Origin of the sequence: Micromonospora sp. NPDC005220 (assembly GCF_040607895.1) — a bacterium.
In the GTDB taxonomy this organism is placed as follows: Bacteria; Actinomycetota; Actinomycetes; order Mycobacteriales; family Micromonosporaceae; genus Micromonospora.
The window spans coordinates 1-57,127 of record NZ_JBEXHP010000032.1; the positions used below are offsets into that span (position 1 = coordinate 1).

Below are 57,127 nucleotides of genomic sequence, written 5' to 3' on the forward strand. Positions count from 1 at the left end.
GGACCGGTCGGCCTGACCCCGGCGCCGCGGGTCAGGCCGACGCCGCGTCGCGCAGCACTCGGGCCCGGATCGCCCGGAGCATCGACGTGCGGGTCATCCCGCTGCCGAGCCGGATGAGCAGCCAGTACGGCAGGAACCGGCGCCGGGTGCGCTCGTCGGTGGCGAAGATCCGGGTCTCGGTGGCGAGCACACCCGCCGCGTGCCGGACGTTCATCCCGACCTTGAGGATCCCCGGCTGATGACAGCCGGTCACGATATCCACGATGCTGCCGTCGGGCCGTGGGGTGTCGCCCATGCCCTGCACCGCGGCCAGCAGAAACTCCTCGTCCCCGGTGGGCAGCACCTCACCCATCCCGCTCAGGAAGTCGTCGACGATGCTCCCCCCGGGCGAGACGTCCGCTCCGGTGATCGCGACCAGAGCCCGCGCGATCGGGGCCTCGGACCAGGTCGTCGCGTGGGCGGCCTTCATGACTTCGGCGGTGGCGCCCGGAACCGATACACGATGTATTTCTCGGAAATGCCATTCCGGCACCAGCCGGTCGAGTTCGGATTCCGCTGTACCAGACACAACGCACCCCTCAGTAGATGATCGTAAACAATGTTGCCCGGCCGATACGCCCCCGACTTCACCGAGCCCGCGCAAATCGACGAGCGGGCCGGACTCACGGATCAAGAGAGAAATATGACGGGTGGGTAGAATGCCGGGAATGGGGACGAACACTGTGGGCCACGCGCTGAGCCGCCTGCTGGAGCGCGCGGTCGGCCCGGCCTGCGCGGTCCTGGCGTTCTTCGTGGTTCCGGCGGCCCTGCTGGCGGGGCCCGCGGCGGGCTGGCGGGCGGTCCTGCCCATGATGGTCGCGGTGCTGGGCGCGCTCGCCGTGGCCGCGCTGCACACCCGGGACAGGGTCGTCCCGGTGGTCGCCGTCGTGGTGGTCGTGAGCTCCGGTCTCGGCACCGTCCTGAGCGAACCGCCGACGCTGGAGCAGGCGACCGGCGTGGCCACCCTGCTCGAGATCACCGGGCTGCTGCTGCTGATCTGCCTGATCGCCCGGTACGCCGAGATCCGGCAGGCGTTCGTGTTCTGCACCGTCCTCGGTGTCCTGGCCTCGACGGCCCTGCTGCGGCTGCAGGTCCCCGCGACCGCGATGGAGGTCGTCGCGCAGAGCGTGTTCTTCGCGCTCGGCGCCGTCGCCGCGGCCGCTGGCGGCGGGGGTCTGCGCACCCTGGAGACCCGCCGGATCCGGGCCGTGCACGAGGCCCGGCGTAGCCAGCGCCTGCAGCTGGCGGGTGACCTGCACGACTTCGTGGCCCACGACGTGTCGGGCATCGTCGTGCTGGCGCAGGCGGCCCAGGTGATCAGCGCGGCCCAGCCGGAGAAGGTGCTCGGCCTGCTCCAGCAGATCGAGGCCTCCGGCCGCCAGGCGCTCGACTCCATGGACTGCGCCGTCCACATGCTCAGGTCCTCCGACGGCACGAGCCCGCGCGACTGGGGCTCGACCGACGAGACACAGCTCGTGACCTATGGCCTGGAGGACATCGAGGGCGTCGTCGACCGGTTCCGGGCGTCCGGCCGGGCCGACGTGCGGCTGCACCTCGACCGCTCGCCCGAGCGGCTCCCCCGGGTTCCCCGCGAGGTGGCGAGTACCGCGCACCGGGTGGTGGTCGAGGCACTGACCAACGTACGGCGGCACGCCGGCACCACGCCGTGGGTGACCGTGTCCGTGACACCGGACTTCGCGAAGCCGGAACCGATGCTGATCGTCTCCGTGACCAACGGCACTCCCTCCGTCCGGGAGGCCGGGGGCGGGCACTTCGGCGACCGCTGGGGGACCGCGGCCACCGGCCTGGAGGGGCTCGCCGAACGTGCGCGGGCGCTCGGCGGCTCCCTGGAGTACGGCGGGCACGGCGAGCACGGCTGGCGGGTCACGGCGCTCCTTCCACTGGGCTGAGTGGACTCCCCCTGCGCTGATTGCGCAATGCCAGTTTCAGGGATCTGATCGAGTCTCCTCATAGGGCAGCCGCGCCGATACGTTACGTCTGCAGGCGACGTCCCACGCAGTCCTTTCGGTCTTCCCTGAATGCGTCCGGCGGCCGTGGTGGGCTTCCGATACCGAGGGCAGGGCATCCGATGGACACGGTGATGATCGAAGTCTCCGACGTGACGAAGTCGTTCGGAGCCACCCGGGCACTCGACGGCGTGAGCCTCGCGGTCTCTGAGGGGACGGTGCTGGGCCTGCTCGGGCACAACGGCGCGGGCAAAACCACCATCGTCGGCATCCTGAGCACCCTCTCGCTGCCGACGTCGGGCCAGGCCCGGGTAGCCGGGCTCGACGTCACCCGCAACGCCGAGGAGGTCCGCCGGCGCATCGGTCTGACCGGCCAGTACGCGGCGGTGGACGAGACTCTCTCCGGGCACGCCAACCTGGTGCTGATCGCCCGGCTCCTGGGCGCCACCCGGGCTCAGGCCGCCGCGCGGGCCGAGGAGCTGCTCGAGCTCTTCTCCCTCACCGAGGCCGCGCGCCGCAAGGTGAAGGATTACTCGGGCGGCATGCGCCGGCGCCTGGACCTGGCGGCCAGCCTGGTCGGGCAGCCGGAAGTGATCTTCCTCGACGAGCCGACCACCGGGCTGGACCCCTCCGCCCGCCGCGGCCTGTGGGACGTGGTCAAGCGGCTGGTCCAGGAGGGCACGACGGTGCTGCTGACCACGCAGTATCTGGACGAGGCGGACTTCCTGGCCGACTCGATCACCGTGCTGTCCGCGGGCCGCGTCATCGCCTCGGGCACCGCCGACGAACTGAAGAGCCGGGTCGGGCACCGCACCGTCTCGGTCACCCTGCACACGGCCGACGATCGGCCCCGAGCCGTCCGGGCACTGGAGGCAGCGGGCCTCGCCCCCGCCCACGAACCGGACAGCCTCGTGCTCACCATGCCCGTTCAGAAGTCCACCGACCTGGCCGGCGTCGTCCGGGTGGCGGACGAGGCCAACGTGGAGATCGCGGAACTTGCGTTCAGCGAACCCTCGCTGGACGACGTCTACATGGCCCTCAACCACTCCGCCGGAAGCTAGGGATGTCCCGATGACCGCCGCCACCAGACCGCCGGCTCTTACCGCCACCATCCATCCCACGTCCCCGCGGTTCGGCGGAAGCGGCGTGCTCCAGCAGATCTCGGTGCTCTCCGGTCGATCGCTGCGGGTGCTGCGCGAACCTGCCATGGTCCTGCCCGGCGTGCTCGAACCCATCCTGATGCTCACCGTGTTCAGCCAGGTGTTCAAGAGCGTCTCGCAGACGGCCGCCTTCCCGGCCGGTGTCAGCTACATCGACTACCTGCTGCCGGCGTTCCTCGTCACCAGCTCGATCAGCGCGGGCCTCAAGTCGGGGGTGGCGCTGACCACGGAGATGAACAACGGCATTATCTCCCGGTTCAAAGCCATGCCGATCCACACCGGCTCGGTCCTGGTCGGCCGGAGCATCGCGGACACCGCGCTCAACGTCGTCAACCTCCTCGTGATGCTGGTGGCTGCCGCCCTGATCTTCGGGTACGGCCCGGCCGGCGGCGTGCTCGGCTCGCTCAGCGCGGCGCTGGTCTCGGTGGTGCTCGGCTGGTCCCTGGGCTGGCTGTTCATGGCGCTGTCGGCCTGGTTGCGCCGCCCCGAGTCGCTGCAGCCCATCGGGGGCATGCTCAACATGGTGCTGCTCTTCGCCTCCAACGCCTTCGTCCCGGCCGACGGCCTGCCCGGCTGGCTGCGCGTCGTGGCCGAGGTCAACCCCATGTCGTACGCCATCACGGCAGCCCGCGACCTGGCCCTCGGCCACCCCGACCTCGGCACGATCCTGGCCACGCTGGCCTCCTGCCTGGTGCTCGTCCTGATCACCGCGCCCCTGGCGATCCGCAGCTTCCGCCGGGCGACCTGACCACTCCATGCCAACGGGGGCAGGCCCGGAACCAGATGACCTGATTCCGGGCCCGTTTGTTCTCCTCAGCCGCGGGCGCAGCGCTTGCACACGCCGCGCCGCCGGAAGTAGTAGGCGAGCGTGGCGGCTCCCAGGGCGAGGCCCCACACCGGCCACACCATCTCCGGAACCGTGGCACCCCAATCGTCCTTCTGGTTGTCGAAGGCCCCCTGAAAGTGGAGCCGGATGTACATGACACCGGCGATCGTCACCATGATGGAGACCAGCGTGGCCGGGATGATGGCCAGCAGCATGGGCACCCGCCGGCCCCGCAGGCCCACCATCCACCGGGGGAAGACCTCGCCCCAGCGCTGCACCAGACCCAGGGTCAGCAGCGAGCCGAGCGCACCCATGGTGGCCAGCGCGGCGCCGGCGATCCAGAGGTGGTCCTTCTTGCCCTCCTCCCACAGCTCGTTCGAGATGCCGAGCGGGAAGCCCAGGGCCCAGGCCCACCGGGTGCTGGCGTACAGCAGCGGGACGACGACGGCCGTGTAGGCGGCCCGCTTGCCCCAGCGGGCGGCGGACTCCCGCGACGTCCAGCCGGACTCGGTGTCGGAGCGCCCGCAGCGGGTGCACGCCCCCGACGTGCGGCGCTGGTAGACGACCGCCGACACGACCATGAGCCCGACCGAAACCACCGCGAACAGCTGGTTGATCACGGTCCAATTGATCGCGCTGAACTTCAGCATGAAGACGTAGGCGAGATTGCCGAGGATCCGGAAGTCGGCCAGCGTGAAGAACACCACCGCCGCCGACAGCAGCGAGGCGCCCACCAGCACCCCGGTGGGGATCCGGCGCCGGCCCGGCAACGCCAGCAGCAGCGCGACCACCGCGCTGCCCAGGAACCAGCCCGCGATCCACGGGGCCAGCTGGTCGCGGCCGACGTTCTGGAAAGCCGAGTACTCCGGGTTGGCGTCGTCGGCGCCGAACGGGAACCCATCCCCGCCGGACGCCCAGTAGGCGTGGGCGAGGCCGTACAGCAGGAGGGCGAGGAAGGCCGCGTATCCGATCAGGGCGGTCCGGTTGAACCGCCCCCGTTCCGGCCTCGGTGCACCGTCCTTCACCCGGGCTGACAAGTGCTCGGCCGCCTGGCTCATGATGCTTCCTCCTTGGATATCTCACCGATCAGCATTCCGGGCCGGGGTGCCCGGCACATCTGCCGATCGGCAGATCCGGCCCGGGCCACAGCGCTACGGCCCGGTGCCACCCGCCAACGGCGGGCGGCACCGGGCCGTCGTACGGGGTGCTCCGGTCAGTCCGGAAGACCGTCGAGCCGCTGCTGCAGGGCCCGGCCGACCTCGGCCACCGGGCCGGCCTGCAGGAGTTCCCGATGCTCGCAGTCGATCTCCTCAACCTCGACCGTCCCGGTCACGAAGCGCTGCAGCTTCGCGACCGAGCGGGCGGTCTTGCCCGCCGGGTCGTCCTCGTCACGGGTGGCCACGAAGAGCAGGACGTCACCGTCGAACACCTCCGGTTCGTACCCGATGGTGAGCGACCAGTTGTTGTTGTTGATCTCACCGATCCGCAGGATCTGCTCGTCGTCGAAGGTGGCCAGCGCGCTGCCCTCCTCGCGCAGCACCTCGATGACCCGGTCGCGCTCGAGCGGACCGTCCCCGAACATCGCGGGGTCGCGCCCCACGAAGTCGAGCAGGGCCGCGTAGACCTTCTGGTCGTCGGCGGCGACGTACTCGCCGTCCAGCTCCTCCGCACTGATCGGCACCTGGTCGAGGTTGGCCAGCAGGGCGACGCGCTCCCCCTGCTGCTGCAGCCGAACCGCCACCGCGTGGGCCAGCAGCGAACCCATGGACCAACCGAGGAGGTGGTACGGACCCGACGGCTGGACCGCGCGGATCTGCTGGGTGTAGTCCTCGGCCATCTCCGCGAGGCTCCGCGGGAGCTGCTCCCGGCGGGCCAGCCCGCGCGCCTGGATGCCGTACAGCGGACGGTTCCCGTCGATGTGCCGCATCAGGCCCGAGTACATCCAGCTGACCCCGCCCACCGGGTGCAGGCAGAAGAGCGGGGCCGCAGTCCCGCCGGCCCGCAGCTCCAGCACCACCTCGAACGAGTCGTCCCGCTGGACCCCCGCGCTCATGACGTCCATCAGCGCCGCCACGGTGGGCGCCTGGAAGACCGCCCGGTTGGACAGCTCGACCCCAAAGACGGCCCGGACCCGGCTGGTGAGCTGGAGGGAGACGATGCTGTCTCCGCCGAGCTCGAAGAAGTTGTCGTCGATGCCGACCCGGTCCAGCTTGAGCACCTCGGCCCAGAGCCGGCACAGCAGCTCCTCCCGCGGGTTGCGCGGTCCGCGGCCCCCGGCCCGAGGGCCGAAGTCCGGTGCGGGCAGCGCCTTGCGATCCACCTTGCCGTTCGCGTTGACCGGCAGGTCGGGCAGGAACACGAAGGCGGACGGAACCATGTAGTCGGGCAGTCGCCGGGCGATCTGGTCGCGCAGGCCCGCGGTGTCCGCCCCGGGCACGGGCACCAGGTAGGCCACCAGCTTCTTGTCGCCCGGCTCGTCCTCCCGCACGGTGACCAGCGTCCGGGAGATCTGCGGCTGGTCCTGCAGGACCGCCTCGATCTCGCCGAGCTCGATCCGCAGCCCCCGGATCTTCACCTGGTGGTCCGCCCGCCCGACGAACTCGATCAACCCCTGGGCGTCCTGGCGCACCACGTCACCCGTCCGGTACATCCGCTCCCCGGCCGGACCGAACGGATTGGCCACGAAGCGCTCGGCGGTCATGCCCGCGAGCCCGAGGTAGCCGCGAGCCGTGCCGGCTCCCGCCAGGTAGAGCTCTCCGGCCACGCCGAACGCGACGGGCCGGAGCCGGTCGTCGAGGACGTACGCCCGGATGTTGTCCATCGGGCGGCCGATCGGCACGGTGCGCAGGGCGGGCACCGGCGCGCGGAGCGGGACGCACAGGGCGTACACCGTGGTCTCCGTCGGCCCGTAGACGTGCACCACTGTGGTGTCGGCGCAGACCTCGAGCACCCGCTGGAAGGCGGCCGGGGAGACCTGCTCGCCGCCGCTCCACACCTCGCGCAGCCCGGCGAACGCCCCGGGGTCCTCCTCGGCGATCAGGTTGAACAACGCCGTGGTCAGGAAGATCGCGGTGAGCCCCTGCTCCCCGGTGAGCCGCCGCAGACCATCCGCGTCGAGCTGACCGGGCGGCGCGACCACGAGGTGGGCGCCGCCCAGCAGGGTCACCCAGATCTCGTACGTCGACGCGTCAAAGGCGTGCGGCGAGTGGAACAGCACCCGCTCGTGCCCCGAGTGCCACCGCTCGTCAGCGGCGAAGGCGACGACGTTGCCGTGGGTGACGCCGATGCCCTTGGGCTTGCCGGTCGAGCCGGAGGTGTACATGACGTACGCCAGCTCCTCGACGTTTCCGGCGACGGCGGGGCTTCCCGCGTCGTAGCCGGCGAGCTCGGCCGCCGCCCGCTCGCCGTCGACCACGATCACCTCGGCGAAGCCGTCGACCTCGACCCCGGACCGGGACCGGTCGGTCAGCAGCACCCGGCTGCCGGTCTCCCGGACGATCAGTTCGAGGCGGGGCCGGGGATAGCGGGCGTCGAGCGGGACGTACGCCGCGCCGGCCTTCAGCACGGCCAGCGTGGACACGACGAGGTCAGCCGAGCGCTCCTGCAGGACCGCCACCCGGTCACCGGGCCGGACGCCCGCAGCGATCAGGCGGTGGGCCAGCCGGTTGGCCCGCACGTCCAGCTCGGCGTAGCTAATCGTCACGCCCCGGTCGGAGACGGCCGGCGCATCCGGCGCGGCGGCCACCCGCTCCTCGAACCGCGCGACGATCGTCGCCTGCGGCCAGGCCCGTACGGTGTCGTTGAGCTCCCGGAGCACGGCGTGCTCGTGCGGCGAGAGCAGGTCGATGTCCGCGACCGGGCGGCCCGGCTCCGCGACCACCGCGCCGAGGAGCCGCACCAGCCGGTCGGCCAGGGCCGCGGCCGTCGCGTGGTCGAACAGCGCCGCGTTGTAGTCGAGCTGGCCGCCCAGCCCGGCCGGTCCGCCATCGGGGCGCACCTCGCCGAAGCTGAACGACAGGTCGAACTTGGCGGTGTCCGCCGTGGTCGGCTGCGGGGCCAGGGTGAGGCCGGGCAGCTCCAGGTCGGCCTCCTCGTTGTTCTCCAGGCTGATCGCCACCTGAAAGAGCGGGTTGCGGCCGAGGGAACGAGCCGGGTTGAGCTCCTCGACCAGCCGCTCGAACGGCACGTCCTGGTGGCTGAAGGCCGTCAGGTCGACGTCGCGGACCCGGGCCAGCAGCTCCCGGAAGTCCGGGGCGCCGGAGAGGTCCGTGCGCAGCACCAGGGTATTAACGAAGAACCCGACGAGCTCGTCGAGCGCCTCGTCCCCTCGGCCCGCGACCACGGTGCCGACCGGGATGTCCGTACCGCCGCCGACCCGGTGCAGCAACGCGGCCACGGCGGCGTGCAGCACCATGAACAGGCTGGCGCCGCCCTCCTCGGCCAGCCGGTGCACGCCCGCCACGACGTCGGCCGGGAAGCGCAGTTCGACGTGCCCGCCCGGGTTACCGCCCGCTGCCGACCGGGGCCGGTCGACCGGCAGGTCCAGCTCCTCCGGCAGCCCGGCCAGCGCCGTCCGCCAGTGGGCCAGTTGCCGCCCGTACGGGCTCCGCGGGTCGTCCTCGTCGCCGAGGACGCGCCGCTGCCACAGGGCGTAGTCCGCGTACTGCACCGGCAGGGGCCGGAACTCCGGTTCCCGGTCGGTCAGCCGGGCCGCGTATGCCTGCCCGAGGTCGCGGGTCAGGGGCGCCAGCGAGGACCCGTCGGCCGCGATGTGGTGCAGGACGAGTTCCAGGACGTGCTCCCGCGGAGCCAGCCGCAGCAGCCGGGCCCGCAGCGGGATGTCCAACGCCAAGTCGAACGCCGTCGCCGCGGACTGCTTGAGGGCGCCCTCCAGGCCGTCCTCGGTCACCGTCTCGACCGGCAACGGCACGGTGTACTCGTCAGCGGTCAGGATCCGCTGCCGCGGGACGCCCCCCTCGGCGGCGAAGACCGTACGCAGGCTCTCGTGCCGGTCCACCACGTCGCCGAGGGCCGCCGCCATGGCCTCCGCGTCGACCTCGCCGAGCAGCCGCACGGCCAGCTGGATGGTGTACGAGCCGGTCTCGCCGTCCGCCACCGAGTCGATGAACCAGAGCCGGCGCTGGGCGTGCGAGAGCGGGATGGCCGCCGGCCGCTCGACCGCGACCAGACGCTGCTGCGCCGCCTCGGCGCCGGTCAGCCGGCCGGCCAGCTCGGCCACGGTGGGCGCCTCGAACACCAGGCGCACCGGCACCTCCGCTCCGAACGCGGACCGGATCCGGTTGACCAGCCGGGTCGCGAGCAGGGAGTGACCGCCCAGGTCGAAGAAGCTGTCGTCGATCCCGACCTCCGGCACCCCGAGGATCTCGCCGTACAGGGCGCACAGGGTCTTCTCCCGCTCGTCACGCGGCGCGCGGCGTTCCTCGCCGCCGTCGTATTCGGGGGCGGGCAGGGCCCGGCGGTCGATCTTGCCGTTCGCGGTCAGTGGCAGGGCGGCCACGATCACCAGCGCGGACGGCACCATGTAGTCCGGCAGGGTGCCGCTCAGATACTCGGTGAGCTCCGTCGTCGTCGCCGGTGCGGCCGGGTCGGCCGGGACGACGTAGCCGACCAGCCGCTTGTCGCCCGGCCGGTCCTCCCGCACCACGACCGTCGTCTGGGCCACGGCGGGGTGGCGGGCCAGCCGGTCCTCGATTTCGCCGGGTTCGATCCGGAAGCCCCGCAGCTTCACCTGGTCGTCGACGCGGCCGGCGAACTCCACCACGCCGTCGGCCGTCCACCGGACGAGGTCGCCGGTCCGATACATCCGGGTGCCCGCCGGGCCGAACGGGTCGGCCACGAAACGCTCGGCGGTTGCCGCGGGCTGCCGGGTGTAGCCCCGGGCCAGGCCGGCGCCGGCGATGTAGAGCTCGCCCGCCACGCCCGCCGGCACCGGGCGCAGGCTGCCGTCCAACACGTAGACCCGCATGTTGTCGAGCGGCCGCCCGATCGGCACCTGCGCCGGCACCGGATCGCCGGTGTCCAGGCGGTGGCTGAGGGCGAACGTCGTCGTCTCGGTGGGTCCGTAGCCGTCGGTGACGACCAGGCCGGGACACACCTCCCGGATCCGCCGGACCGCCGCCGCCGGAACCACGTCGCCACCGGTCCAGACCTCGCTCAGGCCGGCCAGGGCGCCCGGCGACTCCTCGGCCACCAGCCGGAAGAGTCCCGCCGTGAGCCAGAGCCCGGTGACCTCATGAGTGGCCAGCAGCCGCTCCAGGACCGCCACGGAGAGCGCCCCCGGCGAGGCGACCGCGACGACCCCGCCGCGCAGCAGGGGCACCCAGCACTCGTAGGTGGAGGCGTCGAAGGCGGTCGGGGAGTGCATCAGCACGCGCTGGTGCGCCCCACCCGTCCACCGCCGGTCGAAGGCCAGCTCGACGATGTCCCGGTGGGTGATCTCCACCCCCTTGGGCAGCCCAGTGGAGCCGGAGGTGTACATCACGTAGGCCAGCTGGTCCGGCCGGATGACGACCTCCGGTGCCGGCGCCGAGGCGTCGTCCCGGGCGTCGAGCAGCGTCACGCCCAGCTCGCCGGCCAGCCCGGCCAGCGCCGGGTCGGTAACGACCACGGTGGCGCCGGTGTCGGCCAGCAGCTGCCGCAGCCTCGGCGCGGGGTCGGTGTCCCGCAGCGGCACGTACGCGCCGCCCGCCTTGAGGACCGCCAGCAGCACCAGGGGCAGCTCAGCGGAGCGTTCCAGCAGGACGCCCACCGGGGTCTCCGGGCCGGTCCCGAGCGCGGCCAGCCGGCCGGCGAGCCGGTCCGACCGCTCGTCGAGATCCCGGTAGGTCAGGCTCGTACCGGCGAAGACCACGGCCGGGGCGTCGGGCGTCCGCCGCGCCTGCGCGCGGAACAGCTCGGGCACGGCGGCCGCAGGAATCTCGGTGGCCGTGTCGTTCCGCTCGACGAGCAGCAGCTTGCGCGCGGCCTCGGTCAGCAGGTCCAGGGAGTCGGCCCGGCGGCCGGGGTCGGTGGCGAACGTGCCCAGGATCGTCCGGAGCCGTTCGCCCAGGGCCTGCACCGTCTCGACGTCGAACAGGTCGGGGCGGTAGTCGATCGTGAGGGTGAGGGTACGCCCGTTGTCGGAGGCACCGAGCGCGAGCGGGTAGTGGGTGCCGTCCTGGATCTGGACGTCGACGATCCCGATCCCCTCGGCCGTCCGCTCCAGCGTCTCGGCGTCGACCGGATAGCTGCTGAACTCCACGGAGGTGTCGAACAGAGCGCCGGTGCCGGTGAGGCGCTGGATGTCGGTGAGGCCGAGGTAGTTGTGAGGCAGCAGCTCCGCCTGCTGGTCGCGCAGGCGGTGCACCACGTCGAGCAGGGTGTCGCCGCGACCGGTGCGGACCCGTACGGGCAGGGTGTTAATGAACAGGCCGACCATGGTCTCGACGCCGGGGAGTTCGGCCGGCCGGCCGCTGACGGTCTCGCCGAACGTCACGTCGCCGCGCCCGGTGAGTCCGCACAGCAGCAGCCCCCAGGCCGCCTGGACCACGGTGTTCTTCGTGACCCCGGACCGGCGGGCCTGACCGGTCAGGGCGGCCGTCTCCGCGCCGGAGAGCTCCAGCCGGTGCGTGCCGGGCCGCAGCGGCGCCCGCGCCGGGTCGGCCGGGGCGACCAGCGTCGGCTCGTCCACCCCGGCCAGCGCCGCGCGCCAAGCGGTCTCGGCGGCGTCCCGGTCCTGCCCGGCGAGCCAGGTCAGATAGTCCTTGTACGGCGTCACCGGGGGCAGCGCCGCGTCGTCGCCGCCGCTGCGGTAGAGCTCGAACAGCTCGGCCGAGAGAATCGGGCCGGACCAGCCGTCGAACAGGATGTGGTGGTTCGCGAGCAGCAACCGGTGCGCCCGCGCACCCGTCTTGACCAGGGTGAACCGCAGCAGCGGAGGCTGTCGTGGGTCGAACCGCACGGCCAGTTCCGCCGACGCCAGGCGGTCGAGCTCCCGCGCGCGCCGCTCCTCGTCGTGTCCGCTGAGGTCCACCTCCCGCCAGGGCACCTCGACCGTGCGCGGGATGACCTGCAGCGACTGGCCGGCAGCGCCGGGCCGGAAGGCCGCGCGCAGGTTGTCGTGCCGGCGCAGCAGCGCCCCGGCGGCGTCCCGCAGCGCGGCGGCGTCCAGCTCCCCGTGCAGCTCGAAGGCGAGGAGGGTGGTGTAGATGTCCGCTCCCCGCTCGTCGTAGAGGGCATGGAAGAGCAGGCCCTCCTGCAGCGGTGAGAGGGGCAGCACATCGACGACGTCCTCCCCGGCGACCTCGAGGCGGTCGATCTCCTCCTGTCCCAGGTCGACCAGCGTGAGGTCGGAGGGGCTGAGGCCGCCCGCGCCCTCGGGTCGTTCGGCGTGGCGGACCAGCGCCTCCAGCGCCTTGAACCAGGTTTCGGCGAGGTCGCGCATGTCGTCGTCGGAGAACAGCTCGCCGGCCCAGATCCAGTGGGCGACCAGTCGCGGGCCGTCGGGGTAGGTGACGGCGGTGGCGGTGACGTCCAGGGCGTGCGGCAGGGCCATGGCCGCCTCGGCCACGTTCGACAGGTCCCGCTTGACCTCCGGTCGCGACGCGTGGTCGCCGCTGTCGTCGGCCTCCCCCAGCCGGCCCAGATAGTTGAAACCGATCTGTGGCTGCGCGAACCGGCCCAGGACCTGGGCGGTCTGCGGGTTGAGATGGCGCAGCAGGCCAAAGCCGATCCCGTTGTCGGGCAGGACCCGTCGCTGCTCCTTGATGCGCTTGACCGCGCGGCCCACCGCCGGTCCACCCGACCACAGCTCGTCGTCCGGCGTCTCGCCCGGCACCAGGCGCAGCGGGTACAGGCTGGTGAACCAGCCGACGGTGCGGGCGAGGTCGACGCCGTCGGCGATCTCCTCGCGGCCGTGCCCCTCGAGGTCGATCAGGACCTCCGGGTCGTCGCCCCGCCCGGTGCGCCGGCGCCAGTCGAGGACGGCCAGGGACAGGGCCGCCAGCAACACGTCGTTGATCTCGGCGTGGAAGAGCGCGGGGATCCGGCCCAGCAACGGCGCGGTCAGCTTCACCGGGAGCTGGACGCTGAGCTGGGCGGCTGTGCCGAAGGTGTCCCGCTTCGCGTCCACCGGCCGGTCGGTCAGGGGCGTGTCGGAACCGTCGAGGATGCCCCGCCAGAGCGGGAGCTCCCGCATCCGGTCGGGCGCGGCGGCCAGATCGGTCAGCCGCCGGGCCCATTCCCGGAAGGACGTGCCCACGGGCTCGAGGACGACGGGCCGCCCGGCCGTGCCCGCCTCCAGGGCGGCTTGCAGGTCGGGCAGCAGGATGCGCCAGGAGACACCGTCGACGACCAGGTGATGGGCGACGACGGTGAGCCGTCCGGGCGTCTGCGGGCCCGCGTCGAACCAGACGCAGCGCACCATCGCCCCGGTGGCGGGGTTCAGGCGCGACTGAGCCGCGGCGACCTCGGCGACGGCCCGCCTGTCGAGTTCCGCCTCGGTCGAGCCCGCGGCGATCAGAGCCGCGGCGTCGACGTGGTGGACGCAGTCCGCGGCGGGCACTGTACCGGGCGGGCTGATCTCCAGCGACCAGCCGAAGTCCTCCCCGAGCCGCTCCAGCCGCATCCGCAGCGCGTCGTGGTGGTCGAGCACCGCCTGCAGCGCGGACGTGACGGTGCCGAGCCCGGCGCCGGCCGGCACCGGCAGCGACATCGTCTGGTTGAACTGGTCGATGGCGCCCCCACGCTCCCGCACCCAGTGCATGATCGGAGTCAGCGGCACGTCGCCGACCGCGTCGCTCGCCGTCGCCTCCGGCCGGGCCGGTTCCGCGGCCTCCTGGCCGGCCAGCACGGCCGCCGCCAGCGCCTCCGGGGTGCGGTGCGTGAACACGTCGCGGGGGCTGAACCGCAGCCCTGCCTGCCGGGCCCGGCTGACCAGCTGGAGCGAGCTGATGCTGTCCCCGCCGAGGGTGAAGAAGCTCTCCGCCACGTCGGCCTGCTCCAGCCCGAGCACCTCGGCGAAGAGCCGGCACAGGGTCGCCTCGGTGGCGTTGCGCGGCTCCCGGGACAGCTCGCCACCGCCGAGCTCCGGGGCGGGCAGCGCCTTGCGGTCGACCTTCCCGTTCGGGTTCAGCGGCAGCTCGTTCAGAATCACGAACGCGGTGGGCACCATGTAGCCGGGCAGGGCCGCGGCGGCGTGCTCGCGCAGCACGGCCGGGTCGACGGCGCGTCCCTCGGCCGGCATCACGTGGGCGACCAGGCGACGGTCGCCCGGACGGAACTCGTGGACGCTCGCGACCGCGCGGCCCACGTCGGCGTGGCCGCTCAGCACCTCCTCGATCTCGCCGAGCTCGATGCGAAAGCCGCGCAGCTTCACCTGGAAGTCGGTGCGGCCGAGATAGTCGAGCTGCCCGGCGCCGGTCCAGCGCACCAGGTCGCCGCTGCGGTACATCCGGGTGCCGGCCGGGCCGTACGGGTCGGGAACGAACCGCTCGGCGGTCAGCCCGCGGCGGCCGTGGTAGCCGCGGGTGACGCCGATGCCGGCGATGTACAGCTCACCGGGCACCCCTGGCGGCACCGGGCGCAGGGCCGGGTCGAGCACGTAGACCCGCGCGCCGGCGATGGGGCCGCCGATGGTGACCGGCGCCGCACCGTCGATCTCGGTGCCGGTGGCGGCCACGGTGATCTCGGTGGGCCCGTACAGGTTGAGCACGAGGCCGTCGAGGGTGACGAGCCGCCGGGCCAGGTCCGAGGCGAGCGCCTCGCCGCCGGTCAGCTTGCGCAGCCCGCGCAGTGCCTGCGGGACCGTCTCCGCCAGAACGTGCCACAGGCTCGGCGGCGCCGCCAGCGCGGTGGTGCCGGTCCGGGTGAGCAGCGCGCCGAGCCCCTCGGGATCCTTGACCGTGTCCGCTGCGGCCAGCACCACCGTGCCCCCGCTGACCAGCGGCATGAAGATCTCCATCACGGTGATGTCGAACCCGACCGTGGACACGGCGGTCAGCCGGTCGTCCGAGGTCAGCCCCATCTGTCCCACGATCGCGTCCACGAGGTTGGCCATCCCGCCGCCGGGCACGACGACGCCCTTGGGGCGGCCGGTCGAGCCGGAGGTGTAGATGACGTACGCGGGGTGATCGGGGTGCCGGACCACGCCGGGGACGGCGGCCGGAGCGCCGGAGCGGGCCGCGCGGGCCAACTCCTCCTCGGTGAGGACGAGGAGCGGGTTCGCGTCGTGCAGGAGGTAGGCGATCCGGTCGGCCGGGAGCGCCGGGTCGATCGGCACGTAGGCAGCCCCCGACTTGAGGACCGCGAGCATCGCCACGATCAGGTCGGCGGTGCGCGGCAGCCGGATCGCGACGAACTGCTCCGGTCCGGCGCCCTGCTCCCGGAGCCAGCCCGCCAGGCGGTCGACCCGCGCCCCCAGCTCGGCGTACGTCAGCTCCTGATCCTCGGCGACCAGGGCGGTTGCCCCCGGCCGGGCCGTCACCCAGGCCTCGAAGCGCTCGGTGACCGAACCGTCGGGGATCCCGGGGCCGCCGTCGCTCCACTCGGTGAGCACCAGCCGCCGCTCGGCGGGGGTCAGCAGGTCCACTGTGGCCGCCAGCCGGTCCGGCCCGGCCGCGAAGGCGCGCAGCACGGTCAGGAAGCGCTCGGCGACGGCCTCGATCTGCTCCCGGTCGAGCAGGTCCGGACGGTACGACCACTCTACGGTGAGCTGGTTTCCGCGCTGGGCCGCCAGCAGGGCCAGCGGGTAGTGCACGGCGTCGTGCACCTCGGCGTCCACCACCCCGAGCTCCTGGGCGGACTCGCGCAACGGCTCGGCTTGCACCGGGTAGTTCTCGAACACCACCAGGGTATCGAACAGCTCGCCGCTGCCGGCCAGGCGCTGGACGTCGGCCAGGCCGAGGTACTGGTGCGCCATCAGCCCCGACTGCCGCTCCTGAAGCCGCTGGAACAGCCCGGCCAGGGAGGCGCCGTGGTCGATCTCCATCCGGACCGGGAGGGTGTTGATGAACAGACCGATCATGCTCTCGACGCCGGGCAGCTCCGGCGGGCGGCCCGACACGGTCGCGCCGAAGACGACGTCGGTGCGGCCGGTCAGCACCGAGAGAAGAAGCCCCCAGGCGCCCTGCACCAGGGTGTTGACCGTCAGCCCGTATTCCCGGGCCACGGCCGTCAGCGCCGCCGACAGCTCCGCAGGGACGGCGGTGTGCAGCCGCGCGGGGGCGGCCGTGGCGTGCGTCTGGGGGTCCGGCACCAGGTGGGTCGCCTCGTCCAAGCCGGCCAGCGCGGCCCGCCAGGCGTTCTCGGAGGCGTCGCGGTCCTGCGCGGCCAGCCAGCCGAGGTACTGCTTGTACGGCGCGGCGGGCGACGGCGCCGGCTCGTCGCCGCGCAGCTGCCGCCCGTACAGGTCGAAGAGGTCGCGCACGAGCAGGGGCATCGACCAGCCGTCGACCGCGATGTGGTGGACGGTGAAAACGAAGCGATGGTCCCGCTCGCTCAGGCGGATTAGGGTGCCCCGCACCAGCGGCGGCTGCTCCAGGTCGAACCGCACCGCCTGGTCGGCCGCCAGCAGCCGCCGCAGTTCCGTCTCCCGGTCCGCCGCACCCAGACCGCGCAGGTCGTGGGTCTGCCAGGGCAGGTCGGCCACCGCAGGGATGACCTGCAGCGGCTTGCCCGCCGCGCCGGTGACGAAGAAGGCGCGCAGGTTGTCGTGCCGGCGCAGCAGCTCCTGCGCCGCCGCGCGCAAGGCATCGGCCTGGACCGGACCCCGCAGCTCGAGGACCGACTGGATGGTGTAGACGTCGGCCTCGGACGCGTCGTACAGGCCGTGGAAGTGCAGGCCCTGCTGCAGCGGCGAGAGCGGCAGGATGTCGACGATCCCGCCCGTAACAGCCGCCAGCCGGTCGATCTCGTCCTGAGCGACGGTGACCAGTGGCAGGTCGGAGGGCGTGAGACCACCGGCGTCGGGCCGCTCGGCGTGCGCGGCCAGGGCGGTCAGCGCGTCGAACCAGAGCCGGGCGATGTGGGTGATCTCGGCCTCGGAAAAGAGCTCGCCGGAGAAGGTCCAGGACGCCGTCAGGCGCTGGCCGTCGCGGTGGTCCACGGCGGCGGCGTTGAGCTCCACGGCGTACGGGAGCGGCATGGTAGCGTCGCCCGCGCCGGTGAGGTCGCGCACGCGTACGGCGTCGGGGTCGGCGTCCGGGTCGGCGGTGCCCAGCCGACCCAGGTAGTTGAAGCCGACCTGCGGCTCCGCGAACCCGGCCAGCTCGGGGCCTGTGTCCGGGTTGAGGTGACGCAGCAACCCGTAGCCGATGCCCTTGTCGGGGATGGCCCGCAGCTGCTCCTTGACCGCCTTGAACGCAGCCCCGAGGGCGGGGCCGCCGGACCAGAGCTCCTCGTCGTCGGCGGCGCCCGGGTCCACGGCGACCGGGTAGAGGCTGGTGAACCAGCCCACGGTCCGCGAGAGGTCGGCCCCGTCGACGATCGCCTCGCGGCCGTGGCCCTCCAGGCCGATCAGCACCGCGCTGGCGTCGCCGCGGCCGCGCTCCCGCCGCCAGCGGGCCACGGCCAGCGCCAGGGCGGTGAGCATCGCCTCGTCGGCCCCGGCGTGGAAGAGCGCGGGCACGGCGCCCAGGATCGCGGCCGTGGTGGCCGGGGGCAGGTTCACGGTCAGCTGGCGGGCCACGCCGACGACATCGCGGGCGGGGTCCGGACGGCGCTCCGCCAGGTTCGGGTCTTCGGTGGCCAGCACCGAGCGCCAGCGGTCCAGCTCGGCCACCCGGCGGTCGGTCCGGGCCTGCGTCGCCAGCTCCTGCGACCAGCGGCGCAGCGACGTGCCGACCGGCTCGAGGGTGATCGCGGCGCCGGATCGGGTCGCGTCGAGGGCGTCCTGCAGGTCGGGCAGCAGGATCCGCCAGGAGACGCCGTCCACCGCGAGGTGGTGGATCATGAGGGCCAGCTGGCCCTCCGCGTCCGGTCCGGCGTCGTACCAGACGGCCTGCACCATCCGGCCGTCGGCGGGCGCGAGCCGGTCCACGGCCGCCAGCACCTGCTCCTCTGCGGCCGGGGCGTCGGCCGTGACCTCGTAGCGACGCACGCAGTCCTCGGCCCGCACGGCGCCGCGGGGCAGGACCTCCAGCGTCCACGCCTCGTCCGGGCCACGGCCGAGCCGCATCCGCAGCGCGTCGTGGTGGTCGAGCAACGCCTGGAACGCGGTGTGCAACTCCGCCGGGGTCAGGCCGGCCGGGACGGGCACGGTCATCGTCTGGTTGAAGGCGTCGATCCGGCCGCCCTGGCTCTGCTGCCAGTGCATGATCGGGGTCAGGGGCACCGGGCCGACCCCGTCGTCGGCGATGGCCGGGGCCTGCTGCGGCGCAGCGCCGGCCAACGCCGCCAGCCGGGACACGGTCCGGTGCTCGAAGATCTCCCGCAGGCTCAGCGCGATGTTCTCCTTGCGGGCGCGGTGCGCCAGCTGGATCGACGTGATCGAATCGCCGCCCAGGGCGAAGAAGTTGTCGTGGACGGAGACCGACTCGACCCCGAGTACCTCGGCGAAGAGGCGGCACAGCAGCGCCTCGCGTTCGGTCGCCGGCATCGCGTCCGCTGGGCCGGGCCGGGCGGCGGGAACGGCGTCCGGCTCGGCGGGGTTCTCCGCCGGGCCGGACGCGGCGAGCACCAGGCGTGCACGATCGGTGGCGTCGAACAGCTCCAGCTCCCCGACCCGCCGGTCCGGCTGGTCGGCGAAGGTTCGCAGCACCGCGAGCACCCGGTCCAGCACCTCGCGCCCGGCACCCGGGGCGAACAGGTCGGGGCGGTGGTCGAGGCGGACCGTCATCCGCTCGCCCCGGACGGTGCCCTCCAGGTTGAGGGCGTAGTGCGTGGCATCCACAGCCGCCGCGCCGACCGCCCCGATGTCGTCGGCGGACTCCCGCAGGCTGTCGGAGTCGATCGGGTAGTTGGCGAAGATGGTGATGGCGTCGAAGAGCTGTCCCCCGCCGTGCAACTGCTGGATCTCGGCCAGCCCGAGGTGCTTGTGGGCCAGCAGGTCGGCCTGGGCGTCCTGCAGTTCGCGGACGTGGTCCTGGAGGGAGAGCGCGGGGTCCACCCGCAGCCGGACCGGCAGCGTGTTGATGAACAGGCCGACCATCCGCTCGGCCCCGGGCAGCTCAGGCGGCCGGCCCGAGACGGTCTCGCCGAAGACGACGTCGTCCCGCCCCGTCAGCGAGCCCAGGATCAGGCCCCAGGCCGTCTGCACGACGCTGTTGAGGGTCACGCCGAGCGAGCGCGCCCGCTCGATCAGCGCGGCCGACACTTGCGGGGAAACGTCCTCGATCAGGCTGTCGGGCAGCGAGGCGCCCGTGCCGGAACCGGCCACCAGCGTGGGCCCGGCCCCCTTGAGCGCGTCCCGCCAGGCGGCCTCGGCCGCGGGCCGGTCCTGCCGGGCCAGCCAGGCCAGGTAGTCCTTGTACGGGATGACCGGCGCCAGCGCGGCAGCGTCGCCGCCGTTGGCGTAGAGGGTCATCAGCTCGCCCAGCACCAGCGGCATGGACCAGCCGTCGAGCAGGATGTGGTGGGCCGTGAAGACGAACCGGTACTCGTCGCCGGCCAGCTTGATCAGCGAGAAGCGCAGCGGCGGCCGTTTCAGGTCGAACCGGCGGGTCCGGTCCTCGTCGAGCAGCTGCCGCAGCCGGGCCGCGCGCTCCGGCTCGGCCACGTCGCTGATGTCGGTCTCGGACCAGTCCGGCTCTGCCTCGCGCAGGATCGCCTGGACCGGCTCGCCGCTCCTGCGGTTGCGGAACGAAACCCGCAGATTCTCGTAACGGCCGAGCACCGTGGCCACGGCGCCGCGCAGGGCGGCCGCGTCCACCTCGCGCCGGAGGTCGATCGCCAGCTGGATGACGTAGACGTCCGCGCCCTGCTCCTCGTACAGGGCGTGGAAGAGCATGCCCTTCTGCAGCGGGGACAGCGGCCAGATGTCGACGAATCCAGGTTGCGACAGGTTCCGGTTCTTCTCCATCAGCTCAGGTCCCTCTCGAATTCTTCGATCTCATCCTGCGAGAACTCCAGCAGCGACATGTCGGACGGGGTGAGTCCGCCCGCGCCGGGCGCGCCGGCGCAGCTGGCCAGGGCTTCGAGCGCGGCGAACCAGTGGTCGGCCAGGGCCCGTACCTCGTCCTGCCGGAAGAGCGCCCCGGGCCACGACCAGATGGCCACCAGCCGCACCCCGTCGGGCCGATCCTGGGCCACCGCGCTGAGCCCGATGGCGTGGGCCAGCGGGGCGCTGTCGGCCCCGCCCCCACCCAGCGTCTCGGTCGCCTCCGGCGGGGCCGCCCAGTCGTCGGCGCGCAGGGCCTGCGCGTCGACCGCCTTGAAACGGCCCAGGTAGTTGAAGCCGACCTGCGGCTCGGCGAACCCGGCCAGCTCGGGTGCCGTGTCCGGGTTGAGGTAGCGCAGCAACCCGTAGCCGATGCCCTTGTCGGGGATGGCCCGCAGCTGCTCCTTGACCCGCTTGAGCGCGGCGCCGAGCACCTCGCTGTCCGGGCCGGCCTCGACCCCGGCCGCCGGGCCGGGGTCGATCGCGACCGGGTAGAGGCTGGTGAACCAGCCGACCGTCCGGGACAGGTCGGCCCCCGGCACGATCTCCTCGCGACCGTGGCCCTCGAGACCCACCAGCAGCGCGCTGTCCTCGCCGCGGCCGCGCTCCCGCCGCCAGCGGGCGACCGCCAGCGCGAGGGCGGTCAGCAGCACATGGTCGACCGTCGCGTTGAACGCCGCCGGCAACGCGCCCAGCAGGGGTGCGGTGATCTCCTCGGGCAGGGTCACCGTCAGCCGTTGCGCGGTCCGGACCACGTCCACCGCGGGGTCGACGGGCCGGTGCGAGAGCAGCGGATCCGCGGTCTGCAGGACCGAGCGCCACAGGTCGAGCTCCTTGGTGCGCTCCGGCCCGGTCGCCTGCTCGGCCAGCACAGAGGCCCAATGGCGGAACGACGTGCCCACGGGCTCGAGGTCGGGTTCCCGCCCCGCGACGATCGCCTCCCAGGCGTGCCGGAGGTCCTCCTGCAGGACGCGCCAGGAGACCCCGTCCACGGCCAGGTGATGGACCAGGATCAGCAGCCGCCCCGGCCGGTCCGGCCCGGCGTCGAACCAGACGGCCCGGACCATCTCGCCGTCCTTGCAGGAGAGCTCGGCCTGGGCCCGCGCCTGCGCCTGCGTGACCAGGCCGATCAGCTCGTCCTGGGGGACGGCGGCGATGTCGGTCCGGCGCAGCAGCGCGGCGGCCTCGACCGAGCCGGTCGGGGTGACCTCCAGCCGCAGCCCGCCGGCGCCCTTGACGATTCGCGACCGCAACAGGTCGTGGTGGTCCAGGACGGCCTGCAGGGTCGCCGCCAGCCGGCCCGCGTCCGCACCCGCCGGGACCTGCAGCAGCGCCGCTTGGTGGACGCTGTCCGTGGGCCCGCCGCGCTCGTACAGGTCGAGCATGACCGGGGTCAGCGGCATCTCCCCGATGCCGTCGGCGACGGACTGGCCCTGCGCGGGGCCCTCGTCCTCCGTGGCGATCCGGGCCAGCGCGCGAACCGTCCGGAACTTGAAGACGTCGCGCAGGCTGATCTGCAGCCCGGCCTTGCGGGCCCGGCCGGCCAGCTGGATGGAGACGATGCTGTCCCCACCGAGCTCGAAGAAGTCGTCGTCGAGCCCGACCCCGGGCGCGTCGAGCAGCTCGGCGAACAGTCCGGCCAGCACCGCCTCACGGGACGGGGCGACCGGCGCAGCGACGAGCTGCGCCCCGGGTGCCTCGCCGGCCGGGGTGACCGTCTGCTCCCGCAGCCGGGACCGCACCCCGGCCCAGCGCCGGGTCAGCGGGTCATCGTCCGCGAGGGCGAAGGCCCGCTCCGGTTCGCTGGCGAAGGCCCGCAGCACCTCACCCAGCCCGTCCGCTACGGCCTCGACCTCGGTGGAGGCGAAGAGGTCGGGGCGGTAACCGAGCCGGCAGTGCAGCCGGTCGCCGGAGAGCCCGGCGTCGAGGGTGAGCGGGTAGTGGGTGGCGTCGTTCATCTCCAGGTCGACCGCACGCACCCGGTCGGCGTCGCCGCCGAAACCGGCGCCGTCGGCGGGGATGTTCTGGAACACCAGCAGCGTGTCGAACAGCTCGCCCTTGCCGACCTGCCGTTGCAGGTCGACCAGGCGCATGTGCTGGTGCGCGGTCAGCTCCACCTGCTGCTGCCAGAGCCGGGCCAGCGCGTCACCGATCGGCTCGCCCGGGCGGAAGCTCACCCGGACCGGAACCGTGTTGATGAACAGGCCGACCATCCGCTCGATGCCGTGCACCTTCGGCGGGCGGCCGGAGACGGTCGCTCCGAACACGACGTCCGCCCGGCCGCCGAGCCGGGCCAGCAGGAGTCCCCAGGCGGCCTGGACGACGGTGTTGGCCGTGGTGCCGTGCCTGGCGGCCAGCACGGTCAGGCCGGAGACCATGTCCGCCTCGAAGGTGACGGAGATCTTCTCCGTGGCGACGGCCGTACGCTCGGGGTCGGCCGGGGCCAGCAGGGTGGGCTCCACCGAGGCGTCGAGCACCTCGCGCCACGCCTTCTCCGAGACCGTCCGGTCCTGGCCCTCGAGCCAGCTCAGGTAGTTCCGGTAGGAGTGGGCCGGGGGCAGCCCGGCGGGGTCGCCGCCCGCCGCGTAGAGCCGCATCAGCTCGTCGAGCAGGATCGGCGTGGACCACCCGTCCAGCAGCAGGTGGTGGAAGGTGAGCACCAGCCGGGCCCGGCCGCCCCCCAGCCGCAGCAACGTGCAGCGCAGCAGCGGGGGCCGGTCGAGGTCGAAGCGCTCGGCCCTGGCCTCACGCATCACCCGGTCGACCTCCGCGTCGCACGCGGCGTCGTCCAGGGCCGACAGGTCCGTCTCGGCCCACGGCAATTCGATGTCCGCCGGGATGAATTGCACCGGACGGGACAGCTTCTCGTGGGCGAAGCCCGCGCGCAGGTTCTCGTGCCGGTCCAGCAACGCCCGCACCGAGGCGCGCAGCACCGCTGTCCGCGGGTCGCCCTCTAGGTCGAGGCCGAGCTGCACGGTGTAGACGTCGATCTCGCGCTGGTCGTAGAGCGAGTGGAACAGCAGGCCCTCCTGCAGGGGAGCCAGCGGCAGCACGTCGTCCAGCCGCCGGCCGCCCTCCTCCAGCAGTTCGATCTCCCGCTGCTCGAGGCTGACCATGGAGAAGTCCGACGGGGTGTGCCCGCCGGAGCGCGCCGACTCCGCGAGGAGCCGCCGCGCCGCCTCCTGCCAGAGGTCGGCCAGCTCCACCACGTCGGCCTCGCTCAGCAACGCCGCGGGCCACGACCAGCGGGCCGTCAGCCGGATCCCCTCGGGCTGCTCGTCGGCCCAGGTCTCCACCTCCAGCGGATACTCCACCGGCATGTCCGGGGCCTCCGCAGCGACCGGCCGCACCGCGGTCTCCGGGGCGAGCGGCACCGAGCCGTCGCCGAGCGGGGACCGGAAGGTGCCGAGGTGGGCGAACCGCAGCTGGGCGGACGGCGCCTGCGCGAGCAGGGGAACGGTCTGCGGGTTGAGGTAGCGCAGCATCCCGTAGCCGCGGCCGTCCCCGGGGATCGCCGCCAGCAGCTCCTTGACCCGCTTGACCTGGTCGGCGGCGCTCCCACCGGTTTCCTCGCCCGCGCCCAGGCGGACCGGGTGGACGAAGGTGAACTGCCCGAGGGCGCGCGCGAGGTCGGGGTCGCCGCCGCGGCCGTCGCGCTCCACATCGACCAGGGTCCCGGCGGCCGTGCCCAGCCCCCGCCGGACCTGCCACTTCTCCAGCGCGGTGCCGACGGTGGCGAGCAGGATCTCCTCGGCCCCGGTGGCGAACTTCTCCGGCACGTCGCTGAGCAGGGTGGCCGATTCGGCGGCGGAGAGGATGACCTCCACGGTCCGTACGGTGTCCCGGGTGTCGCGGCCCGGGACCAGCGGGCCCGGGATCGCGGCGGGCTGCGTGCCGAGCAGGTCGGCCCACGTCTGCAGCTGGTTGACGAGATCCGGGGCGGCGGCCGCCTCGGTGTACGTCTCCGTCCAGGAGCGGTAGGTGCCGCCCACCGGGGGCAGCGCTCCCCCGGCGCGGGCCGCCGCCGGCCAGGCGGTGCTCAGGTCGGCCAGCAGGACGCGCCACGCGCTAGCATCGGCGGCGAGCCGGTGCACGGCGAGTAGCAGGCGGTGTTCGCCGCCCGGCCCGCCGTCGAGCCAGACCGCCCGGAAGACGACGCCGTCCTCCGGCGCCAGCCCGGCCCGCGCGACCTCGAGCCCCCGGGCCGTCTCGCCGGCCAGCGACTCCAGGCCGGCCCCGGCGACGTCGACCCGAGTGATCAGGTCGCGCACGTCGACCTCGCCGTGCGGCCGCACCTCGAGGCCCCACACCAGGTTCCCGGCCCGGCGGGTCAGCCGTAGCCGCAGGGTGTCGTGCCGGTCCAGCAGGGTCCGGAGCACGGTGTGCAGCCGCTCCTCGTCGGTGTCACCCGGCAGGGCCAGGGCGACGGTGGCGGCCGACCCGGCGATCGGGCCGCCGCGGTGACGCAGCGCGTGGACGTACGGGGTCAGCCTGATCTCGCCCACGCCCCGATCGTCGGCGGCGGGCGCGGCGGGCTGGTCGTCCGCGTCCTCGAGCCCGGTCGCGGCGGCGGCCAGCTCCCCGATCGTGGGGTGGCGCAGGACGTCCGTGGCGGTGAACTCCAGCCCCGCCTCGAGGGCCCGGCTGACCAGCTGGATCGACACGATGCTGTCCCCGCCGAGGGCGAAGAAGTTGTCGTCGATGCTCACCCGGGCCACGCCCAGCAGGTCGCCGATCAGCTCGCAGAGGAGCCGCTCCTTGGCGTTGCCGGGCTCCCGGCCGTCGCCCTGGGCGCCGAAGTCGGGCTCGGGCAGGGCCTTGCGGTCGACCTTGCCGTTGGCGGTGAGCGGCAGTGCGTCCACGACGGTGAACGCGGCCGGCACCATGTACTCCGGCAGCAGCCGGCCGAGGTGGGCGCGCAGTTGCGCGGCGTCGGCCGGGACCGCGTCGGACGGCACCACCCAGGCCACCAGCCTGCCGCGGCCGTCCTCGCCCTGGTGCAGGGCCGCCGCGGCGGCCGTGACGCCGGGGTGGGTGACGAGCGCGGCCTCGATCTCGCCGAGCTCGACCCGGAATCCCCGGATCTTCACCTGGTCGTCGGACCGGCCCACGAACTCCAGCTGCCCGTCCGGGTTCCACCGCACCAGGTCGCCGGTGCGGTAAAGACGTTCGCCCGGCGTCCCGTAGGGATGGGCGACGAAGCGCTCGGCGGTCAGCGCCGGCCGCCCCAGATATCCGCGGGCCAGGCCGTCACCGGCGATATAGAGCTCACCGGCGACACCGACCGGCACCGGCATCAGCACCGGGTCCAGGACGTAGACCCGGGTGTTCCACAGCGGGGCGCCGATCGGCGGGTGCACCGCACCGGAGAGCGGGCCGCTCATGGTGGAGCAGACGGTCGTCTCGCTGGGGCCGTACACGTTGAGCATCCGGCGCCCCCGGGACCAGTACTCCACCTGGCCGGGCGGGCAGGCCTCGCCGCCGACCGCGAGGGTGCGCAGGCCGGCCAGCCCGGTGTGCGGCACCGTGGCCAGGACACCTGCGGTGATCTGCAGATGGGTGACGTCGTGCCCGGTGACCAGCGCGGCCAGTTCGTCGCCGGCCGGCGCGTGGTGGGTGTCCGGCAGCACCAGCGTGGCCCCGGTGAGCAGGGTCATCGCCAGGTCGGCCATGGAGACATCGAAGCTGGGCGAGACGGCCTGCAGGACGCGGCTGGCCGGGTCGATGCCGAAGTTCTCCGCGTGCGCTCCGGCCATGCTCGCGATGCCGCAGTGCGTCACCAGGACGCCCTTGGGCCGGCCGGTCGATCCGGAGGTGTAGATGACATACGCGGGGTGGTCCACGCCGAGCGGGCGGACCCGCTCACGGTCGGTGGGATCGGTGACCGGGGCCGCGTCGACGAGTGCGCGCACCTCAGCGTCGTCGACGGCGCGCACGACCGTGCCGGTCAGGGCCGGGCTCGTCGCCGTGGCCCCGGCCGCGAGCACCAGCGCGGGGCTCGCGTCCCGGATGATGTAGGCGATGCGGTCGGCCGGATAGCCAGGGTCGACGGGCGTGTAAGCGGCGCCCGCCTTGAGGACGCCGAGGGTGATCGCCGGCCAGTCCGCCGAGCGCGGCACGGCGACCGCCACGAACTCCTCGGGTCCGGCGCCGAGGCCGATCAGGTAGTGCGCCCACTGGTTGGCCCGCGCGTTGAGCTCGCCGTAGGTCAGCCCGCGGCCCCCGGCGATCACCGCGGAGCTCTCGGGGGTGGCGGCCGCCTGCCGCTCGAACAGGTCGGGGAAGGTCTCCGCCAGGACCGGCCGGGCGGTATCGTTCCAGCGCGCGAGCACCTGCTCGCGCTCGGCCCCTCCGAGCAGGCCGATCCGGCTCACCCGCACCTCCGGGTCGCCGGCCACCGCGTCGAGCAGGGCGGTGAACCGGGCCGCGATCGTCTCGACGGTGGCCCGGTCGAACAGGTCGGTCCGGTAGCTGATCAGGCCCCGCATCCCGGCCGGGCTCCCGTCGTCGCCGACGTTCTCCTGCAGCTCCAGCCCCAGGTCGGTCTTCGCCGAGGTGAGCTCGATGCCTGCCGGTTCGACGTCGAGTCCGGGCAGCTCCAGCCGCGCCGCCGTGTTGTTCTGAAAGGCCAGGAAGACCTGGAATAGCGGGGTGTGGGCCAGCGAGCGGGCCTGCGGCCCCAGCCGGTCGACCAGGCGCTCGAACGGCAGGTCCTGGTGGGCGTAGGCGGCCAGGTCGGCGGCCCGCACCCGGTGCAGCAGCTGCGCGAAGGACGGGTCCCCAGAGGTGTCGGTGCGCAGCACCAGGGTGTTGACGAAGAAGCCGACGAGGTCCTCCAGGTTCTCGTCCGCCCGGCCCGCCACGGCCGTACCGATCGGGATGTCGGTGCCCGAGCCGAGCCGGGTGAGCAGGGCCGCCAGCCCGGCCTGGGCCACCATGAACAGGCTGACCTGGTGGGTGCGGGCGAGGGTGGTGAGCCGGGCGTGCAGGCCGGCCTCGACGGTGAACTCCACGGTGGCGCCCTGGGTGGTCATCTCCGCCGGGCGGGGGCGGTCGGTGGGCAGCGCGAGCTCCGCGGGCGCGCCCGCCAGGGACTCCTGCCAGAAGCTGAGCTGGCGCGCGGCCGGCGAGTCCGCCGCCCCCTCGTCACCGAGCAGCTCGCGCTGCCAGAGGGTGTAGTCGGCGTACTGCACAGGCAGCGGGGCGAAGCCCGGCGTCCGGCCGCCGTGCCGGGCGGTGTAGGCGACGGACAGGTCGCGGGCCAGCGGCGCGTTGGACCACCCGTCGGACGCGATGTGGTGGACGTTCAGCAGCAGAACGTGATCCCGCGGGCCGAGCACGAACAGGGTGACCCGCAGCGGGATCTCGGTGGAGAGGTCAAAGCCGCGGGCGGCCGCCTCGCGCAGGGCGTCCGCGGACCGCTCCGGGGAGACCTCGACGATCTCCACCGGCACCTCGACGGCCGCGAGGTCCTGGACGGACTGCCGCGGCTTGCCGCCGACGGCGGGGAACACGGTCCGCAGGCTCTCGTGCCGCGCCACCACGTCGCCCACGGCGGCGCGCAGCGCGTCCAGGTCGAGTTCGCCCCGGAGCCGGATCCCGATCGGAATGTTGTACGCACCGGACGCGCCGTCCAGCCGGTCCAGGAACCAGAGCCGGCGCTGGGAGAACGACAGCGGGATCTCGTCGGGCCGCGGCCCGGCGGTCAGCGCGGGCCGGGTGGCGGCACCGCCGGGCCCGACCAGGTCGGCCAGCCGTCGCGGGGTGCGCGCCTCGAAGACCGCGCGCACGTCGACCTCGGAGCCGAAGGCGGAACGGACCCGGCTCAGCAGCCGGACGGCGCTCAACGAGTTGCCGCCGAGCTCAAAGAAGTCGTCGTCCACGCCCGGCTCGGGCTGGTCGAGCACCTGTCCGAAGAGGCCGCACAGGATCTCCTCCTGCGGGGTGCGCGCGGAGCGGACGGCGGCGGTCCCGGTGAACTGGGGCTCCGGCAGCGCCCGCCGGTCCAGCTTGCCGTGCGAGGTGACCGGGAGCGCGTCGAGGACGACGACGGCGTCGGGAACCATGTAGTCGGGCAGGGTCTCCGCGAGCAGCCGGCGCAGGTGCGGGCCGTCGAGGGTCGCGCCGGCGGCGGGCACGGTGTAGGCGACCAGCCGGCCGCCGTCGGCGCCGTCCCGGATCACGACGGCCTGCGCGCCGACACCCGGCAGGGCGGCGACGGCGGCGGTGATCTCGCCGAGCTCGACCCGGTGACCGCGGATCTTCACCTGGTCATCGGCGCGCCCGACGAACACCAGGTTGCCGTCGGTGCGCCGGCGGGCCACATCCCCGGTGCGGTACATCCGGGACCCAGCCGGCCCGTACGGATCGGCGGTGAACCGCTCGGCGGTCAGCGCGGCCCGGCCCAGGTAGCCGCGGGCCAGGCAGGGGCCGGCCAGATACAGCTCGCCGGCCACGCCCGCGGGAACCGGGCGCAGCGCCGAGTCCAGCACGTAGGTCCGGACGTTGGCCTGCGGGCGACCCATCGGAACCGGGCCGGCGTCGACCGGCACGCCGGGCTCGATCTTGAACTCCGTGACGTTAACGGTCGCCTCGGTGGGCCCGTACACGTTCCAGACGGTGGCGTCCGGGTGACGCTCGCGCCATGCGGCCAGCGCCTCCCCCAGCAGCGCCTCGCCGCCCAGCAGGAGCTCGCCGGGCGAGTAGGCCGCGGGAAGGGCGCCGAGCAGCGGAAGGTGACTGGGAGTCGCCTTCATGAACGTCACCGGGGCGGCGGCCAGCCGGGCGAGAAGCTCCGGGTCCTCCTTCAGGGCGGCGATCAGCACAGTGCCGCCCACCGTGAGCGGGGTGAACAGCGCGGTCACGGTCAGGTCGAAGGTGAACGGCGAGTGCAGCAGCGCCCGGCCAGCGGCCCCGGGATAGGCCCGCGCGGTCCACCCGAGGTAGTCGACGACCGAACGGTGCTCGACCACGACGCCCTTGGGCACCCCGGTGGAGCCGGAGGTGTAGATGACGTACGCCGGGTTGTCAGGGGTCAGCGGGGCCGACCGGTCGGCGTCCGTCGGGTCGGTGACCGGGCGTGCGGCGATCTGAGCCGCCGTCGCCGCGTCGTCCAGCACCACGGTGTCGACGTCGTGGCGAGGCAGCGTGGCCGCGGTGGCCCGGTTGGTGAGCAGGATCCGCGGCCGGGCGTCGCCGAGCAGCCCGCTGATGCGCGCGGCCGGCTGTGCCGGGTCGACCGGCAGGTACGCGGCGCCGGACTTGAGGACCGCGAGCAGCGCCACGACCAGCTCGGCCGAGCGCTCCATAGCGATGGCGACGAACTGCTCGGGGCCGGCGCCCCGGTCGATCAGGGTGTGCGCCAAGCGATTGGCCTGATCGTTGAGCTCGGCGTAGCGAAACTCGGAGACGCCGTCGACCAGCGCGACGGCCTTCGGGGTGCGGGCGACCTGAGCCTCGATCAGCTCACCGACCAGGGCCGGGGACAGCGGCACGGCGACTCCCGCCGCACCCGTCGTCAGGGCCCGCGCCTCCTGTTCGCCGAGGAGGCTGAGCCGGCCGACCGGGGTGTCCGGGGTCGTGGTGAAGGCCTCCAGGACAGCGCGCAGCTGCCGGGTCGCCGACGTGACCAGCTCCTCGTCGATGAGGTCGGCGCGGTAGTACCAGTTGAGGACCATCCGGTGGTCGTCCTGCATCACCACCATGCCGAGCGGGTAGTGGTTGTCCCCCTTGGTGTCGACCTCGCTCAATGCCAGCCCGTGCACGTCGGACTGCGATCCGGGGTCGGCGGGGAAGTTCTCGAAGACCACGGCGGTGTCGAACAGCGTCTGCAGGCCGGCCAGCCGCTGCAGGTCGGCCAGGCCTAGGTAGTGGTGGGCCAGCAACTCCACGCGCTGCGCCTGTACCCGGGTCAGGGTGTCGGCCAGGGAGACGGCCGGGTCGATCCGGACCCGGACCGGCACAGTGTTGCTGAACAGCCCGACCATCGACTCGACGCCCGGCAGCTCCGGCGGACGACCGGAGACCGTCTCGCCGAACAGCACGTCGTCCCGGCCGGTGAGGCCGGCGAGGACGAGGCCCCAGGCGCCCTGGACCACGGCGTTCATGGTCAGGTCGCGGGCGCGGGCAGCCTCGGTGAGCGCGGAGGTCAGGCCGGACGGCAGCTCATCGACGATCCGTCCCGGAAGCGCGACGGCGTGGCCGGCCGCGCCGGGGGCGACCAGGGTCGGCTCGTCGATACCGGCCAGCGCGGCGCGCCAGGCGCCCTCGGCGACGCTGCGGTCCTGCTCGGACAGCCAGGTCAGGTAGTCCTTGTAGGGGACGACGGGAGGCAGGGCGGAGGCGTCGCCCCGATGAGCGTACAACTCGAAGAGCTCGCCCGCCAGAATCGGCGCCGACCAGCCGTCGAGCAGCAGGTGGTGAGCGGCGAACAGCAGCCGGTGATACCCGTCCCCCAGCTTGATCAGGGTGAAGCGGAGCAGCGGCGGACGCTCCGGGTCGAAGCGCAGGGACCGCTCCCGGACCAGCAGCCGGTCCAGCTCGGCGCACTGGCCCGGCTCGTCGAGGGCGCTGAGGTCGGTCTCGGTCCAGGGCAGCTCGGCCTCGTCCGCGATCAGCTGGACGGGAACGCCGGCCTCGGTGCGGTGGAAGGAGGCGCGCAGGCTGGCGTGCCGGGTGAGCAGCCCCGTGACAGCGGCCCGCAGCGCCTCGGGGTCGAGATCGCCCCGCACGTCCAGGGCCAGCCGGGTGATGTAGACGTCCTCGGCCGCCTGGTCGTAGGAGGTGTGGAAGAGCAGCCCCTCCTGCAGCGGTGAGAGCGGCAGGACGTCGGTCAGCCGGGGCTGGGCCTTCTCCAGCCGGTCGATCTCGGCCTGGGTAAGGTCGACCAGCGGCAGGTCGGACGGGCCGAGCCCGCCCCCACCGGCCCGGCCGGCCTCGGCCACCAGCGTGCGCAGGGCCTTGAACCACGCGTCGGCGAGCGGGCGCACGTCGGCTTCGGCGAGCAGCTCGCCCGGCCAGGTCCAGGTGACGGTGAGGTGCGGCCCGTCGCTGTGGGTCTCGGTGACCGCGTTGGCGGTGAGGGTGTACGGCAGCGGGGTCGCGTCCGCGGCGCCGCCGCCCAGGCCGTCCGTGCCGGTTCCGTCGTCGGCGCCGCCGATGCGGCCCAGGTAGTTGAAGCCGATCTGCGGCTCGGCGAAACGGGCGAGGGCCGCTGCGGTGCGCGGGTTCAGGTAGCGCAGCAAACCGAAGCCGATCCCGTTGTCGGGGATGGACCGCAGCTGCTCCTTGACCGCCTTGAGCGCGGTGACGGGGGCGGTGGCACCTGCCTCGCCCGGGTCCAGCCGTACGGGGTAAAGGCTCGTGAACCAGCCCACGGTGCGCGAGAGATCGGCCCGGTCGACGATCTCCTCGCGGCCGTGCCCCTCCAGTCCGATCAGGACGGCGGAACTGTCCCCGCATCCTCGGATGCGCCGCCAGTCGGCCACCGCCACGGCGAGCGCGGTCAGCAGGACCTCGTTGATTCCGGCGCTGAGGGCGGCCGGCACCCGGCCCAGCAGCGGCTCGGTGACGTCGGCGTCCAGCCGCAGGGTGAGGTGCCCCGCGGTGGCCAGGGTGTCGGTCGCCGGGTCGAGGGGGCGGTCGGTGAGCAAGGGGTCGGGCTCGGCGAGCATCGAGCGCCACAGCGGGAGCTCACGCATGCGGTCGGGCTCACCGGCGGCCGCGGCCAGTTGCCGGGCCCAGCTGCGGAAGGAGGTGCCGACCGGCTCGGGGGTGAAATCGGTTCCCGCGGCGGCGGCCTCGAGCGCGGCGGTGAACTCGGGCAGCAGGATGCGCCAGGAGACCCCGTCCACCGAGAGGTGGTGGATGACCAGCAGCAGACGCCCGGGCCGGTCCGGGCCGGACTCGAACCAGACGGCCTCGACCATGCGTCCCCGTTCGGGGGCGAGCCGGTTCTGGGCGGCGATGAACTCCCGCTCGGTCACGGCGCGCAACGCGTCCGCGTCGAGTCCCGCGACATCGACCCGGTACAGCGACTCGGCGGCCGCGACGGTACCGGGCGCGGTGATCTCCAGGGTCCACTCGCCGATGTCCTCGATGCGGGTGAGCCGCAGGCGCAGGGCGTCGTGGTGGTCCAGGAAGGTCTGCAGCACCCGGGTGACCTGGGCGGTGGTCAGACCCGCGGGCACCGCGAGCGACATCGCCTGGTTGAACGGGTCCACGGGACCGCTGTGCTCGCTGAACCAGTGCATGATCGGGGTCAGCGGCACACCGCCCACGCCGTCCGAGACGGCGGGCCGGCGCGTCGGGGCCGTGATCTCCGTGGCGGCCGCGGCGAGGGCCTCCACGGTCTTGTGGGTGAACACGTCGCGCGGGGTGAAGCGGAGCCCGGCCTTACGGGCCCGGCTGATCAGCTGGATCGAGCCGATGCTGTCGCCGCCGAGCTCGAAGAAGCTCTGCTCCACGCCCACCCGCTCCACGCCGAGCACCTCGGCGAACAGCCGGCAGAGCAGCTCCTCGCGGGCGTCGGCGGGCGCCCGGCCCACGGTCGCCGCGACATCCGGGGCGGGGAGGGCCTTACGGTCCAGCTTGCCGTTGATCATCAACGGCAGGGCGTCGAGGGCGACGACGAGTGAGGGCACCATGTACTCGGGCAGCAGCCCGGCGACGTGCGCCCGCAGCGCCTCGGCGTCGATCGGACCGGCGCCGGCCGGGACGGCATATGCGACGAGCTGCTTGCCACCCGAGCCGGTCTCGTGCGCCATCACGGCGGCCCGGTCCACACTGGCGTGGCGGACCAGCACGCTCTCGATCTCGCCGAGCTCGATCCGGAAGCCCCGAACCTTGACCTGGTCGTCGACCCGGCCCGCGAACTCCAGTTGCCCGTCCTCCCGCAGCCGGACGAGGTCGCCCGTGCGGTACATCCGCTCCCCCGTGGCGCTGAAGGGGTTGGCCACAAAGCGCTCGGCGGTGAGCCCGGCCCGGCGCAGGTAGCCGCGGGCCAGTCCCGCGCCCGCGACGTACAGCTCGCCCTCGGTGCCCCGGGGAACCAGCCGCAGCGAGCTGTCGAGTACGTACGCCCGGGTGTCGTGCACGGGGGCGCCGATCGGTGGAACGCCGCCGGTGGCCTCGAGCGGGGTGCTGATGGAGACCGCGACTGTCGACTCGGTGGGACCGTAGGCGTTGACCATGCGGCGGCCGGGGGCCCAGCGCGTCACCAGCTCGGGCGGGCAGGCGTCGCCGCCGACGATCAGGCAGGCGAAGCCGGGCAGGTCCACGGGAGGGATGCTGGCCAGCGCGGCCGGCGGGATCAGCGCGTGGGTCACCCGCCGGTCGGCGATCAGCTCGGCCAGCGGCTCGCCCACGAGGGGGCCCGGCGCGGGCAGTACGAGCGCGGCGCCGGAGGTCAGGGCCATGCACAGCTCGAGCACCGACGCGTCGAAGCTGGGCGAGGAGAACTGCAGGACGCGGCTGTCGCCCGTCACGGCGAACCGTTCCCGCTCGGTCGCGGCGAACGCGGCGAGTCCCACGTGGCTGACGACGACGCCCTTGGGTACGCCGGTCGAGCCGGAGGTGTAAATGACGTAGGCGGGTGCGGCCACCGGAAGCGGCGCCCGGGGTGCGGGCCGGGTGGCCGCCCCGTCCACCGGCCGGCCCGCCGGGTCCAGGACGAGCACGGGCACGCCCGCAGAGCCGGGCACCGCCTGCTCGTACGGGGCGGAGGTGAGCACCGCCGCCGGCCGGGCGTCGTCGAACATGAAGGTCACCCGGTCGGCTGGATAGTCGGGGTCCACCGGCAGGAAGGCCGCCCCGGCCTTCATCACGGCCAGGGAGCCCACGACGAACTCCACCGAGCGGCCGAGAACGAGGGCCACAATCGCCTCGGGACCGACCCCCTCGGCGGTCAGCCGGTTGGCGAGGGCATCGGTGCGCGCGTCGAGCTCCGCGTACGACAGGGACACGTCCGCGGACTCCACGGCGACCGCGTCCGGCGTGCGCGCCACCTGGGCGGCGAACAATTCGGGGAAGGCGGCCGGAGCGACGGCGGTACCGACAGTGCCGCTGGTGACGACCAGACGCTCGCGCTCGCCGTCGGTCAGCACGTCGAGCCCGGCCACGGTCTGCGTGAGGTCCGCGGTGATCGACTGCAGGATCCGCACCAGCCGGGCGCCGATCACGCCGACCTGCTCGGGGCGGAACAGGTCGGGCCGGTAGTTGAGCAGCAGCCGCAGCTTCCCCTCGTACACGTGGGAGACGAGGCACAGCGGGTAGTGGTTGGCGTCCAGGACATCGAACCCGTCGATGGTCAGGTCGCCGGCGAGGTCGCGCAGCCCCTGCAGGTCGAAGGGGAAGTTCTCGAACGCCACGTACGTGTCGAACAGCTCGGGGTGCCCGGAGAGCCGGTGGATGTCGCGCATCCCGGTGTACTGGTGGTTCATCATCTCCAGGTGCTCGCCCTGCAGCCGGGCCAGGACGTCGCCGAGCGCGTCGCCGCCGCCGAGCCGGACCCGGACCGGCAGCGAGTTGATGAGCATGCCGACCATCCGCTCGACGCCCGGAACCTCCGGCGGGCGCCCGGACACGACGGTGCCGAACATCACGTCCTGGCGGCCGGTTAGCACCGACAGCAGCAGCGCCCAGGAGCCATGCACGGCGCTGGAGAAGGTGAGGCTCTCCGCGCGCAGGCGGGCCGAAAGCGCCTCGGTTTCCTCGATGGACAGTTCGAGGACGAGCTGCTCGGGGTGGACGACCTCGCGGGCCGGGTCCGAGGGGACCAGGCGGGTGGGCGCGTCGATCCCGGCCAGCGTCCGGCGCCAGGCCTGCTCCGACGCCGGCCGGTCCTGCCGGGCCAGGAAAGCGAGATGGTCGCGGAACGGGGTGACCGGCGGCAGCACCGAGGCGTCACCGCCGTTGGCGTACACCTCCAGCAGCTCGCCCAGCAGTACCGAGGTCGACCAGCCGTCGAGCAGGATGTGGTGGAAGGTGCAGAGCAGCCGGTACGCGTCGTCGGCGAGACGCACGAGCCGGAAGCGCATCAGCGGCGGCCGTGCCAGATCGAAGGAGTAGGCCTTCTCCTCGGCCTGGATCCGCTCCAGCTCCGCGGCCCGAGCGGTGTCCCCGAGCGCCCTGAGGTCGCTCTCGGACCACGGCGTCTCGACGCTGCGCGAGATCACCTGCACCGGGCGGCTCTGCTTGGGGTGCAGGAAGCCCGCCCGCAGGTTGGCGTGGCGCTGTAGCAGCGCCTGGGCGGTGGCCCGGAGCACCGCGGCGTCGAGGCCGCCGCCGAGGTCGAGCACGACCTGCACGGTGTAGACGTCGTTGCCCGAGTCGTCGTACAGCGCGTGGAAGAGAAGGCCCTCCTGCAGCGGTGACAGCGGCAGGATGTCCTCGGGACCCGACCTCTTCATTACAGCGTCCTCCACTCGTCTTCGAGCCCGTCGATCTCGTCTTGGGACAGGTCCACCAGCGCCAGATCCGATGGGGTGTGGCCGCCGACGTCCGGACGCTCGGCGTGTTCGGTAAGCGCGCGTACGGCGCGGAACCAGGTGTCCGCACAGGCGCGGACGTCGGCCTCCGGCAGCAACCGTTCCGGCCAGGTCCAGAACGTCGTCAGACGAGGCCCGTCCGCTTCCGGGCGGACGACCGCGTCGATCTCCAGCAGGTGCGACAGCGGCAGGTCGGCCGCCGCGGCCAAGACCGTGTCGACCTCCGGCGCGGGCGACCAGTCACCGCCGGCGGCCTCGGCCCTGCCCATATAGTTGAAGAGCACGGGGGCCTCGGCGAGGCCCGCGATCCGGGGCCCGGCGTCCGCGTCGAGGTGGCGCAGCAGGCCGTAACCGATGCCCTCATCGGGCACGTCCCTGAACTGCTCCTTGAGCGCGCGCAGCACGCGGCCCGCCTCGGGCCCGCCCGCCCACAGCGCGCCCCAGTCGTCCACGCCCGGGCGCAAGCGGGCCGGGCGGATGGTGGTGAACCAGCCGACCGTACGGGACAGGTCCAGCCCTTCGCTGATCTCCTGCCGGCCGTGGCCCTCGACGTCGATGAGGACCCCGGTGCCGCCCCGGCGGAGCGCGTGGTGCTCCAGGGCGATGGCCAGCGCGGCCACCAGCACCTCGTAGGCGCTCGCGTTCAGGGCCTCGGGGACCCGGTCGAGCAGGGGTCCGGTGATGTCGGCGGACAGCGTGCAGGTGAGCCGCCGGGCGGCGCACGCGGTGTCCTGGGCCGGGTCGAGCGGCCGGTCGGCCAGCGTCGGGGCGGGCAGGGCGAGCACCCGCTCCCAGTGCGCCAGTTCGCCGGCCCGGGCCGCGGTCTGCCCGGTGAGCAGTTCGGCCCAGCGCCGCCAGGGCGTGCCCACCGGCGCCGGCTCGGGTTTCTTGCCGGCGGCGATTGCCTCCCAGGCGGCCCGCAGGTCGGGCAGCAGGATGGACCAGGACACGCCGTCCACGACCAGGTGGTGGGCGGCGAAGAGCAGCCTGCCCGGGGTGGCCGGCCCGGCGTCGAACCAGACGAGCTGGGCCATCACGCCGCTCGCGGGGTCCAGCCGGTGCCAGGCGGCCTGGGCCTCCCGCTCGAGCACGGCGCGCAGCGCCGCGCCGTGGAGCCCGGCGATGTCGGCCCGGTGCACCAGAGCGGCTGCCGCGACCGATCCCCGGCCGGGGATCGTGTACGTCCAGCCGCCGTCGCCCGTCCGGTCCAGCCGGGTACGCAGGGCGTCATGACGGTCGAGCACGGCCTGCAGCGCCTGGGCCAGCTCGTCCTGGCCGAGCCCGGCCGGGGTCTGGACCAGGGCGCTCTGGTGGAAGGCGTCGACCGGGCCGCCGCGCTCCTCCAGCCAGCGCATGATCGGCGTCGCGGGGAACGCGCCGAGGCCCGCTTTCTCGTCGGCCTGGGCCGGGGCCGTTGCGGTGGCCTCGGCGGCCAGCGCGGCCACCGTCTTGAGCTCGAACACCTCCTTGGGCGAGAAGACCAGCCCCTGGCGGCGGGCGCGCGACACCAGCTGGATCGACACGATGCTGTCGCCGCCCAGCTCGAAGAAGCTGTCGTGCAGGCCGACGCTCTCGCGGCCGAGCACCTCGGCGAAGAGCCCGGCGATCACCTCCTCGGCCGGGGTGCGCGGCCGGTCGGCGGCGCCGGCGCCCTCGGCCTCGGGCTCCGGCGCGGGCAGCGCCTCGCGGTCGAGCTTGCCGTTCGGGGACAGCGGCAGGGCGTCGAGCACGACGACAGCCGCGGGCGTCATGTAGGCCGGCAGCGTCTCCGCAGCCCACGTCAGCACCCCGGCCCCGTCTGGGGTCCGGCCCTCGCCGGGTACGACGTAACCGACGAGCCGGCGGTGGCCGGGCACGTCCTCGCGCACCGTGGCGGCGGACCGGGCGACCGCCGGGTGCCGGGCCAGCACCGCCTCGATCTCACCGAGCTCGATCCGGAAGCCGTTGAGCTTGATCTGGTCGTCGACGCGGCCCAGGTATTCGAGCAGGCCGTCGGTGCGCCAGCGGCCCACGTCACCGGTGCGGTACATGCGCGTGCCGGGCGGGCCGTACGGGTCGGCGACGAAGCGATCGGCGGTCAGCCCCGGCCGGTTCAGGTAGCCCCGGGCCAGCTGTCCGCCCCCGATGTAGATCTCGCCCGAGCTGCCGGGCGGCACGGTGCCGAGCGCGGCGTCGAGGACCCGGATGGTCGAGTTGCGCATCGGCCGGCCGATCGGCACGGGTCCACCGGGGACGGGGTCCGCCGGCCCGATCCTGAACTCGACACAGCCGACGGTGGCCTCGGTCGGCCCGTACTCGTTGACGACCGCGAACCCCGGCCGGTGCCGGCGAAGCTCCTCGACCGCCTCGCCGAGCAGCATCTCGCCGCCCACGATCAGCTCCTCGCGGGGCGAGAGCTCCTCGGGCAGCACGCCGAGCAGGGCCAGGTGGGCCGGGGTGGCCTTGAGAAACGCCGGGCGCGGGGCGCCGGTCGCCGGTCCTTCGAGAGCGGTCACCCGCACCGTGCCGCCCGCGATGAGCGGGGCGTACAGCGAGGTGACGGTCAGGTCGAAGGAGACCGGCGAGTGGAGCAGGGTGCCCCGCGCGACCGAGGGGTAGCTGTCGCGGGCGCACTGCAGGTAGACGGCGACCGACCGGTGCGTCACTGCGACGCCCTTGGGCCGTCCGGTCGAGCCGGAGGTGTAGATCACGTAGGCGGGGTGGGCCGGGTCCAGCGGGTGCGACCGGTCAGCGTCGGACGGGTCGCCCGGGTCCGGCGCCGCCGTGCGCAGCACCTCGGTGGCGTCGAGCGCCGGCGTTCCCGGTGGGACGTCCGTTTCCGGGCTGGCCAGCACGAGGGCCGGGGCGGCGTCGGCGAGCATGAAGGCGATCCGCTCGGCTGGGTAGTCCGGATCGACTGGCACGTAGGCCGCGCCGGACTTTAGGACGGCCAGCAGCGCCACCACCAGCTCGGCCGAGCGGGGCAGCAGCACGGCGATCCGCTGCTCGGGGCCGGCCCCCGCGGCGATCAGCCGCCGGGCCAGCCGGTTGGCCAGGGCGTTGAGCTCGGCGTAGGAGTAGGTGCGGTCGCCCTCGACCAGGGCCGGGGCCTCGGGAGTCAGCGCGGCCTGCCGCTCGAGGAGGCCGGGCAGCAGCACGTCCGCCTCGCCCCGCGGGCCGTGGCCGAACTCGTCGAGCAGCCGCCGCTCGTCGCCGACGAGGACGTCGATGTCGGCGATGCGCTGCTCGGGGTCGGCGGTGAAGGCCTCCAGGACCCGCACGAGGCGGGCGCACATGGTCTCGATGGTGGCCCGGTCGAACAGGTCGGTGCTGTACTCCAGCCGGCCGCTGATACCGGCGGCGGCCTCGTGCCCGGCCGAGCGCTCGTCCAGCCCAAACAGCAAGTCGATCTTGGTGACGCCGGGGTCGACCTGCTGCGGAGTCGTGCTCAGGCCCGGCAGCTCCAGGGTGGACTCGGCGGGCGTCTGCACGTCCATCATGACCTGGAACAGCGGATTGCGGGCGAGCGAGCGCTCCGGGTTGAGGGCCTCGACGAGACGCTCGAAGGGCACGTCCTGGTTGGCGTGGGCGGAAAGCGACATCTCCCGCGCGCGGTCGATGAGGCGGCCGACGCTCGGGTTGCCGGTGAGGTCGTTGCGGAACACGACGGTGTTTACGAAGCAGCCGACCAGGCTGTCCAGACTGGCGTCGCCGCGCCCGGCCACGGCGCTGCCCAACGGGATGTCCTGTCCCGCGCCGAGCTTGCACAGAAGCACGGCCACCGCGCTCTGCAGCACCATGAACAGGCTGGCCCGGTGCGCCCGGCCGAGCTCGGCCAGCCGGTGGTGCAGGGCGGCGTCGATCTCGAAGCGGACGATGTCGCCGCGCTGGCTCAGCTCGCTGGGCCGGCGCCGGTCGACCGGCAGCTCCAGCTCCTCGGGCAGCCCGGCCAGGGTCTGCTTCCAGTAGTCGAGCTGGCGGGCCAGGATGCTTGCGGGGTCGCTCTCGTCGCCCAGCTCCGCCTGCTGCCACAGGGTGTAGTCGGCGTACTGGATCGGCATCGGCGCGAAAGCCGGGAGTTCGCCGCACGTGCGGGCCGTGTAGGCGAACCCGAGGTCGCGGGCGAGTGGGGCCAGCGAGAGACCGTCGGCCACGATGTGGTGCAGTACGATCAGCAGGACGTGGTCCTCGGGCCCGAGGACGAGCAACCGGGGCCGCACGGCGAGCTCCCGGGTGAGGTCGAAGCCCTCGGCCACGACGCCGGCGACCGCCGCGTCGACCAGGGCGGCGTCGACGGCCGACTCCACGAGCACCACCTCCGCGGCGGCCTCGGCGGGCGTGCGGATGTGCTGGCGCGGTGTCCCGTCGGTCTCGGGAAAGGTCGTCCGCAGGCTCTCGTGACGCTCGAGGACGTCGTGGACCGCCGCGGCGAGCGCCGCACGGTCGAGCCGGCCGGTCAGCCGCAGCGCGAGCCCCATGTTGTAGGCACCGCTGGGCCCCTGGAGCCGGTTCACCAGCCAGAGGCGCTGCTGGGTCAGGGAGAGCGGAAGCTCGGCCGGACGGGTGCGAGGCTCCAGGGCACGCCGGCGCGCGGCGGTCCCGTCGAGGCGCCCGGCGAGCGCGGCGATGGTCGGGGTCTCGAAGACGGTACGGATGGACAGTTCCGCCCCGAAGGTCTCGCGGATCCGCCCGAGCAGCCGGATGGCGCTGAGAGAGTGCCCGCCGAGGGCGAAGAAGTCGTCGTCGATGCCCACCCGGTCGACCGTGAGCACGTCGGCCACCATCGCGCACAGCGCCTCCTCGCGCGGGGTGCGCGGGGCGCGGTACGGCGCCGGGGCCGGCGCGGCGACCGGGTCCTCGGTGGTGGCCGGGGGCACCCAGCCCACGGGCCGGCTGGTGGCGATGGAGTCCAGCCGGTCGTCCGGCGCGGCGGCGGCCAGGGCGGAGAGGAAGCCGACGATCGCGTCGCTGTGGTGCGTGACCGACTCGGAGGTGTAGAGGTCGGCGTTGGCGTGGAAGTCGAGGACGAAGCCGGGGCCGGGGGCCCGGTTGTCGACAACCAGGGAAAGGTCCTCCTCCGGCCCCACCGAGAAGCCGCGCACGGTGGCCGGGTTCCCGGCGAAGGAGAGTCGCTCGCCGTACATGATGAGGTTGATCTCGGGACCCCACAACCGCTTGCGGTCGCCGACGCGGCCGAGGTCGCGGTGGATGTCCTCGTAGCGATAACGCTGGTGCCGCAGCGCCTCGTGCAGCTGTTCGCTGACCGAGCGCAGGAAGGCCCCGACGGTGGCGGACGGCTCGGGGCGCAGGCGCAGCGGGAGGGCGTTGGACACCATGCCCGGCATCCGCCCGGTCCGGCCAGCCCGGGCGCTGACCGCCAGCCCCAGCACGACGTCGTCGGCGCCGGTCAACTGCGCGAGGTGCGCGGCGATGCCCGCCACGACCACGGCGGGCCAGCTCACCCCGGTCTCGCGGGCGAGGTCTCGCAGCGCCTTGGCCTGCTCCGGGGTGACCGGTCCGGCCTGGCGCACGTGGTCGGCGGGCACCCGGGCAGGGCGGCCGGCCAGGGCGACCGGTTCGGTGACGCCGGCCAGTCGCTGCGACCAAAAGGCACGGTCGGCGCTGAACTGCTCGGACCGCCGGTACTCGGCGTCCAGCTCGACGAGCTCGGCCAGGGTGCCGAAGCCGCTCGGCTGCGGCTGCCCACCGGCCGCCAGGGCCGTGTAGAGGGCGGCGGTCCGGGACACGATCAGGGACCAGCTGTAGCCGTCGACGATGGTGTGGTGGACCCGGCTGAACCAGGTGTGCCGGTCGGTGGCCAGGGTGAGCAGGGCGAACGTGAACAGCGGCCCGTCGCCGAGCCGCACCGGCTCGCGCACCCGGGCCAGCATCCACTCCTCGACCCGGGCCGCGGGGTCGTCGTCGGCGCTGAAGTCGGCGCGGTGCAACGGCCAGTCCAGGTTCTCCACGACCGACTGCACCGGCCCGTCGGGGCCGTGGCCGAGGCGGACCCGGAGGGTCTCGGCCTCGTCGACCACCCGGCGCAGCGCGACCTCGAAGAGCCCGGCGTTGATTTCGCCTGCTATCTCGACGCATTCGGCGATGCTGTACATCGGATTGTCCGGATCCACCTGCTGTGCCAGCCACATTCCGTGCTGAGCGGCCGTCAGCGGCAAATGCAATCCATTCCGATCAGCCATTTCCATGCACTCCGATTGGGTAGACGCGTCGAAAGCGGCAGAGATCGCCCTCCGATGTGGCACGGCAGTCGCGACCGGGCCCACACTACGAATCAAAGGGGGGCGTTCCGCGAACTCATGAAAAACCTCGATCCACCGTGATGCGAGTATCGAAGCATGCACATCGGGCTTTACAGCGGCCGGCCCGGAAATGGCGCGTGCCCCGCTCCATGACGGAACGGGGCACGCGCGTGGGGACGTCAGGAGACCGGTCTCAGCCGCACCGGCAGGCTGCTGTACCCGTGCAGGAAGTTGGAGTGGATCGGCCGGGCCGGGCCGGTCGGCTCGACCGCGGCGACATGGGTGCGCAGTGCCGTCAGCAGGGCGTGGATCTCGCCGCGGCCCAGGTAGGCGCCGAGGCAGAAGTGCGGCCCGTAGCCGAACGACACGTGCTTGTTGGGCGTCCGGCCCAGATCGAACTCCTCGGGGCGGTCGAACACCGTCTCGTCGAAGTTGGCCGAGCTGTTCCAGAGCGTGACCACGTCGCCGGCCCGGATCGTGCGGCCGCCGATCTCCACGTCGGTCGACGCCCGGCGGCCGAAGTGCATGGCGGGCGAGACCCAGCGCAGTACCTCCTCGACCGCGCTCTCGACCGTCACCTCCCCCGCGACGAGGCGGCGCCACTGCTCGGGGTACTCCATCAGCTCGTGCACCGCGCAGATCATCGACAGCCGGCTGGTCTCGTCGCCGCCGATGATGATGCTGTAGCAGTTGAAGACGATCTCCTGCTCGGTCAGCGGCTTGCCGCCGATGGTCGACGTCGCCAGCACGCTGATTACGTCGTCGCGCGGGTCCTCGCGCCGGATCTCCGCCAGCTCCGAGAAGTAGAAGAGGAGTTCGTTACGAGCGACCAGCGCCTCCTCGGCCGACTGCCCGGCGTCCTCGGCGCTGAGGGCCTGCTTGGTCAGCGAGAGCAGGTAGTCCCGGTCGGCCGCGGGTGCGCCCAGCAGGTCGGCGATCGTGGCCATCGGGATCTGCTCCGCGACATCCTGCGCGAAGTCGCATTGCCCGCGGTCGACAGCCTCGCGCATCAGCTGGTCGGAGCGGCGGCGCACGCCGTCCACGACGGACTCCAGCAGCCGCGGCGAGAACGCCTTGAGCAGCAGGTTCCGCAGCTCCCGGTGGCGGCTCCCGTCGGTGACCGCCAGCATCTGCCCCGCGGCCGAGTCGCCCCCCTCGAGCAGGGTGGTAAGCAGATTGCCCCGCTCGGAGGTGAACCTCTTGTTGTCCCGATAGACCTCCATGACGTCCCGGTAGCGCGACAGGACCCAGAAACCGGGCACCTGCCGCCCCTCGACTGGATGCCAGTGGACCGGGCTGTGCGTCCGGAACTCTTGCCACAGGCGGATCAGGTCGGGCTTGCGCCCGAGGAAGGTCCGCGGGTCAGTAAGGTCGACGCTCTCCAGCGTGGCGGTGGCCGCAGTCATGCACCGGCCGTCTCGCGCTGGGTCATCGCCACCAGGACCTTGCGGTCGCCGGTGAAGGGCCGGCGGCCGTGCGAGGTGAGAAGATTGTCGATCATCAGCAGGTCACCGGTGTCCCAGGTCTCGGCCAGGGTCGTCTCGTCGTAGACGCCGAGGATCGTGGTGATCTCGTCGGCGGTGATGGGCGTGCCGTCGCCGTAGTAGGCGTTCCGCGGCAGCCCGTCCTCGCCGCAGATCTCCAACAGCCCCTCGCGTACCGCCTCGGGCAGCGCGTTGACGTGGAACAGGTGCGCCTGGTTGAACCAGACCTTCTGCCCGGTGACGGGGTGCGTCATCACCGCGGGACGCTGCTGCCGGGTGCGCAGCACGTCGCCGTCCCACTGCGTCTCGATGCCGTGGTCCGAGCAGTAGCTCTCGACGTAACCCTTGTCGTCGCTCTGGAACCCCTCCTGCCAGGACAGCCCCATCCCGGTGCGATAGGTGCGGGTGTAGAGCACGCCCTTCTCCTCGAAGCGCTGAACCAGGCCAGCCGGCAGGCGGTCGAGGACCGCGGTGCTGTCGGCGACCGGGGTTTCCCCGCCGGTCTGGGCCGCGAACGCGCAGAAGAAGAAGACGTTGTGCGGCCAGTTCTCGGAGTACGCGCTCTCGTTGTGCTGCGGGATGCTCTGGTCCTTGGGGTACTCGGTCGAGGTGTACACCTTGTCGGTGACCCGGCTGCGCGGCGTGGAGCGCTCGTTGTACTCGAGGGTCCGGCCACCGATCTCCTCGGCCAGCTCGGCCAGCTCGGCCTGCTCGACCAGCCCGCTGTTCTTGACCATGATGGCGGCGTGCTCGTACATCGCCGACCGCAGGGCCTCGGTGTTGGCCGTGAACCAGGCCCGGTGGTCACCGCCGCCGGTGGGCCGCACCCGCACCATCCGGCTGCCGTTGTGCTCCAGGATCTCGGTTTCCGCGTCGATAAAGGCATTCCTCGTCATTCCGTCTCCACCTCCAGGTCGTAACCGTTGATGCTCGCGTGGTTGACCGGGTCGCCGGCCGCGTACTCGTACGGGTTGAGGAAGGGCCCGCCCGACACCGGGGCCGAGAACCGGCCGAACGCGGTGTTCAGCACGCGGGTCTCGAGCACCACGTTGTACAACGCGCCTTGGTGCTCGGTGCCCACCTGGTACTGGCCGAGCCAGCCGTAGTCGAAGTCGCCCGGCAGGTTGTCCGGCACGTGCTGCGGGTCGACCGTGCCGTCCGCCCGCAGCGCCTCGCCGTACAGGCCGTACCGGTACAGGTCGCCCTGCTGCCGCCCGGTGCTCCCGGTGACCAGGAACAGGTCGCCGCGGACCGTCGGCGCGCTCCACGTCGTCGTCCGGCCGGCCCCGGTGGCCTGGGACAGGACGACCCCGCCGGGCAGCCCGACGACCCGGGTCAGCGGCTCCCCGTCCGCGCCGAACACCAGGTCCGGCTTCGGGTCGTTGATCTCCGTGTGTCCGTAGCCGATGCGCTGGGTGCCCTGGGCCGTCGTGGCGGTCCGCGTCATCAGGCGGTCGGCGATGTCCTTGATGTAGCCGACGTCGGCCGCGCCCGGTCCGGTCACAGCGACGCCGATATGCCGCTCGACCGCGTCCTGCCGCTGCGTCACCTTCGCGCCACCGGTCTGGTAGCCGGTGAGGTGGCCGTTGAGCCCGTACGTCGTGCCGGTGACGGGGTCGGCGCCGGTGGTGGCGAGCAACCGGTCGGCGTCGTCGTAGCAGTAGCCGGTGACCGTGCTGCCCTTGGCGGTGCGGTCGGTCAGCTGTACGACGTTTCCGTTGGCGCCGGCGTTGGCGCGGGTGCCGGCCGGGCACGTGGTCGGCGCCGGCGAGGTGAAGTCCCGCAGGTAGGTGTGACCGGTGAGCCGGGCCTCGACGAGCCGGCCGGCCGCGTCGTAGCGGAAGTTGGGTCCGCCTGCGTAGGCGTCCTGCCCCGCCAGGGACTCGTCCACCACGTTGCCCGACTGCGAGCGGGTGACCTTGCTGGACCGCTCCGTCCCGTCCGCCAGGACCCAGTTCTTGGCCGTGATCCGCCCGGCCTCGTCGCGGGTGACGGCGAGCCGCATACCGTTGCCGTAGCGCACACTGCCCAGCGCGCCCGCGTCGTCGTACGTGGCCGAGGCGAGCTGCCCGCCGTTCAGCTCGACCGACAGCACCCGGTCGGCGGCGTCGTACCGGGTCCGCTCGGTCTGCGCGGCGCCGGACGGCGGCGTCACCTGCTGGAGCACTATCCGGCCGGCCCGGTCGTACGTGGTCCGGGTGCGGGTTCCCCGGCCGTCGATGTAGCTCACCGCGCGGCCGAGCAGGTCGACGGTGTTGGTCACGGAATGGTCGTGCTGAGTCGCCTTCAGCGTCAGCGGGTCGCCGCCGTACGCGCTGTCGTAGTCGACCGTCCACGCGGGCAGATTGGCGTTGCCCGGCATGGACATCCGGCTGGCCCGGCCGCGGTCGTCGTACGTGACACAGGTCCAGTCGGGTCCGCCGAAGTTCACGGCCACGGGCAGGCCGCGGGCGCTGTAGACGAACTTCTCGACCCGGGCGCTCCCGTCGGCTCCGGTCGGCAGGGTGATGGAGCGGGGCAGGCCGCGCTGCGTGACCGCGTCGTTCGCGGCGGTGCAGGGGTTGTCCGCGGTCTCGTCCGGCCCGTAGTAGCCGTAGGTCTTGCGGTTGCCGCTGGCGGAGACCTCCGCGACCGGGCGGAAGGCCTCGTCGAACTCGTATTTCGTGGTCAGGGCGAGCCCGTCGGGGTCGGTCACCAGCGCCGTGGGCAGGCCGAACTCATTGAACCGGGTCTGCGTGACCAGGGGCGGCACGCCGAGCGTGTCGGCACGCACGGTCGTCAAGCCCTCGGCGCCGAGGGTCGTCGTCCGGGCCGGGACGCCCGCGCAGCCCTTCGGGGCGGGCGAGACGGGCCGCAGGTCCGGGCCGAAGCAGGCGCGCGGTCCGGGGCCGTACTCGCCGGCGGGCATGCCGGAGGCATCGTAGACGGTGGTGCTCAGCCGGCCCGCCGGGTCCGTCGTCGTCTCCGGCTGGTCGGCCGCGGTCCAGGTGTACCGGGTGGTGCGCCGGGTGCCGTCGGTGTCGGTAGCCGTCCGGCCCGCGATGTCGTGGGTGATCCGGCGGGTCCAGCCCTGCGAGGTGCTCACCCCGGCCACGGTGACCTCGGTGACGCCTGGGCTGTAGATGTAGTCGCGTTGCGGCCTGGCGTCGCCCGTGACCTTCGCCCCGGCCGGGTCGGGCCCGGTCACGCGGCCGGCGGTCGCGGATCCCGGCCGGTAGTCGATCCGGTATTGGGCGGCGGCGGTGTCACGGCCCTTGCCCGCGGCGATCCAGTCCATGACCAGCGGCGGCCGCACGATGTCGAGCAGCCGGCCCGACGTGTAGCCGAAGTCCGTGGTCTCGGCGCCGGGGTTGACGAACCGGCTCAGCTTGCCGCCGCGGTAATGCAGCTGGGTGGTGCCGGCGCCGGGCACCCGGACCGCGCACACGTAACCCGCCGGTGCGGCCTTGTCGGCACACGGGTCGTCGCCCGCGTAGAGGAATGTGATCCCGCCCTCCTCGGCGGCCTTGATGCCGGCGGCCGGTTCCGGGGCCACCTCGGCCGTCTTGCGCGCGGCCGGCTTGCGCTGCGACTGAGCGTCCAGGGCGGTCGGGCCGGCGGCCTCGGGAGCCACGGCGGCCGCGGCGGCCGGCGTGCTCGCCGCGGCGTCACCGTCCGGCCCGGGCCCGGGGGTGACGGTCCAGCCCGGCGGGAGCACCTCACCGCTCGGACGCAGCCAGGACGCGGGGACGGGCGCGCTCCGCCCGGCTGCGGAGACCCACAGGGCCACCTGCCGGCCGCCCGCCGGACGGCGGTGCTGGACCTCGATGGCGTGCGCGCGCCCGGCGTCGAGCGTGACCGGCGGGCCGTAGGACGGGGTGTCGCCCGCGGCGCCGGTTCCCTTCCAGTCGTCGAGCAGCGGCTTGCCGTCGACCAGGATCCGCAGGCCACCGTCGTAGGCGCCGCCGAGCCGGTAGGTCCCGTCGGCGGGCACGGTGAGCCGGCCCTTCCACGCGACCCGGAAGGCGGCGTCCGGCTCGGTGCCGGGCAGGACGCTCGTCCCGCCCCAGCGGAAGTCGACGCGGGCGTCGATGCGCGCGAGCCCGGGCTTTTCGTCCGCGCCGATCTGGGCGGCCGGGTCGCCGCCGTAGTACGAGCCGGTGAGACCGGCCGACCCGGCCACCGCCTGGGAGTTGTAGGTGAAGGTGGCGCCCAGCTGGCCGGCGCCGGTGCCCGTCTGGGCGGTGCTGACCGAGGTCGTCACGTTGCCGGTGGCCAGGTTGACCGTGACCGGGCCGAGCGTGTCGGTGGCGACCGGGCCGCCCTGCGCCTGCGCCCCGAGCCGCTGGTTCACCGTGAAGGTGCGGGCGGTGGCGTCCTTGCCGATCTTGCCGGCGGCGTCTTTGGTGCGCACGGTCCAGCTGTACCGGCCGCCGTCCTTCAGGACCCCGGCCGGGACCTGCCAGCGGGGGGCGGCGATCCAGCCCGAGGAGGTGACCTGCCCGGTGCGCGGGGTGTCGCCGGTAGCCACCGTGAACTCGTAGGCGACGCTCCCGGCCTGCCGCTCGGCGACGAGCTCGGGACGGGCGGCGCTCAGGATCGATCCGTCGGCCGGTCGGGACGGGGCCGCGGCCCGCGCGTTGCCCGCGGCCACCGCGCCGAAAACGCCGGCGGGCCAGTCCGGACGGTCTGCGCCGCCGGCCGGGGCGGGCAGCAACGGCACGCGCGTGGCGTCACCGCCCGGTACCGCTGTTCCGGCCGCGGCCGAGACCCCGGTGCCGAGCAGCATGACCGACAAAGTCACCGCCAGCGCTCTGATTCTTCTGGTCTGAGCCATGCCCAATCACCGCTTCAAGGAAAGGAGGAAGCACCGCCCGGCGGCGCCAAAGTCTCAACGGGCCCGATGCTTCCAGCGGCCCGATCACGGCCGCAGTCTGCAGAAAAATTTCGCATACGGCTTCGGATGGCCAAACGGGACGGAATCGAACTACGGTGCCGCTCGTGACCATTCGCATCCTCCTCGCCGACGACCAGGAATCCGTCCGGATCGGATTCCGGCTCATCCTGGATTCCCAGCCCGACATGGAGGTGATCGGTGAGGCCGCCGACGGCCTGCAGGCCATCGAGCTCGCTGCGGCGTTGAGCCCGGACGTCGTGCTGGCCGACATCCGCATGCCGCGCCTGGACGGCCTGGAGGTCACCCGCCGCCTGGCCGGGCCCGACGTGGCCCAGCCGCTGCGGGTGGTCGTGGTGACCACCTTCGGGCTCGACGAGTACGTCCACACCGCGCTGCGCAACGGCGCCTGCGGTTTTCTGTTGAAGCGCTCGGGCCCGGCGTTGCTGGTGGAGGCGGTGCGCGCCGCGATGGCGGGCGACACGCTGATCAGCCCCTCGCTCACCGTCAGCCTGCTCAAGCATCACCGCGACGCCGGCCGGCCCCGGACGGCGCAGCCGGTGGACGCCCTGACCGAACGCGAGACGGAGATCGCCCGGCTGGTCGCCAAGGGGATGACCAACGCAGAGATCGGCGCCGAGCTCTTCATCTCGGCCGGCACGGCTAAGACCCACGTCGCGAACGTCCAGCGCAAGCTGGACGTCCGCAACCGGGTAGGGATCGCCGCGTGGGTGTGGGGCAACGGCCTGGAGGAGTGAGCCGGCTGGCGGCGGGCAGAACCGAAGGCGCCCTCCCGGGGGTACGGAGGGACGCCTTCGGAGTACAGGGGCGACCGGTCAGCCGTGGCTGATGGCGGCGAGAACGTTCAGCCGCGCGCCGCGCCGGGCCGGGGCGATCGAGGCGATGACCCCGACCACGACCGCACCCACCAGGTAGGCGAGCATCTGTCCCCAGGGCAGGGACAGCTGGCTGATGCCCTGGTCCTCCATCGCCCGCGCCACGGCCAGGCCGAGCAGGGCGCCGACCACCACGCCCATGACCGCGCCGAAGAGCGAGATCACCACCGACTCAGTCATGATCATGCGCATGGTCTGGCCGCGGGTGAGGCCGATCGCGCGCAGCGTGCCCATCTCCCGGGTCCGTTCCAGGACCGACAGTGCCAGCGTGTTCACGATGCCGAGGACCGCGATGATCAAGGCCACGGCCAGCAGCGCCTGCACGATCGTGAGAATCATGGCGAACCCACCGCTGAACATCTCGATGATGTCGTCGCGGCTGTGCACCGTCACCTCGGGACTGTCCTTGAGTTGCGTCTCGATCTGGGCCCGGATCTGGTCGACGTCGGCCCCGTCGGCCAGCTGGAAGTACGCCTGCGAGGGCTGCTTGGACCGAAAGCCCGTCGCAGCGTCCGCCCAGGGCACGACCATGCCGTTGGCCAGGGCCGAGTCCGCGAAGACGCCGGCCACCCGGTAGGTGTGGACGTCACCGCGCTGGAACTGGACCTCGATCTGGTCGCCGACCTTCGCCTCCCGGCTCTTCGCCGTGCTCTCGTTCATGAGCAGGGCGCCGGACGGCAGCGTGTCGATGCTGCCCTCGGCCTGCTTGAGACCGAGCACCTCCCGGGCCTTCGCCCAGTCCTGCCAGGACGCGACCGCCTGGTTCTCCGCGCCGACCTTCGCCGTGTCCAGGGTGGCGGCGGCGACGTTGCGCACCCCGCCCACCTCGGCCGCCTTGGCGAGGGCGTCCGGGGCAATCGAGGCCGAGGACGCCGAGCCCGCCTCACCCATGGCAACCAGCTCGGCCTTCAGATCCCGGTTGATGTCACCAGCGACGCTGCTCTCGGCCGAGACGGCCACGGTGCTGATCGCGGTAACCAGCGCCACGCCGATCATCATGGCCGAGGCGGTGATGGCCGTGCGGCGCGGGTTGCGGGCCGAGTTGCTGCGGCCGAGCGAGCCCGGCGTCGAGCGGGCGAAGACCGCGCCCAGCACCTGCACCGCGGGCCGGCTGAAGAGCGGGGTGAGCAGCGCGACGCCGACGAAGGCGAGCAGGACGCCGGGGACGACCATCGAGGCGCCGGCGGACCCGAAGAGCCCGAGGGCCAGCAGTAGGCCGCCGAGGCCGAGCAGGATCCCGCCGGTCCAGGTCTGGCCCCGGTGCCGGCCCTGCGGGGCGGCGGCGGCGCGGATCACCGCGATCGGGGCTACCTTCGAGGCCCGTACGGCCGGGAAGAGCGCGGACAGCATCGTGACCAGGATGCCCACGGCGAACGAGGTGATCACCGCGCCGGGCGGCACGCCGAGCCCGGCCACCTGCAGCCCGTCGGTCGACGAGGCGATCAGGTTGGCCCCGAGCGCGCCGATGCCGATCCCGGCCGCCAGTCCCAGGACCGATGAGACGAGGCCGACCACGAACGACTCCACGAGCACCGAGTTGATCATCTGCTTGCGGCTGGCGCCGAGGGCCCGCAACAGGGCCAGTTCGCGCATCCGCTGGGCGATGATGATCGAGAAGGTGTTGACGATCAGGAAGACGCCGACGAACACCGCGACACCGGCGAAGCCGAGGAGCAGCATGCCCATCAGGTCCAGGATGCCGCGAGACGCGTCGGAGGCCTTCTTGGCCAGCTCGGTGCCGGTCAGCACCTCGTAACCCGTGCCGAGCTGCGTGGCGAGCGCCGCCTTGACGGCACCGGTGTCGGCACCGTCCGCGAGCGTCACCTTGATGCCGGTGAAGCTGCCGGTCCCGCCCAGCATGGCCCGCTGCGCGACCGGATCGGTGAAGGCCACCGTCTGCTCGCCACCGATAGAGTCCCGGTCCTCCGAGTAACCGAAGACTCCGGCCACGACGAACGACTGCCGGGGCTCGTTCGTCAGCACGTCGACCCGGTCGCCGACCTTGAGGCCGGCCTTCGCGGCGAGCCCGGCGTTGACGGCCACCTCGTTGTCCGCCTGCGGCGCGTGGCCCGAGCGGAGCTTGATCAGGTCACTCTCCCCGCGCCAGCTCTGGCCGTAGCGGGGGCCGCCCGTGCCGGGCACCACCTTGCCGTCCTTGCCGATGACCCGGGCGCCCTCGGCGAGCACCAGGCCGCGCGCCTCGGCAACCCCCTGGACCTGGGAGGCGCGCTCGACGGCGGCGGCGTCCACCGCGGGCGCCACCGAGGTCTCCCCCTCTGACTCAACCACGGGCTTGAGCGCCGCGTGCAGGTCGATGTCGGCGTAGGCGCCAGTGAACTGGGCGTCGATGGAGCGGTTGAGGGTGTCCTGGATGACCATGGAACCGGACACGAACATGACCGCCAGCACGACCGCGAGGCCCGACAGGACCAGTCGCAGCTTGCGGGAGAGCAGGCTCTTGAGGGTGAAAGTCAGCATCACGCGGCCTTGGTCCGGCTGTCGAGCGAACGCATCGTGTCGAGGATCGCGTCCGCGGTCGGGGCGCTCAGGTCGGTCACGACCCGGCCGTCGGCCAGGAAGATGACCCGGTCCGCGTAGGACGCCGCGTACGGGTCGTGCGTCACCATGACCACCGTCTGGCCGAGCGAACGGACCGAGCCCCGCAGGAACTCGAGCACCTCGGTGCCGGACACCGAGTCCAGGTTGCCGGTCGGCTCGTCCGCGAAGATGACCTCGGGCTGGGAGATCAGCGCCCGGGCGCAGGCGACCCGCTGCTGCTGACCGCCGGAGAGCTCCGTGGGCCGGTGATCCAGCCGCTCGGTGAGGCCGACGGTCTCGATCACCCGGTCGAACCAGTCCTTGGAGGGCTTACGCCCCGCGATCGACAGCGGCAGCAGGATGTTCTCCTTGGCCGTCAGCGTCGGCAGCAGATTGAACTGCTGGAAGATGAAGCCGATCCGGGTGCGGCGCAGCATCGTCAGCTCTTTGTCGGACATGTCGCTGACCCGGGCGTCGCCGATGAAGACCTCGCCCTCGGTCAGGGTGTCCAGACCCGCCAGCGTGTGCAGGAGCGTGGACTTGCCGGAGCCGGACGGCCCCATGATGGCGGTGAACCCACCGGCGTTGAACTCGACGTCCACCCCGCGTAAGGCGGCGACCTGTGCCTCCCCCTCGCCATACAGCTTCGTCACACCGACAGCTCGCGCCACGGTCTGGCGATCGGTCATCGGCGAAATGGTTTCGGTCATGACTCACACTCCCCACACGCATTGATCCGGCAGGCCCCGACCGGAGCACTGTGCACGGTGTCCGGCAATTGCCAAGGAGCCTAGGATTCGCCGTACGCGGCCACATCTCCCGAACGGCATAGATGATCCTGGCTGGGATCCGGCGAATTAGATCGCAGATCGAACTCTTGAACCGGACCTGTGCCGAACGGCAGAGCCCGCCTAACGTGCCGACCGATGGAACGCTTCCGGCGTACCGGCACGGAGGGACGGGCATGACCAGCACACAGACTCTTTCCAAGTACTGGATGCTCACCAATGAGTTCACCCAGAACCCCTATCCCGTACTCGAACACGTACGGCGTGAGGGCCCGGTGCGCGAGCTGTCGTTCCCGGACGGTGGGCGGGCCTGGGTGGTCACCCACTACGAGGAGGCGAAAGCGGCGCTGGCCGACCCGCGCCTCAGCCGGGACGTGCACGTGCAGTACCGCCTGATGTCGGAGCGCACCGGGCGTACGATGACGCCGCCGCCCGAGGAGGCGAACCACCTCGCCAACCTGGAGCCGCCCCGGCACACCCCGCTGCGCCGGGCCATCAGCTTCGCGTTCACCCCGCGTCGGGCCGAGGCCTTGCGGCCGAAGGTGGAGCAGATCGCCGACGATCTGCTCGACCGGCTCGGCGAGCGGCCGGAGGCGGAGCTGATCGCCGGGTACGCGGACCCCCTGCCCGTCATCACCATCGCCGAGCTGATGGGGGTCCCGGCCGGCGCGTGGCCGGACTTCCTGCGCTGGTCGACCGCCTTGCGCACGCACTCCCCCACGGACAGCTCCGGAGTCCTGGACCGCAACGTCCAGGAACTTTCGGCGTACATGGCCGACCTGATCGCCCGCAAACAGCGCGAGCCCGGCGACGACCTGCTCTCCGCGCTGATCCACGCCGCGCCGGAGAACCGGCTCACCAGCACCGAGATCCTCTCCACCGGCTTCGCCCTGATGACCGGCGGCAACGACACCACCGCGAGCCTGGTCGGCGGGGTGATCGCTGCCCTGCTCACGCACCCCGAGGAGCGGACCCGGCTGCTGGCCGACCCGGGCCGCTGGGGCAAGTCGATGGACGAGCTGATCCGCTATGTGAGCCCGATCAGCAATGCCCTGCAACGCGTCACCACCGAGCCGGTCGAGCTGGGCGGCGTGACCATCCCGGCCGGCGAGGTCGTCGTGGTCTGCGTGATGTCGACCAACCGGGACACCGCACAGTTCCCCGACCACCCGGACCGGCTCGACCTCGACCGGGTCAAGCCGGCCCATCTCAGCTTCGGTTTCGGCATCCACTACTGCTCCGGCGCGCACCTCGCCAAGGTCATCACCGAGATCTCGGCCCGCCGGCTCTTCGAGCGCTTCCCGGCGGCCCGGCTCGCGGTCGACCCGGCCCGCCTGCGCTACCAGCAGAACGTGGTGGTGCGCCCGCTCGAGGCGCTACCGGTCCGGCTGCGCTGACCCACGGCCGCAGGAACGGCACCGGCCCCGCCGGCGCAGGTAGTAGGCGAGGGTGGCGGCGGCCAGGGCGCCACCCCACACCGGCATGAGCAGGCCCGGCGCGGCGCCGATCCAGCTGTTCAGCCCGGACGGCGGCTTGGCCACCAGCTCGATGTGGTAATACTGCAGGCCGGTCGTGAGCACACCGACCGTCACCAGCGAGGCGGGCACCATCGCGAGCGGGATCGGCACCCGGCGCCCGGCCAGCCCGACCATCCAGCGCGGAAAAGTCTCGCCCCAGGGCCGGACGAGACCGAAGGTGAGCACCGCGCCGACGGTGGCCATCGCCGCGAGCGCGACGCCGGCCACCCACAGCCCGGATTCGTGCACCTCCGTCATGACCTCGTCGTCAATGCCGACGTTGATCCGGAAGGCCCACAGGAAGCGTTCCAGCGCGTAGGTGAACGGCACGACGGCGGCGACGTAGACCGCCGCACGGCCCCATCGGGCCGCCGGCTCCGGTGCGGTCCAGCCCTCGTCGGCCGCGGGCTCGCCCCGGCCGCAGTCGCCGCAGGCTCCCCGGGCCGATCGCCGGTACGACAGGGTCGCGCCGGCCCAGGCGAGGCCGCCCAGCACGCAGAGGAACTGATTCTGCACCGGCCACGGCAGAGCTACCTCGAAGAAGTCGACCGGCGGCCAGCCGAACGGCGCGCCGATCAGGGCGGGCAGCGCGTAGGCGGTGGCGATGAGGACCCGGGCGTCGGCGATGAACAGCAGCAGTCCCACCGCCGCCGTCGCGGCCACGACGGTCAGCAGGCCCCGCAGCAGCCGGGGAGCCTGCCGCCCGGCGGTCGCCATCATGATCGCGGCTACCAGGGCCGCGCCCAGTCCCAGGCCGGCGATGACGAACCCGGTGGATCCAGGGCGGGCGCCGGCCAGGAACGTCTTCTCCGCCAGCGGATCGCCGGAGCCGAACGGGAAACCGGCCCCGCCGAGCGCCCAGTAGAGGCCGGCCAGTCCATAACCGAAGGACCAGAGGCCGGCCGCGGGGACGACCCATCGGGGCCACCGCCGCACCCGGCCGCGCAGCCGAGGCGCGTCTCTCTGGTCAGCCCGCACGGCCGCCACCTCCGTTCCAGACCTCCTCGGCCAGCAGGAAAGCCAGTTCGAGGCTCTGCTGGGTGTTCAGCCGGGGGTCACAGGCCGTCTCGTAGCGATAGGGCAGGTCGAGATCCGCCATTCCCTGCGCGCCGCCTAGGCATTCGGTGACGTCTTCACCGGTCAGCTCGATGTGGATGCCGCCGGGGTGGGTGCCCAGGCCGCGGTGCACCTCGAAGTAGCCCAGCACCTCGTCGACGATCCGGTCGAAGTGGCGGGTCTTGTAGCCGTTGGACGACTCGTGGGTGTTGCCGTGCATCGGGTCGCACTGCCACACCACCTTCGCCCCCGACGCGTGCACCTTCTCCACGATCGGCGGCAACGCATCCCGCACCTTGTCGTTGCCCATCCGGCTGATCAACGTCAACCGGCCCGGCACATTGTCCGGGTTGAGCTTCTCGCACAACTCCATGGCAGTTTCCGGTGATGTGCCGGGGCCGAGCTTGACGCCGATCGGGTTGGCGATTCGGGAAATGAAATCGATGTGGGCGTGATCCAGTTGCCGCGTACGCTCGCCCACCCAGAGGAAGTGCCCGGACAGGCCGTAGGCGCGGCCGTCGGAGATCCGGGTCAGCGCCCGGTCGTACTCCAGCGCGAGGGCTTCGTGCGAGCAGTACAGGCTGACCGTGCGCAGGGCCTCGTCGTCGGTCATGTCGCAGGCGCGGATGAAGTCAAGGGTCCGGTCGATCTCGCGGGCGATGGCCTCGTAACGTTCCCCGGCCGGGGACGCGCGCACGAAGTCCCGGTTCCAGTCGTGCAGGCCGTGCAGGTCGGCCAACCCACCGGCGAGAGAGGCGCGCAGCATGTTCATCGCCGCCGCCGAGTTCGCGTACGCCCGGATCATCCGCTGGGGATCCGCCACCCGCGCCGTCTCGTCCGGGTCCAGTGAATTGATCATGTCGCCCCGGTACGCCGGCAGGCCCGAGGAGTCGACCGGCGCCGACCGCGGCTTGGTGTACTGGCCCGCGGCCCGGGCTACCTTGACCACCGGCATGGACGCGCCGTAGGTGAGCACGACGGCCATCTGCAACAGCGTGCGCGCGTTCGCGAGCAGGTGGCTCTCGGTGTTGTCGGCGAAGGTCTCGGCACAGTCCCCGCCCTGCAACAGGAACGCCCGCCCCTCACACACCTCGGCGAGCCGCATCCGTAACTGGTCGACCTCGTGCGGGGCGACGATCGCCGGCACCTTGCCGAGCACCTGACACACCGAGGTCACCTCGGCGGCGTCGGCCCACGGCGGCGTCTGCGCCCGTGGCAGATCTCGCCACCGGTCGAGACCGAGAGCGGCGTCCTCGACGGATCCGGTGGACGGACGCGACATCCGCTGGGCGGTTCCACCTGCTCCCGGTCGGCCGAGCCGGCGCCACCCGGCGTGCTCGCTACGAAGACTGGAGCCGGCAGGAACGTCCAACACCTTGGTCCACCCTCTGTTCACGGCAACTGTCGGCGCCACCCACCCGGCACGAGCCGTGCGACGCACGGGTGGGTCCCGCGTCGCGGCGGGCGGTGCACCGGAAATCCTCCGAGAGTTCGTCAAGCCGCGCCATCACACATCTGGAACTTCGATCGCGCCCGGCCCGGATGCGCCCGGAGAAGCCGCGCCCGGACAACAAGATGTTCGAATCCATCTAGTCACGGCAGCCGATGTCGAGAGAGCGTTCGCCTGAATTCGTCGGCACGCACGGGACCGTTATCGCGGCACTCCCGCGCCGACAGCCCCTGCCTCGACGCGGACCGGACCGCGTTCCGTCGAATTCACCCAGAACCAAAGCGACAGGACGAAGAAACGTCGCGCCGCCGCGCTCGCCTCCAGGGCGCGACTCTCACCCACCGTTCACCTGCCGATACGCAAAGTGTTCGAATCAGGCTGGAAACGGGGCTTTCCGCCCGAGAGAGTCAACCCACCCGAAGCCGTCGGGTTCGACGGAATCCCGTCCAACTTCCGCAGACGTTCGCTCCACCTACGGGGTGTGGAGCGCTGCGGACGCCCGGTTCGCCGTCCAAGGTCACGGCCACCTCGAACACCGACCTGCTGGTCTCGAACAGTGTTGTCTGGGGCATCTTCGCGAAGCTGCGCGCCTGCGCGGAGACGTCCGCGGGTGTGACCTGCACGGCCTGGAACAAGTAGTAGTCGCACCAAACCCCTGAGGGGCTGGTGGCGGGGGGTCTAGCCCGCCCCGCCGCCCCCCCCCCCCCGCCCCCCCC

17 protein-coding genes are annotated in these 57,127 nt (G+C 72.8%); 5 read left to right on the forward strand and 12 right to left on the reverse strand.

Going from position 1 to position 57,127, the window contains the following annotated elements:
* Positions 1–31 precede the first annotated feature (31 nt).
* Positions 32–469 carry a hypothetical protein gene (locus tag ABZU52_RS15210; protein ID WP_354971650.1) on the reverse strand — a complete coding sequence of 146 codons (438 nt, stop codon included), beginning with the start codon at positions 467–469 and terminating at the stop codon, positions 32–34.
* Between the two features lie 238 nt (positions 470–707).
* Here ABZU52_RS15210 and ABZU52_RS15215 point away from each other — a divergent pair, with 238 nt between their 5' ends.
* The 3 genes from ABZU52_RS15215 to ABZU52_RS15225 all read left to right on the forward strand — a co-directional run bounded on the left by ABZU52_RS15215 (position 708) and on the right by ABZU52_RS15225 (position 3,914).
* On the forward strand, positions 708–1,949 hold the full coding sequence (locus ABZU52_RS15215; RefSeq protein WP_354971651.1) for a histidine kinase: 1,242 nt from the start codon (positions 708–710) through the stop codon (positions 1,947–1,949).
* A gap of 191 nt (positions 1,950–2,140) precedes the next feature.
* Positions 2,141–3,067 (forward strand): ATP-binding cassette domain-containing protein, encoded by a 927-nt coding sequence (locus tag ABZU52_RS15220; protein WP_354971652.1) that lies wholly within the window; start codon positions 2,141–2,143, stop codon positions 3,065–3,067.
* A 10-nt stretch (positions 3,068–3,077) separates the two neighbouring features.
* Positions 3,078–3,914: an ABC transporter permease gene (locus tag ABZU52_RS15225; protein WP_354971653.1), complete on the forward strand. Its 837-nt coding sequence runs from the start codon at positions 3,078–3,080 to the stop codon at positions 3,912–3,914.
* Positions 3,915–3,979: 65 nt separating this feature from the next.
* Here the strand turns inward: ABZU52_RS15225 and ABZU52_RS15230 are convergent, their stop codons facing one another.
* The 7 genes from ABZU52_RS15230 to ABZU52_RS15260 form a co-directional block, all read right to left on the reverse strand.
* Positions 3,980–5,050, reverse strand: coding sequence for a hypothetical protein (locus ABZU52_RS15230; RefSeq protein ID WP_354971654.1), 1,071 nt, complete (start codon positions 5,048–5,050; stop codon positions 3,980–3,982).
* A 155-nt stretch (positions 5,051–5,205) separates the two neighbouring features.
* Positions 5,206–20,007, reverse strand: a complete 14,802-nt coding sequence (locus ABZU52_RS15235; RefSeq protein WP_354971655.1) for an amino acid adenylation domain-containing protein — start codon at positions 20,005–20,007, stop codon at positions 5,206–5,208.
* Positions 20,007–35,492, reverse strand: a complete 15,486-nt coding sequence (locus tag ABZU52_RS15240) for an amino acid adenylation domain-containing protein (RefSeq protein ID WP_354971656.1) — start codon at positions 35,490–35,492, stop codon at positions 20,007–20,009. The genes ABZU52_RS15235 and ABZU52_RS15240 overlap by 1 nt, the downstream gene beginning before the upstream one ends.
* On the reverse strand, positions 35,492–41,725 hold the full coding sequence (locus ABZU52_RS15245) for an amino acid adenylation domain-containing protein (protein WP_354971657.1): 6,234 nt from the start codon (positions 41,723–41,725) through the stop codon (positions 35,492–35,494). The genes ABZU52_RS15240 and ABZU52_RS15245 overlap by 1 nt, the downstream gene beginning before the upstream one ends.
* A 263-nt stretch (positions 41,726–41,988) precedes the next feature.
* Positions 41,989–43,215, reverse strand: a complete 1,227-nt coding sequence (locus ABZU52_RS15250) for a cytochrome P450 (protein ID WP_354971658.1) — start codon at positions 43,213–43,215, stop codon at positions 41,989–41,991.
* The gene (locus tag ABZU52_RS15255; protein WP_354971659.1) at positions 43,212–44,189 is read right to left on the reverse strand and encodes a TauD/TfdA family dioxygenase; all 978 of its coding nucleotides are present in this window, start codon (positions 44,187–44,189) and stop codon (positions 43,212–43,214) included. Before ABZU52_RS15255 ends, ABZU52_RS15250 begins: the two co-directional genes overlap by 4 nt.
* Positions 44,186–48,076: a PA14 domain-containing protein gene (locus tag ABZU52_RS15260; RefSeq protein ID WP_354971660.1), complete on the reverse strand. Its 3,891-nt coding sequence runs from the start codon at positions 48,074–48,076 to the stop codon at positions 44,186–44,188. Before ABZU52_RS15260 ends, ABZU52_RS15255 begins: the two co-directional genes overlap by 4 nt.
* A gap of 197 nt (positions 48,077–48,273) precedes the next feature.
* On the opposite strand from ABZU52_RS15260, the gene ABZU52_RS15265 reads away from it, so the two are divergent.
* Positions 48,274–48,924, forward strand: coding sequence for a response regulator transcription factor (locus ABZU52_RS15265; RefSeq protein WP_354971661.1), 651 nt, complete (start codon positions 48,274–48,276; stop codon positions 48,922–48,924).
* 78 nt (positions 48,925–49,002) lie between these two features.
* On the opposite strand, the gene ABZU52_RS15270 is transcribed toward ABZU52_RS15265, so the two are convergent.
* Together ABZU52_RS15270 and ABZU52_RS15275 are read right to left on the reverse strand one after the other, a co-directional pair.
* Positions 49,003–51,540 (reverse strand): FtsX-like permease family protein, encoded by a 2,538-nt coding sequence (locus ABZU52_RS15270; RefSeq protein WP_354971662.1) that lies wholly within the window; start codon positions 51,538–51,540, stop codon positions 49,003–49,005.
* On the reverse strand, positions 51,540–52,289 hold the full coding sequence (locus ABZU52_RS15275; RefSeq protein WP_354971663.1) for an ABC transporter ATP-binding protein: 750 nt from the start codon (positions 52,287–52,289) through the stop codon (positions 51,540–51,542). Before ABZU52_RS15275 ends, ABZU52_RS15270 begins: the two co-directional genes overlap by 1 nt.
* A gap of 275 nt (positions 52,290–52,564) precedes the next feature.
* Between ABZU52_RS15275 and ABZU52_RS15280 the strand changes: the two genes are divergently transcribed.
* Positions 52,565–53,785, forward strand: coding sequence for a cytochrome P450 (locus tag ABZU52_RS15280; protein ID WP_354971664.1), 1,221 nt, complete (start codon positions 52,565–52,567; stop codon positions 53,783–53,785).
* Here ABZU52_RS15280 and ABZU52_RS15285 read toward each other — a convergent pair.
* Both ABZU52_RS15285 and ABZU52_RS15290 read right to left on the reverse strand, forming a co-directional pair.
* Positions 53,765–54,883: a hypothetical protein gene (locus ABZU52_RS15285; RefSeq protein WP_354971665.1), complete on the reverse strand. Its 1,119-nt coding sequence runs from the start codon at positions 54,881–54,883 to the stop codon at positions 53,765–53,767. The genes ABZU52_RS15280 and ABZU52_RS15285 overlap by 21 nt on opposite strands.
* A complete protein-coding gene (locus ABZU52_RS15290; RefSeq protein WP_354971666.1) occupies positions 54,873–56,243 on the reverse strand; it encodes a class II 3-deoxy-7-phosphoheptulonate synthase in 1,371 nt (456 codons plus the stop codon). The genes ABZU52_RS15285 and ABZU52_RS15290 overlap by 11 nt, the downstream gene beginning before the upstream one ends.
* Positions 56,244–57,127 lie beyond the last annotated feature (884 nt).

Excerpts from the sequence above, each read along its gene's own strand:
- ABZU52_RS15250 (WP_354971658.1), bottom strand. The coding sequence starts at position 43,215 with ATGACTGCGGCCACCGCCACGCTGGAGAGCGTCGACCTTACTGACCCG.
- ABZU52_RS15215 (WP_354971651.1), top strand. The coding sequence starts at position 708 with ATGGGGACGAACACTGTGGGCCACGCGCTGAGCCGCCTGCTGGAGCGC.
- ABZU52_RS15275 (WP_354971663.1), bottom strand. The coding sequence starts at position 52,289 with ATGACCGATCGCCAGACCGTGGCGCGAGCTGTCGGTGTGACGAAGCTG.
- ABZU52_RS15220 (WP_354971652.1), top strand. The coding sequence starts at position 2,141 with ATGATCGAAGTCTCCGACGTGACGAAGTCGTTCGGAGCCACCCGGGCA.
- ABZU52_RS15225 (WP_354971653.1), top strand. The coding sequence starts at position 3,078 with ATGACCGCCGCCACCAGACCGCCGGCTCTTACCGCCACCATCCATCCC.
- ABZU52_RS15230 (WP_354971654.1), bottom strand. The coding sequence starts at position 5,050 with ATGAGCCAGGCGGCCGAGCACTTGTCAGCCCGGGTGAAGGACGGTGCA.
- ABZU52_RS15235 (WP_354971655.1), bottom strand. The coding sequence starts at position 20,007 with ATGGAGAAGAACCGGAACCTGTCGCAACCTGGATTCGTCGACATCTGG.
- ABZU52_RS15255 (WP_354971659.1), bottom strand. The coding sequence starts at position 44,189 with ATGACGAGGAATGCCTTTATCGACGCGGAAACCGAGATCCTGGAGCAC.
- ABZU52_RS15240 (WP_354971656.1), bottom strand. The coding sequence starts at position 35,492 with ATGAAGAGGTCGGGTCCCGAGGACATCCTGCCGCTGTCACCGCTGCAG.
- ABZU52_RS15280 (WP_354971664.1), top strand. The coding sequence starts at position 52,565 with ATGACCAGCACACAGACTCTTTCCAAGTACTGGATGCTCACCAATGAG.
- ABZU52_RS15290 (WP_354971666.1), bottom strand. The coding sequence starts at position 56,243 with ATGTCGCGTCCGTCCACCGGATCCGTCGAGGACGCCGCTCTCGGTCTC.
- ABZU52_RS15210 (WP_354971650.1), bottom strand. The coding sequence starts at position 469 with ATGAAGGCCGCCCACGCGACGACCTGGTCCGAGGCCCCGATCGCGCGG.
- ABZU52_RS15270 (WP_354971662.1), bottom strand. The coding sequence starts at position 51,540 with ATGCTGACTTTCACCCTCAAGAGCCTGCTCTCCCGCAAGCTGCGACTG.